At 46.7% G+C, this 57671-nt stretch carries 51 protein-coding genes (1 of these 51 running past the window's edge); 29 read left to right on the top strand and 22 right to left on the bottom strand.

The window, feature by feature from the left end; genetic code table 11:
* Nucleotides 1-180 precede the first annotated feature (180 nt).
* The 7 genes from DWZ67_RS13525 to DWZ67_RS13570 all read left to right on the top strand — a co-directional run bounded on the left by DWZ67_RS13525 (nucleotide 181) and on the right by DWZ67_RS13570 (nucleotide 7019).
* On the top strand, nucleotides 181-831 hold the full coding sequence (locus DWZ67_RS13525) for a hypothetical protein (RefSeq protein WP_008665573.1): 651 nt from the start codon (nucleotides 181-183) through the stop codon (nucleotides 829-831).
* Nucleotides 832-1339: 508 nt separating this feature from the next.
* Nucleotides 1340-1528 carry a hypothetical protein gene (locus tag DWZ67_RS13535; protein WP_120139074.1) on the top strand — a complete coding sequence of 63 codons (189 nt, stop codon included), beginning with the start codon at nucleotides 1340-1342 and terminating at the stop codon, nucleotides 1526-1528.
* Nucleotides 1525-3219, top strand: coding sequence for a hypothetical protein (locus tag DWZ67_RS13540; RefSeq protein ID WP_120139076.1), 1695 nt, complete (start codon nucleotides 1525-1527; stop codon nucleotides 3217-3219). The genes DWZ67_RS13535 and DWZ67_RS13540 overlap by 4 nt, the downstream gene beginning before the upstream one ends.
* A 154-nt stretch (nucleotides 3220-3373) precedes the next feature.
* Nucleotides 3374-3775, top strand: a complete 402-nt coding sequence (locus DWZ67_RS13545; protein WP_227232470.1) for a DUF3244 domain-containing protein — start codon at nucleotides 3374-3376, stop codon at nucleotides 3773-3775.
* Nucleotides 3776-4216: 441 nt separating this feature from the next.
* A complete protein-coding gene (locus DWZ67_RS13555; RefSeq protein WP_057088504.1) occupies nucleotides 4217-4552 on the top strand; it encodes a hypothetical protein in 336 nt (111 codons plus the stop codon).
* A 354-nt stretch (nucleotides 4553-4906) separates the two neighbouring features.
* Nucleotides 4907-5755, top strand: a complete 849-nt coding sequence (locus DWZ67_RS13565) for a formylglycine-generating enzyme family protein (protein WP_005823834.1) — start codon at nucleotides 4907-4909, stop codon at nucleotides 5753-5755.
* 58 nt (nucleotides 5756-5813) lie between these two features.
* The gene (locus DWZ67_RS13570) at nucleotides 5814-7019 is read left to right on the top strand and encodes a 6-bladed beta-propeller (protein ID WP_016272566.1); all 1206 of its coding nucleotides are present in this window, start codon (nucleotides 5814-5816) and stop codon (nucleotides 7017-7019) included.
* Nucleotides 7020-7023: 4 nt separating this feature from the next.
* On the opposite strand, the gene DWZ67_RS13575 is transcribed toward DWZ67_RS13570, so the two are convergent.
* From DWZ67_RS13575 to DWZ67_RS13590, 4 genes are all read right to left on the bottom strand, one after another.
* Nucleotides 7024-8046, bottom strand: coding sequence for an AI-2E family transporter (locus tag DWZ67_RS13575; protein ID WP_005823830.1), 1023 nt, complete (start codon nucleotides 8044-8046; stop codon nucleotides 7024-7026).
* A 76-nt stretch (nucleotides 8047-8122) separates the two neighbouring features.
* Nucleotides 8123-8737 (bottom strand): L-threonylcarbamoyladenylate synthase, encoded by a 615-nt coding sequence (locus DWZ67_RS13580; RefSeq protein ID WP_005823828.1) that lies wholly within the window; start codon nucleotides 8735-8737, stop codon nucleotides 8123-8125.
* Between the two features lie 68 nt (nucleotides 8738-8805).
* On the bottom strand, nucleotides 8806-10548 hold the full coding sequence (locus DWZ67_RS13585) for an ATP-dependent RecD-like DNA helicase (RefSeq protein ID WP_120139078.1): 1743 nt from the start codon (nucleotides 10546-10548) through the stop codon (nucleotides 8806-8808).
* Nucleotides 10549-10560: 12 nt separating this feature from the next.
* Nucleotides 10561-11361 carry a Cof-type HAD-IIB family hydrolase gene (locus tag DWZ67_RS13590; protein WP_016272569.1) on the bottom strand — a complete coding sequence of 267 codons (801 nt, stop codon included), beginning with the start codon at nucleotides 11359-11361 and terminating at the stop codon, nucleotides 10561-10563.
* 87 nt (nucleotides 11362-11448) lie between these two features.
* Here DWZ67_RS13590 and DWZ67_RS13595 point away from each other — a divergent pair, with 87 nt between their 5' ends.
* The 17 genes from DWZ67_RS13595 (at nucleotide 11449) to ccsA (ending at nucleotide 33982) form a co-directional block, all read left to right on the top strand.
* Nucleotides 11449-12342, top strand: a complete 894-nt coding sequence (locus tag DWZ67_RS13595; RefSeq protein WP_120139080.1) for a prenyltransferase — start codon at nucleotides 11449-11451, stop codon at nucleotides 12340-12342.
* Nucleotides 12339-12953, top strand: a complete 615-nt coding sequence (locus DWZ67_RS13600) for a CPBP family intramembrane glutamic endopeptidase (protein WP_009037118.1) — start codon at nucleotides 12339-12341, stop codon at nucleotides 12951-12953. The genes DWZ67_RS13595 and DWZ67_RS13600 overlap by 4 nt, the downstream gene beginning before the upstream one ends.
* A gap of 85 nt (nucleotides 12954-13038) precedes the next feature.
* Nucleotides 13039-14208, top strand: a complete 1170-nt coding sequence (locus DWZ67_RS13605) for a MalY/PatB family protein (protein ID WP_120139082.1) — start codon at nucleotides 13039-13041, stop codon at nucleotides 14206-14208.
* Nucleotides 14209-14233: 25 nt separating this feature from the next.
* Entirely contained in the window at nucleotides 14234-15868 is a 1635-nt protein-coding gene (locus tag DWZ67_RS13610) for a hypothetical protein (RefSeq protein ID WP_120139084.1), read from the top strand.
* A 172-nt stretch (nucleotides 15869-16040) separates the two neighbouring features.
* Nucleotides 16041-18446: a TonB-dependent receptor domain-containing protein gene (locus DWZ67_RS13615; RefSeq protein ID WP_120139086.1), complete on the top strand. Its 2406-nt coding sequence runs from the start codon at nucleotides 16041-16043 to the stop codon at nucleotides 18444-18446.
* 88 nt (nucleotides 18447-18534) lie between these two features.
* On the top strand, nucleotides 18535-21129 hold the full coding sequence (gene xyl3A / locus DWZ67_RS13620) for a xylan 1,4-beta-xylosidase (RefSeq protein WP_016272574.1): 2595 nt from the start codon (nucleotides 18535-18537) through the stop codon (nucleotides 21127-21129).
* Nucleotides 21130-21326: 197 nt separating this feature from the next.
* Nucleotides 21327-22283 carry an SPFH domain-containing protein gene (locus DWZ67_RS13625; protein ID WP_120139088.1) on the top strand — a complete coding sequence of 319 codons (957 nt, stop codon included), beginning with the start codon at nucleotides 21327-21329 and terminating at the stop codon, nucleotides 22281-22283.
* 12 nt (nucleotides 22284-22295) lie between these two features.
* Nucleotides 22296-23654, top strand: a complete 1359-nt coding sequence (locus DWZ67_RS13630) for an alpha/beta fold hydrolase (RefSeq protein ID WP_034528833.1) — start codon at nucleotides 22296-22298, stop codon at nucleotides 23652-23654.
* A 66-nt stretch (nucleotides 23655-23720) separates the two neighbouring features.
* Nucleotides 23721-23930, top strand: a complete 210-nt coding sequence (locus DWZ67_RS13635; protein WP_005835322.1) for a hypothetical protein — start codon at nucleotides 23721-23723, stop codon at nucleotides 23928-23930.
* Nucleotides 23931-23955: 25 nt separating this feature from the next.
* On the top strand, nucleotides 23956-24414 hold the full coding sequence (locus DWZ67_RS13640; protein ID WP_009037112.1) for a hypothetical protein: 459 nt from the start codon (nucleotides 23956-23958) through the stop codon (nucleotides 24412-24414).
* Between the two features lie 179 nt (nucleotides 24415-24593).
* On the top strand, nucleotides 24594-25976 hold the full coding sequence (locus DWZ67_RS13645) for a hypothetical protein (protein WP_120139090.1): 1383 nt from the start codon (nucleotides 24594-24596) through the stop codon (nucleotides 25974-25976).
* A 29-nt stretch (nucleotides 25977-26005) separates the two neighbouring features.
* Nucleotides 26006-27157 carry an imelysin family protein gene (locus tag DWZ67_RS13650; protein ID WP_005835328.1) on the top strand — a complete coding sequence of 384 codons (1152 nt, stop codon included), beginning with the start codon at nucleotides 26006-26008 and terminating at the stop codon, nucleotides 27155-27157.
* 109 nt (nucleotides 27158-27266) lie between these two features.
* Nucleotides 27267-28700 (top strand): di-heme oxidoredictase family protein, encoded by a 1434-nt coding sequence (locus tag DWZ67_RS13655; protein ID WP_034523352.1) that lies wholly within the window; start codon nucleotides 27267-27269, stop codon nucleotides 28698-28700.
* 29 nt (nucleotides 28701-28729) lie between these two features.
* Entirely contained in the window at nucleotides 28730-29941 is a 1212-nt protein-coding gene (locus tag DWZ67_RS13660) for a porin (protein WP_120139092.1), read from the top strand.
* 24 nt (nucleotides 29942-29965) lie between these two features.
* A complete protein-coding gene (locus tag DWZ67_RS13665) occupies nucleotides 29966-30682 on the top strand; it encodes a hypothetical protein (protein WP_005835332.1) in 717 nt (238 codons plus the stop codon).
* A gap of 65 nt (nucleotides 30683-30747) precedes the next feature.
* Nucleotides 30748-31902 (top strand): Rid family hydrolase, encoded by a 1155-nt coding sequence (locus DWZ67_RS13670; RefSeq protein WP_005835334.1) that lies wholly within the window; start codon nucleotides 30748-30750, stop codon nucleotides 31900-31902.
* 28 nt (nucleotides 31903-31930) lie between these two features.
* A complete protein-coding gene (gene ccsA / locus DWZ67_RS13675) occupies nucleotides 31931-33982 on the top strand; it encodes a cytochrome c biogenesis protein CcsA (protein WP_057088476.1) in 2052 nt (683 codons plus the stop codon).
* Between the two features lie 431 nt (nucleotides 33983-34413).
* Here the strand turns inward: ccsA and DWZ67_RS13680 are convergent, their stop codons facing one another.
* Together DWZ67_RS13680 and DWZ67_RS13685 are read right to left on the bottom strand one after the other, a co-directional pair.
* The gene (locus tag DWZ67_RS13680; protein WP_005823789.1) at nucleotides 34414-35028 is read right to left on the bottom strand and encodes a response regulator transcription factor; all 615 of its coding nucleotides are present in this window, start codon (nucleotides 35026-35028) and stop codon (nucleotides 34414-34416) included.
* The gene (locus DWZ67_RS13685; RefSeq protein ID WP_008665531.1) at nucleotides 35018-35722 is read right to left on the bottom strand and encodes a hemerythrin domain-containing protein; all 705 of its coding nucleotides are present in this window, start codon (nucleotides 35720-35722) and stop codon (nucleotides 35018-35020) included. The genes DWZ67_RS13680 and DWZ67_RS13685 overlap by 11 nt, the downstream gene beginning before the upstream one ends.
* 210 nt (nucleotides 35723-35932) lie before the next feature.
* Here DWZ67_RS13685 and DWZ67_RS13690 point away from each other — a divergent pair, with 210 nt between their 5' ends.
* The 5 genes from DWZ67_RS13690 (at nucleotide 35933) to DWZ67_RS13710 (ending at nucleotide 42438) form a co-directional block, all read left to right on the top strand.
* Nucleotides 35933-36295: a BlaI/MecI/CopY family transcriptional regulator gene (locus DWZ67_RS13690; RefSeq protein WP_005823785.1), complete on the top strand. Its 363-nt coding sequence runs from the start codon at nucleotides 35933-35935 to the stop codon at nucleotides 36293-36295.
* A gap of 29 nt (nucleotides 36296-36324) precedes the next feature.
* Nucleotides 36325-38190, top strand: coding sequence for a TlpA family protein disulfide reductase (locus DWZ67_RS13695; RefSeq protein ID WP_120139094.1), 1866 nt, complete (start codon nucleotides 36325-36327; stop codon nucleotides 38188-38190).
* 43 nt (nucleotides 38191-38233) lie between these two features.
* Complete coding sequence (locus DWZ67_RS13700) at nucleotides 38234-40315, top strand: M56 family metallopeptidase (RefSeq protein WP_005835344.1); 2082 nt, start codon at nucleotides 38234-38236, stop codon at nucleotides 40313-40315.
* A 12-nt stretch (nucleotides 40316-40327) separates the two neighbouring features.
* Nucleotides 40328-41098 (top strand): TlpA family protein disulfide reductase, encoded by a 771-nt coding sequence (locus DWZ67_RS13705; RefSeq protein WP_117680604.1) that lies wholly within the window; start codon nucleotides 40328-40330, stop codon nucleotides 41096-41098.
* A 101-nt stretch (nucleotides 41099-41199) separates the two neighbouring features.
* Nucleotides 41200-42438 (top strand): carcinine hydrolase/isopenicillin-N N-acyltransferase family protein, encoded by a 1239-nt coding sequence (locus DWZ67_RS13710; protein WP_057088471.1) that lies wholly within the window; start codon nucleotides 41200-41202, stop codon nucleotides 42436-42438.
* Here DWZ67_RS13710 and miaA read toward each other — a convergent pair.
* The 16 genes from miaA to DWZ67_RS13790 all read right to left on the bottom strand — a co-directional run.
* Complete coding sequence (gene miaA, locus DWZ67_RS13715) at nucleotides 42414-43319, bottom strand: tRNA (adenosine(37)-N6)-dimethylallyltransferase MiaA (protein WP_005823716.1); 906 nt, start codon at nucleotides 43317-43319, stop codon at nucleotides 42414-42416. The two genes, DWZ67_RS13710 and miaA, sit on opposite strands and share 25 nt — an antisense overlap.
* A gap of 108 nt (nucleotides 43320-43427) precedes the next feature.
* A complete protein-coding gene (locus DWZ67_RS13720; protein ID WP_005823714.1) occupies nucleotides 43428-43982 on the bottom strand; it encodes an IS1096 element passenger TnpR family protein in 555 nt (184 codons plus the stop codon).
* A gap of 48 nt (nucleotides 43983-44030) precedes the next feature.
* Entirely contained in the window at nucleotides 44031-44807 is a 777-nt protein-coding gene (gene lpxA / locus DWZ67_RS13725; RefSeq protein WP_005823711.1) for an acyl-ACP--UDP-N-acetylglucosamine O-acyltransferase, read from the bottom strand.
* Between the two features lie 137 nt (nucleotides 44808-44944).
* Nucleotides 44945-46330 (bottom strand): bifunctional UDP-3-O-[3-hydroxymyristoyl] N-acetylglucosamine deacetylase/3-hydroxyacyl-ACP dehydratase, encoded by a 1386-nt coding sequence (locus DWZ67_RS13730; protein ID WP_005823709.1) that lies wholly within the window; start codon nucleotides 46328-46330, stop codon nucleotides 44945-44947.
* A gap of 3 nt (nucleotides 46331-46333) precedes the next feature.
* Nucleotides 46334-47374 (bottom strand): UDP-3-O-(3-hydroxymyristoyl)glucosamine N-acyltransferase, encoded by a 1041-nt coding sequence (gene lpxD, locus DWZ67_RS13735; protein ID WP_005823705.1) that lies wholly within the window; start codon nucleotides 47372-47374, stop codon nucleotides 46334-46336.
* Nucleotides 47375-47458: 84 nt separating this feature from the next.
* Nucleotides 47459-48685 carry an HD domain-containing protein gene (locus tag DWZ67_RS13740; RefSeq protein WP_005835351.1) on the bottom strand — a complete coding sequence of 409 codons (1227 nt, stop codon included), beginning with the start codon at nucleotides 48683-48685 and terminating at the stop codon, nucleotides 47459-47461.
* Nucleotides 48686-48691: 6 nt separating this feature from the next.
* The gene (gene pyrF, locus DWZ67_RS13745) at nucleotides 48692-49522 is read right to left on the bottom strand and encodes an orotidine-5'-phosphate decarboxylase (protein WP_005835353.1); all 831 of its coding nucleotides are present in this window, start codon (nucleotides 49520-49522) and stop codon (nucleotides 48692-48694) included.
* Nucleotides 49523-49556: 34 nt separating this feature from the next.
* Complete coding sequence (gene prfA, locus DWZ67_RS13750; protein ID WP_120139096.1) at nucleotides 49557-50669, bottom strand: peptide chain release factor 1; 1113 nt, start codon at nucleotides 50667-50669, stop codon at nucleotides 49557-49559.
* A gap of 4 nt (nucleotides 50670-50673) precedes the next feature.
* Nucleotides 50674-51843: an AIR synthase-related protein gene (locus DWZ67_RS13755; protein WP_005835357.1), complete on the bottom strand. Its 1170-nt coding sequence runs from the start codon at nucleotides 51841-51843 to the stop codon at nucleotides 50674-50676.
* A gap of 112 nt (nucleotides 51844-51955) precedes the next feature.
* Nucleotides 51956-52537, bottom strand: coding sequence for a LemA family protein (locus DWZ67_RS13760; RefSeq protein ID WP_005835359.1), 582 nt, complete (start codon nucleotides 52535-52537; stop codon nucleotides 51956-51958).
* Between the two features lie 171 nt (nucleotides 52538-52708).
* The gene (locus tag DWZ67_RS13765) at nucleotides 52709-53617 is read right to left on the bottom strand and encodes a TPM domain-containing protein (protein WP_016272585.1); all 909 of its coding nucleotides are present in this window, start codon (nucleotides 53615-53617) and stop codon (nucleotides 52709-52711) included.
* A gap of 40 nt (nucleotides 53618-53657) precedes the next feature.
* Entirely contained in the window at nucleotides 53658-54653 is a 996-nt protein-coding gene (locus DWZ67_RS13770) for an alpha/beta hydrolase (RefSeq protein WP_016272586.1), read from the bottom strand.
* Nucleotides 54653-55399 carry a shikimate dehydrogenase family protein gene (locus DWZ67_RS13775; RefSeq protein WP_022401723.1) on the bottom strand — a complete coding sequence of 249 codons (747 nt, stop codon included), beginning with the start codon at nucleotides 55397-55399 and terminating at the stop codon, nucleotides 54653-54655. Before DWZ67_RS13775 ends, DWZ67_RS13770 begins: the two co-directional genes overlap by 1 nt.
* A gap of 48 nt (nucleotides 55400-55447) precedes the next feature.
* On the bottom strand, nucleotides 55448-56002 hold the full coding sequence (locus DWZ67_RS13780) for a hypothetical protein (RefSeq protein ID WP_022401722.1): 555 nt from the start codon (nucleotides 56000-56002) through the stop codon (nucleotides 55448-55450).
* 31 nt (nucleotides 56003-56033) lie between these two features.
* Nucleotides 56034-56771 carry a bifunctional demethylmenaquinone methyltransferase/2-methoxy-6-polyprenyl-1,4-benzoquinol methylase UbiE gene (gene ubiE, locus DWZ67_RS13785; protein ID WP_022401721.1) on the bottom strand — a complete coding sequence of 246 codons (738 nt, stop codon included), beginning with the start codon at nucleotides 56769-56771 and terminating at the stop codon, nucleotides 56034-56036.
* Nucleotides 56772-56860: 89 nt separating this feature from the next.
* Nucleotides 56861-57671 carry the 3' portion of a phosphoribosylaminoimidazolesuccinocarboxamide synthase gene (locus DWZ67_RS13790; protein WP_022401720.1) on the bottom strand. It continues 131 nt past the right edge of the window, so 811 of the gene's 942 nt are visible here — the last part of the coding sequence; its start codon lies beyond the right edge, outside the window — the gene reads right to left on this strand; its stop codon occupies nucleotides 56861-56863.

The raw sequence follows: 57671 nt of genomic DNA on the forward strand, positions 1-57671 counted from the left end.
GGTGAGGACAAGGAGGCTTTCTGGTTTCCATTGGCGGCGGGTACCATTGGCGGACTGGTGATGTCCGTCATCGGTATCTTCTTTTTCCTGCCGGTTTTTGTGCTGAAACAGCGTGATTTTCTTAGGAAATGATTACTTTTGCTCGATTTTGTTACCTGAATGGATACTTGAATTTTAAATATGGAAAGTGCGGAGTACTCTTTGGATGAGTTATTATGTCAGTCTCTTCTGTTGTTTCGTCAGTATCGGTTTTATGATGCTCCAGAATGTGGAGAAAAGGCATTCCGGATATTGGAGGAAGCCCATGTATGGATGGGGCGTACGCAAGAGTGTGTGGATATGGCGAAATGGGGGTGCGTGATAGAGTGTCTTGCGCAGAAATACTACATAGAAGATGATACGGATGCGATTCTGGAAGAAATTGATGCTGCCTTGGTTGCGCATTGGAAGAGGATAGAGAAAATCCATGCAGAAGTCACCACCGTTTATTTATGGCTGGGGTACTATTTCCTGCTACGTTTCAGAAACCGGGAATCCCGTTCCCATTCCCGTTGTAAACAGATAATGTCCAGCTTGTTGTGTGCTTTGGTCGAAATCTTCCGTAAGGTGGAGAAGGGGGGAGCCCCGACAGAAGTCTTGTCACATCTTTCGGTAGATGTTTGGGGAGAGACCGTCTGCTGGATGGAGCAGGTACATGATTCCCGTCTTTGCGAGAAGCAGTCGTCAGCTTTGCTGGCACAACTCTATAACTTGAAAAGTGTGGAGTTGGAAAAAGGTCTGGGAAAGCAGGATGCTTTGCTCCAGCAGATTCTGGAGTTTTATTGCTTTTAAGGGAAAATTATCTCTGCTTAGTTTTATCATTTCTGCTTCCACACTTCCACCCACTTCCTGCATCCCTTTATTCATCGGCATTACAAGTGCTGTGGAAGCAACTCAAAAAGGTGGAAGCAACTTTTGCTTCCACAGCGGAAATACGCCGGAAAGTAAGTTAATATCTTGTTTGTTAGTGTATTAATAGAATGTACAGCATTTTGCAAATATCTTGTTTACACGATATGCGTTTCGTGTAAACACGGTATTAACTTCGTAACAACGGGCATGAGGCACCTTGTTGACGGTCGTTAGTCGAGTGGTTGACGGCCGTTGGCAGAGCGCATCACGGCCGATAGGCGCTGATAACTCCGTACAGAAAATGGAAAGGAAGCCTATGTAAGGGGAAACAAGCTCTGAGCTATTTGTTTTGTTTGCCACATTTATCTTGTTTTTGTACATTATTGAAGCGGTTTTTTGTATCTTTGAAGGGAGGGGCTGTAAAAAAGCTTATTCTCATACATGAATTATGAAGCGATGTATAGTGCTGTTCATAACATTCTGCTGTACAGTTATTTTTAATGCACAGGCAAATGGCATTGTGACTGATGGAGAAAAAGGATTGCCGTTGGCTGGTGTGAATATTTATCTCCAAAAGGATTCTGTGGGCATAGGAGTTATACGTAATGATAATCTGGTAAAGAACATGTTCATATGAAAAAACTGCTATATCTTGGGCTTTTGTCCGTTTGCGTACTGTTAGGTTCTTGCGTAGAGAAGAACGTATCCAATGTTTTTGATAAGATAGAGAGGTATATGGATGTATATCCTGACAGTGCATTGCTGCTGTTGGAACAAATTCCTCATCCGGAGAAACTTCGTGGAAAGCAGCGGGCGGACTATACATTGCTGCTGACGCAAGCGCGTGATAAGAACTATTTAGACAGCTTGCAGTCGGACTCGTTGATAAAAATTGCGGTAGATTATTATAAGAATGGGGAGGATAAGGTGAAAGCGGGGAAGGCATTGTTTTATTATGGTAAGGTGATGCATTTGCAAGATAATGATACATTGGCTATACAAGCTTATTTGAGCGCTTTGGCTAAATTGGAGAAGACGGAAGAATATAAGTTGCAGGGATTTGTACATGAATATATCGGTGTTTTGAATACGGACAGAAAGCTATATAAAGATGCTCTCGACAATTATCAAAGTTCAGCGTATTGTTTTCAAAAGGCTGTTGATACTTTAGGAGTTATATATGTTTATCGGGATATTGCTCGTATTTATTATGTAGAACAGAAATATGACAGTGTTTATAATTACATTAATCGTGCTTTGTCCTTGTGTGAGAAAAAGAAAGGATGTATCAGTTTTGAACGGGTAATCCCTTCTTTATTACAAGTAAAAGGGATTGCCAAAAGAAATGAAGGGGATTTGGGAGATGCAATAGCCCTGTTGAAAACTGCGGTAGAGACTGAACAAGATAGGCATTCTATGCATCACTGTTCAATGTCATTGGGGAATATTTATTTGAATCTAAATAAGTTGGATGAGGCTGGAAGATGTTTCGCTTTAGCTTTGAATTCTGAAAATCCTCGTACTCTGGCGGGTGCATATCACTATTTGTATCTGTTGGAAAAGAAACAGAAAAAGTATGCAATGGCTCTCTATTTCAAAGAAAAGTCTGATTCGTTGTTAGTCATTGAACGGGATGCTAAACAAACATCTCAAATTTTGACTTTGCAACGTAAATATGAAAGAGGAAAACTTCTTTTAGAAAAGCAACAGGTTGAACGTGAAAAGCAAATACAGCTTTATTTTTGGATAGCAGTAGTCTTGTTTATTATACTGCTATGCATTGTTTTGTATTTTCTTTTGAGAAAGAGATATGAAGGACTGTTCCGGAAGAATATGCAAATAATAGAAGAAAATGAGTGCATGATTAAACGATATGTTTATGAACTTGATGTGTTGAAACAAAGGGCAGGTGAGATGGCAGAAACAAATAGAGAGAAGATTGCTAAATTGAACCAAAAGATTTTGCTATTGGAGAGTGAGAATAAAAAAATAAGTGAAAATGTATGTGTAAATGGCGTTTATCTCTTGGAACAATTGAAGAAGGAAAAGCTGATTGTGAAGAATATGACCAACCAGGAGAAAGAACAACTCCTTGAATATATAGATTTAATATATGGTAATTTTATTTCTCGGTTAAAGAAAGATTTTAAATTAACTAGTGGCAACTTGATGTTGTTGGCTTTGCTTAAAGTCGGTTTCACTTCCAGTGAATTGATGTTCACTTTTGACTGTGAGATGAATTCCATTTTTACGAAGAAACGGAGGTTGAGGGGAATCTTAAGTTTGGATACAAATGATAAATTGGAAGAATTTGTAGCTCTTTACTAGAATAATCGCTTGATTTTCGTCCACTAATTTAGAAATGTTTTTACTGTCATCTTATTGGTGTATAGAGTATTGACTTGTCTTGTGTTGTCCACTCGTATTTTCTCTAAGAAGTGATTGAATGGCTATCTTTGTAACATTCAAAACTAAAGATACTATGAAATCATTTTTTATTTTGTTAAGTTTATACTACTTTCTTGTAGTAAATGTAGTAAGTGCAGATTCAGTTACTTTTCCTTCGAGAGTAGAAATCGTCATGGATGAGGATTTTGATTTACCGGGTGGTCCGGGGAATGCTCATCGTTCTATTCCTTCAGCTACTCCTTTTTTAGCATTTTTGAATGATGACCATTCCATTGATTTGGAATTCTATCAATCGATAGGTGAAGTGGAAATTGCAATTTCTCAGAATGGGAATGTTGTTTACTCCTCTGCTGAGAATATAGACTCTCCTATATTAAGAAAAGTACAGTTACAGCAAGGTTTAGGTGGTGATTTTTTACTTGAGATAAAGGGCGCGGATGGGGCTTATGCATTCGGTAGATTTACTGTTCATTGATTTGATAATGAATATATAACACTATGAAACAAATCTCATTTTGCATCACTTGCATGAACCGGCTTATTATCGACGAAGTCATAGTGGGAATATGGTTTTTAGGTTAGCGAGTCGGTATGTAATCTGGATGCAGATAATTATCTGGGGAAAGGCTTTGCAGAGTTCGTGATGAAGAAGTTTGAGAATGAAGAAAATATATTCTATATCAGTACTCTTTGTAAACGTGATGTTTTTGGACGAATATGTTTGAAGAAGCGAGGCTTTATTGCAATGAAAGGTTATAATGAGGCTTTGGTAGGCTATGGATTTGAGGATGCAGAATTTTATGATGGTCTGGAGTCGTAATCAGGATATGAAGTCGGGTGAAACTTGTTCGTTTTTAGCTAAAGAAAAGATTGTATAACGCTTCTTTTTAGTAAGAAGCATAATAATTATTTACGTATGAAAAAAAAGATTGTAGTGTATGTCTTGATGGCTTTTATAGCTCTATTTTTAATATTTAGATTCGTGTCTATATCAAATAACATAAGTCTGCAAAGAGGAATTGTTAGAAGTGTATCTGCTACAGAGCATAATGATATTGTAATAGAGTTGGAGAATGATTCTTTTTATTATATAAATAGAGGTATGGAAAGTGAAATAAATTATGAATGGTTTCAGAATTATTTGCCAGGCCATGAAATAGAGTTGTATATTCAAAATGAACATTTATTTGGGTCAAATAGTAATCGTATTGTTGAAGTAAGCATAAATGATTCTTGCATATATAAGAAGTGATTTATATTTATTCGCAAGAAAACAGTTGTATGCCAAGAAGGTGATAACTTGTTTGATAAAGAGAACAATCAGCATATTCAAATTCGGGGAGTTAGTTCGGATGGATGTTTTTTTGCTTTATTACAACCGGATGAACTTAGCGATGATAATCAACAGAGAATGGGAGTTGAAGAAGAAGGTAACCCCATAATAGCTGTTCTTTATTAAGAAGTTGATATAAAGATGAAACTGTTTTCCCATGAAGTGTGAAAAATATATCTATGAATAGTTCGTAATTCATTTGTTTTTAGTATGTTTGTGCTATTCGTATATATAGTATGAAATACTAAGGAAGAGAATGTTCTTAATGAAAGTATGAAAAGAAGAGTTAAAGCATTGACTGTTGTTTTGGCAATATGTCTTATAACTGTTTTTATTCGATGTCAGTCGAATGAAACTCCTATTCAGCAACTTGTAGTTGTTGTGAATGGGGATTCTATTGAGATGGTTTTTGTGAAAGGAGGTACATTTATGATGGGATGTACAGATGAGCAGGGATGTGACTGTGAGGATAACGAGAAACCAGCACGTAAGGAGTCGGTATCTGATTTTTACATAGGAAAATATGAAGTTACTCAAAGGCTGTGGAGGGCGGTTATGGATACTGATTCCATTTTGCCGTTTAATGGGGGATGCGAAGATTGCCCGATGGAAAATGTAAGCTGGAAAAATGCGCAGGAGTTTATCGGTAGATTAAATGCTATGACCGGTAAAACATTTCGTCTTCCGACTGAGGCCGAATGGGAATACGCAGCGCGTGGTGGACACAAAAGTAAGCACTATAAATACAGTGGCAGCAATCAGGTAAGTGAGGTGGCTTGGTATGTTGGGAATTCCTCTGGCGGACAATATGGAGAAGCTGGAACTACCCGTCCGGTAGGTCTGAAAAAAAGCAATGAATTGGGATTGTATGATATGAGTGGCAATGTTTGGGAGTGGTGTGGTGATTTGTACACTAAAGAATACAAGCAAGGTGGTAAGTCTATCCATCCGGGATGGCCTTTTGAGGGTACTTATCTTTTTTTCCGCCGAATATTGCGAGGTGGAAGTTGGGGAGGAACAGCAAAGGGGTGTCGGGTGTCGTACATTGATTACGACATTGAGAATTATAGTGACGAGTATGGAGGTTTTCGCCTTGTGATGGAGCCGGAATCGATTAAATAATGTAATTAATGATGATAAGTGATATTTTACTACTTTCAGAGTAATGAATAGAAATGGTATGAGATATATGTGGAAATTCTTTTTATTATTGATGTTGGTTGTAACTTCGTGTTCCGAAAAGCAGATTGATGGCAATGTAATTAATGTTGCGGAAGCAATGAGTAGATTGTCAGAAGGACAATCTGTACAAAATTTGTTTTCCAGCATAAGTTATATTCCTTTGGAGACTAATGAGCAGGCTATTATAGGAAAATATCCGGAGTGCATAATTATGGATAGTGCGATATTGGTATCTTCTGTCCATCAGAATCTGAAACTTTTTGACCGTACTAACGGGAAGTATATTCGGGATATTGGACACGTAGGTACTGATCCGGAAGGATATGCAAAGGATTCATGGGGGAAAGTGAGCTTTTGGGCTGATGCGGTTCGGAGAACCGTTTATCTATTGGGATGGAATAATGATTTCCTACTATATGGATTTGATGGGAAATATAAGGATAGAATTCGATTGCAAGATACAGTCAATTGTATTCTGTCCCAAAATTACTATTTGATGGATGCGGACAGAATTTGGGGACATAATAAAATGAAACTCTCTCCGGAGACGCCATCAGTCTTTTATATGGATAGAAATACGATGTCATTGACCGGTATTGCTACATGGAATTCAGCCCTGCTTCCCATGGATGAGGTTTTGTCGGTTTCAAATTTGTTGGGGGGCAATGTTGCTTATGGAGGTGACTTGGCAATGGCAGAATTTGTTGGTGACCGGAAATATTATACGGCAATCAATAGCCCTTCGTTATGGAAATCTAAGGATGCCATCCGAGTGAAACAAGCTTTTAATGATACTATCTATACTATTTCAGAGCAGGGACTTACTCCATATCTGGTTTTTGAACTGGGTGAGTGGCACTGGAGTGAGCAGCAGCAATTGGATGTAGAAGGATGTGATAAGAAAATAGCCATAGACTATATTCTGGAGAATGCAGAATACATCTATTTCCATTTTCATACAAGCTTATATTTAGAAGAAAGCCAGTCATATTGTGGATTTTACCATAAGGAAAAGAAAACTGTTGTTTGCCAAAAGGGTGATAGCTTATTTGATAAAATGAATAATCAGCATATCCAAATCAGGGGAGTCACTTCGGATGGACATTTTTTTGCTTTGTTACAACCGGATGAACTCAGTGATGATAATCAACGGAGAATGGGAGTAGAAGAGGAAGGTAACCCTATTATGGTCATGCTTTATTAAGTACTTATTCCGTCGTCTTCCCCCTTGCATCCAAATACCCTCTTTTAAACATATCCACGAACAGAAAGAATAGTGATAAGAGCAGTGGCCCGAAGATGACACCCATGAATCCGAAAAGGGACAAGCCGATTACAACTCCGAAGACAGTGATAAGCGGATGAATGTCTGCCATTTTCTTCTGGATGATGAAGCGTATCAGGTTGTCGAGCTGTGAAATGACTGCACCGCCATAGATGGCCAGCCCGATAGCTTGAACCCAGTTGCCTATCAATGCCATGTAGACAGCTATCGGAAACCATACCAGCGCTGTTCCTACCATTGGGATGATGCTGGCGAAGCAGGTCAGGAAACCGGCGAACAAGATGTTGGGAGCACCGAAAATCCAGTAGCCTATCATGGCTACTCCTCCTTGTATGACGGCGAGTAAGGGGATGCCGATGGCATTGGAGCGGACAATCATGTTGATTTCGTGGATGACGTTTTGTGTATTGTCATCATTGAACGGCAGTAGGTCGTTGACGTACTGTTCCATCTTTTTGCCCCCTATCAGCATGAAGTAGAGTACAAAGACCAGTACGAAGATGTTGACGGCAAAACTGCTGATACCTCCCATGATGGCTTGCCCGATGCGGGGAAGAATTGAAATGACGTATGCCACCGTGTCTTTCCCCAAGATATAGTAGCCGGTTTTGGCTTTAATGATGTTGGCCGCTTCTTCGAAAGGAGCTATAATGGCTTGCGGGTCCAGATTGATGTTTTGAAGATTGACCACAGCCAGCCATACCACCAGCCCAAGCGGAACCAGAAAGCAGAGAATTGCCTCTGCTGTAATGAGGGTGGCAGCTATGCTGCGCTTCATTTTCCGCTTGTCGGAAAGATACATCATCTGCTTTCTCACCAGGATATAGATAGTCAAGGCTCCCAGCAGACCGCCCATGAATGGGGCTATTTGTCTGAAAAGAATGATTCCCAGCCCGATAATGATAGCTATCAATGAATATTTCCAGTATTGTTCTTTTGTGCTCATAAAGTTCCTGTATTTCTTAGTAAAGAAACATAAAAGAAGTTGAAAAGGTTTGGAAATTGTGGCCGGAATTCAATATTTATCCTTCGTCCAGCCAGCCTAACCCCTGGCGTATGATTTCCGGCTCCCCATTGGTGCAATCCACTACGGTAGAGCCTTCCGTACCGCCGATACCGCCGTCTATTACCAAATCGACAATATCACCGAATTTCTCGTCAATCAGTTCCGGGTCTGTGCAGTATTCAATGTCCTCATTGTCATCATGCGGCAATGTAGTTGTCATGATGGGAGCATCCAGCAGGCGGGCTATTTCCTGAATGATGGAATTGTCCGGCATACGGATGCCGACCTCCTTACGGTTACGGAATATCTTGGGCAGGCGGGTGGTGCCGTTCAGAATGAAGGTGAAAGCTCCGGGCAGATTACGCTTCATCAACTTGAAGGTGCTGTTGTCCACTTTGGCGTATTCGCTGACCTTGCTCAAGTCGTAGCAGATGATGGAAAGATTGTTCTTCTTGGGGTCGATATTCTTGAGGCGGCAGATGCGCTCGATGGCGCGCTCCTTCAGTCCGTGGCAGCCGATGGCATACATGGTGTCGGTAGGGTAGATAAGGATACCACCGTCATTCAGTAGGTCGACCACCTGCTGCAGGTCGGCGGGATTGTTATTTTTTTCATAAAGTTTCAGAAGCATGGCAGAAATGGATTTGAGTTTTATATTACATGCAAAAATAGATAATAATCGGCTTATAAACAAGCAATTCACCTTTTTAGCATCTCTTTCTCCAGTTTCTTTATCTTCTTCCAGGCCTCTTTGAATTTGGGACAGAGGGTGACGGCTTTCTCATAGTTTTTCATGGCCGCCTCCTTCATGTCATGCTTCAGGCATTCGTCACCCATAAGGATGTATTCGCGGGCATACTTCACGAGGGCTTTCTCTTTCTCCAATGCTGCTTGTTTCAGTGCACGGTTTTCCTCTTTCAGACGGTTGATGATGTTCAGCTTCCGGCGGATGAGGCGCTGCACGTTCGGTTTCTCGATGTCGTAGCGGGAATGGATGGCTTTGAAAAACTCATCCAGGAAAGTGCCGAAGTCCCCTTTGTCGAAGGCTTTGGCGGCGGCAACGTATTGAACGTCTGCCTGTGCTTGCTTCAAGGCACGGTCGATGGCGGTGCGGTTGTTGAAGCGTTCGGAGAAGCTGACAATCTCCGGACGCACGAATACATCGGCACGGCTGATGGGCTTTTTCAGCTGGATGCCTTCCAGCGAGGTGCAGCGGCTGAGGGCTACGTATGCCTGCCCACCGGCAAACACGCCGCCGGTAAAGTCGATGGCTACCCGGCTGAAGGTCAGCCCTTGGCTCTTGTGTACGGTGATGGCCCATGCCAGGCGCACGGGATATTGTGTAAAGATTCCCAGTTCTTCCTCTTCAATCTGTTTCTTTTCTTCGTTGTATTTGTAGCGGATGTTTCGCCACGACTCTCGTTTGACGTCACATTCCTTGCCGTCGTCGGTGATGACGTAGAGGGTCTCTTCAATAGGGTCGAAGCCGCTGATGACGCCGATGGTGCCGTTCACCCAGCGGCGGTCGAAGTCATTCTTGATGAAGATGATTTGTGCGCCCGGTTTCAGTACCAGTTCCTGCGAGGTGGGGAGGCTGCTTTCGGGAAAGTCTCCCATGATTTCGCCGTAGAAGGTGACCGGGTCACCGGGAAGTTCCGCCAGTTTCTTGTCGTTGATGTAGTCCACATTGTCACGGCGGGTGGCGAGGGTGATGTACATGTCGGCTTCCGATTGCTCTATTTGGGTGCCATAGCGGGTGTTGAGCAGCTGAAGTTCGGTAGAGCCGACGGTATTGTTGCGGATGTGGTCCAGCACATGGATGAACTTGCTGTCTGTTTGACGGTATACTTTCTGCAGTTCGATGGAGACAAGGTCTATCTGGCCGAATACCCTGGCAGAGAAGAAATAAGGGGTAGGGTAGAATCGGTTCAGTATCTCCCGTTCATCTCCTTTGACGACGGGTTCCAACTGGAACACATCGCCCACCAATAATATCTGTTTGCCACCGAAGGGTTCGCGCAGGTTGCGGGAATAGACGCGCAGGATGCGGTCTACGGCGTCGATGATGTCGGCGCGTACCATGGAAATCTCGTCGATGATGACCAGTTCCAGCTCTTCCAGCAGTTTGCGGTGGGGTTTGGTGTATTTGAAAAATTCGTGGATGCGTCCCCGTTGAAGGCTGAAGTTCGGGTCGTCGGGCAGCAGGGGGTAGAAGGGCAGTTTGAAGAAGCTGTGCAGGGTACTGCCTCCGGCATTGATGGCGGCTATGCCGGTCGGTGCAAGCACCACGTGCTTTTTCTTTGTATTCGCGCAGATGTACTTCAGGAAGGTCGATTTGCCCGTACCTGCTTTGCCCGTCAGGAATACGGACTGACGGGTATACTGGATGAGGTTCAAGGCGTCTTGAAACTCTTTGTTTTGGGTATCGGGAACGAAGTTCAAAAGATTTCAGATTTATGATGGATTCCCGACTATGCCGAAATATTTCAGGGCGTTGGCGATACCGTCTTCATCAACAGAAGTGGTTGTGTAGTTACTGGCAGCTTTCACGTCGTCATTGGCATTGCCCATGGCTACACCGATACCGGCATGGCGCAACATGCTGATGTCATTTCCTCCGTCGCCGAAGGCCATGGTTTCTTCCAGCTTGATGCCGAAGTGGCGGATAATCTGGTCGATACCGTTCTGCTTGGTGTTTCCTTTGGCTGTCACGTCTACGAAGGCGGGATGCCAGCGGCCCATCTCGCAGTGGGGGACGGCGGGCAGGATGATTGCTTCTTCCTCGGCGTTGATAAAGGGAGTCAGCTGGAAGAAGGCTTTGTCGGCATGGCTGTCGGTATAGGGCTTTGCTTCGATGGGGTCCACTTTGAGTTGGCGATGGAAGATTTCCTCCACTACTTCGCCGGGCTGGTTCACGCAGATGTCGTGCTCTCCCACCAGGATGCATGGGATGTTGCGTTCGTGGCAGAAAGCTGTCAAGGCATCCACTTCCGCTGTCGGTATGGGGCTTTTGTAGATAACGGTGTCTTCTACAAAGCAATAGGCGCCGTTCATCGTGATGTAGCCGTCTATCAGATTCCGTTCCTGCAAGGCGGACAAGTTGTTGATGATGACGCGCGGACGTCCGGTAGAAATGAAGATATGTATGCCTTTGGCTTTGGCGGCAGTCAACGCTTCAATAGTGGAAACGGGAATTTCGTGGGTCTTGAAGCTGACCAAGGTTCCGTCGATGTCAAAAAACAGAGCTTTTATCATAAGGGGTTCTTTTATCTTGTGCGCGAAATTACTTAAAAAAGCGAAGATATTTCGTACTTTTGCGCACAAATAAATGATAAATAACAAATGAAGAAACATTCTTTGAAAGATTGGATGATAGCGGTGCGTCCGTGGTCATTCCCCGCCTCTTCGATGCCGGTGGTGGTGACGTTGGCATATCTGTATTGGATGCAGCAGGACATAAACTGGGTGAACGGCATCTGGGCATTGCTGAACATCGTCGTGTTTCACGCTGCCGGGAATACCTGGAGCGATTATTTTGACTATAAGCATAAGGTCGATGCAAGGGATACCTTTGGCGCCAAGACCTTGACCGACGGGATGTTTGCTCCGCGCGAGATATATAGCTTGTCGATGGCATTGCTGGCAGTTGCCCTTGTTGCGGGTGTCGGCCTGCTGTGGCGTACGGGGTTGCCGTTGCTGTACATCGGTATAGGCGGTGCAGCTTGCTCGTTGCTTTATCCACCGCTCAAGTATCGTGCGTTGGGCGATGTCGTCATCTTTTTGGCGTATGCCTTGCTGCCGACGTTGGGCACCTGCTATGTGGCTACGGGAGTAGTTGACTGGAATGTCTTGTGGATAGCTCTGCCGGTGGGACTGATTACGGTGGCCATTCTGCATGCCAATAATACACGGGATATGCGTACCGATGCCCGTGCAGAGATTCAGACACTGGCCATGAAGCTGGGAGGAAAGGCGTCGATGTACGTTTATTGTGCCGAAGTCCTTTTTCCTTTTGGCTGGATAGCCGGCTTGATAGCTGCGGGAACTCTTCCTTTATGGACCCTGCTGGTGATGCCGGCACTGGTTCCTGCCATAGGCAATGTACGGGTGGTGTCCCGTTTTCCCGGAAAGGGAGAAAGTGCCATAGCCGGTCTGGATGAGATGACTGCAAAACTCCAGTTGTTGTTCAGTCTGCTGTTCACGTTGTCGTTCGTTGTAGCCGGTCTGCTGTCATGAAGAAGCTGATTTTTACCATTCTGCTGGCTGCCGTGCTGTGGACGGTCATGTTTTCGCCTTGGACGGCTCCTTTCGTGAATTTCTGGTGGATGATGACCGGTTCTGCGCTCACACTGTCCGTGTTTGCCACCTTGTTCAATCCCGGCTGGTGGCGGGAGGTGAAGTGGAGCTTGCCGAATGTCTTGCTGGGACTTGGCATTGCTGTTGCTTTGTGGGGCGTTTTCTGGTTGGGAGACAAGGTGTCATCTTGGATGTTCGATTTTGCCCGTCCGCAGGTGGACTCCATTTATGGGATGAAAGAGGGAGAGTCTCCTTGGCTGCTGGCAGCATTGCTGCTGTTGCTGATAGGGCCGGCGGAAGAGATTTTCTGGCGCGGCTATGTGCAACGCACGCTTTCCAAACGCTGGAATCCGAATGCGGGTTTTGTGGTGGCTACTTTGATTTATGCACTGGTGCATGCCGGTTCCTGCAACTTCATGCTGGTCATGGCGGCTCTGGTGGTGGGGGCGGCATGGGGGGCGCTTTACCGTTTCTTTCCGAACCGCTTTGCCGCTATTATCTTGTCTCATGCAGTGTGGGATGTGGCGGTATTTATATTTTTCCCGATATGATTATTGTTTACAAAAATAAGGTGGCGGTAATGGGTCGTATAAAAACAAGACAAATTGATGCGTTGAATTATAAAAAAGCAAGCATATGACTTACAATTTTGATGAAGTAATAGAGCGCCGTGGTACCGACTCCGTGAAATGGGACGGTGTGAAGAGTGTATGGGGACGCGATGACCTCCTCCCCATGTGGGTGGCGGATATGGATTTCCGCACGCCCCCGTTTGTGATGGAAGCCTTGCGGAAGCGTCTTGAACATGAAGTGCTGGGCTATACGTCTGCGTGTGAGGAATGGTATACTTCCATTTGTAGCTGGCTCAGTCGTCGCCACGGTTGGGACGTCACTCGCGAGATGCTGACTTTTGTACCCGGCATTGTCCGCGGTCAAGCCTTCGCATTGCAATGCTTCACCAATCCCGGCGACCGGGTAATGGTGATGACTCCCGTTTATCATCCCTTCTTCCTGGTGACGCAACGCATGAAGCGCGAAGTGGTTTACTCTCCGCTCGACCTGAAAGACGGACAGTATCAGATTGACTTTGAGCGTTTCCGTAAGGATATACAAGGATGCAAAGTATTGATTCTCTGCAATCCCCATAACCCGGGCGGGCGTGTATGGACGGTGGACGAATTACGCCGGATTGCTGATATTTGTACGGAAAGCCATACGTTTGTCATCTCCGATGAAATTCATGCCGACTTGACTCTGCCACCTTACAAACACCATCCTTTTGCTACTGTTTCGGGGGCTGCCGCGCAGAATTCCCTCACCTTCATGGCACCCAGCAAAACATTCAATATGCCGGGATTGGGAAGTTCGTACGCCATTATCCTCAATGAGGACATCCGCCACCGTTTTCAGGAGTTCATGGAAGCGGGCGAGTTCAGCGAAGGGCACATGTTGGCCTATATCGGTGCGGCTGCTGCCTATATGCATGGTGAGGAATGGTTGGAACAGCTGCTGGACTATATAAAGGGTAATATCAATTTCACGGAGAACTACCTGCGCGAGCATATTCCGGGCATCGGCATGATACGTCCGCAGGCTTCTTACCTGATTTATCTGGACTGCCGGGGATTGGGGCTGACTCAGGAGGAACTGGTGAGATTATTTGTAGACCAGGCACACCTGGCGCTGAATGACGGTACCATGTTCGGTGAACCGGGCAAGGGATTTATGCGGCTGAATATCGGCTGCCCGCGTTCGGTGTTGGAGCAGGCGCTGAAGCAACTGGAAACTGCGGTTGCAGACAAATGATAGAAAAAACTATATCTCCTATATTATGAATAGATTACCTTTCCTTGGACTATTGTTTGCGTTGCTGTGCCTTGTTGCCTGCCGGCAGATGAATGAGGCACATCTGTTACATCTGGCAGAAAAGCAGGTGAATATGAATGTGGACAGCGTGTATGCCTTGCTGGTACAGATAGAGAGGCCATCGCAACTTTCGGATGAGGAGAGGCTGTTGTATGGATGGCTGAATGCTTATGTGCACTATAAGCGGCACAACTCGATGGCGGAAGATTCCTTGATATTGCCTGCTTCCGATTATTACGTCTTCCGCAACGACACGGCGAAGAATCTGTTTTCCTATCAGTTGAAAGCCTGGTACTGGTATTGGCTGAAAGAGCACGAACGGTGTATAGCTGCCATTGACAGCGGCGTAGCTTTGGCCAAGGCGCTGCAGGACACGGGAAGAATGGCTGATATGCTGATTGATAAGGCATACTGGTATGTGTATGTCTGGAAAGATTATGAGAAAGCGATAGAAACTTTCCGTACCGCCATAGCCTTGGATGCAAGAGCCGAAAGCTTCTTCTCTATGGGAATTGCCATGGGGCTGAATAAGAATGATTCTGCACCTTACTACATGGAGCGTAGCATAGAACTGGCTGTGCAGGCAGGAGATACCAGTAAGATAGTGCATTATTTGCGTAACTATGCCCAGATGCAGGCTTACCTTTTTGATGAACCTTCCGGTGCGATAGCTACTATTCGTCGTATGGAGCAGTATGTCATCGACCCGGTGCAGTTGCGTATGGGAGATCTGGTGAAAGTGGAAGTGTTCTTGAAAGAAGGGCTGCTTGATTCGGCGGAATACTATTTGAATAAGGAAAGGAAACGTGGCGAGGGCCGGAACCGGTTTCTGACGGAAGAGAATATGGTGGCAGTATATAGGGCATTGATAGATTATACACGTCACCGTACGTTTGATGTGCTGGACGTGGCGCGCTATAATGATTCTGTTGCCAATGCTCTTACTGCGTTGCAGAGTACCGTCCGGCGTAAGGATGAGTCGAAGGAGACGCTTTCGCAAGCCAACTTGATTCTGACGGTGGAACGGAAGCAGGCACAGTTGAATTTGTTGCTGGCACTGTTGGTACTGGTGCTTGCAGGTGGCGGTGTGTCCCTTTATGTCCGTAACCGGCGTAACCGGTTGATTGAAGCGGAAGAACGGGCGGAAACACTGACCCGGCTGTTGGAAGATGCGACCAAGAACCAGTCGAAGGAGGAAGACGGACAGTTTTTCCGGAAAATACTGTTGCAGCAATTAGGCATGATACGGCTGGTGGCTAAACAACCTACCTCACAGAATCAGGAGCTGCTTCGCCGCATTTCGGGTATTACCAGCCATGAACTGCCGGTAGAGAGTTTGCTGGTATGGGAGGACTTGTACCCTATCATAGACCGGATGTATGATAACTTCTACACAAAGATGGACAGCCGTTTTGGCGATGTGCTCATTGACAAAGAAAAGCAGCTTTGCTGCCTGCTCTGTGCGGACTTCTCGACGAAGGAGATTAGTGTGGTGACACAACAAAGTATTCCCACCATTTACCAGCGAAAGACGAATATCCGCAAGAAGCTGGGGATGGAGGAGAAAGAGGGCATCGTAGAGTTTATAAAGAGCATATAGACCGGGAAAGGTATAATATAGAGTGTTGTAAGGTTAAAACGTTGATATGTAGTGATTCGTGGTTCGAGGATATAGACTTTTTATTCCTTGGTATAGACTGTTTGAGGCATGTTTTACCCCTATCTTTGTTTCAGCGAAATACAAAGAGTAAAACATTGAAATCAAACGCATAATGAAAGAAAATCTACTGAACAACGTTAGAAAAAAAGTGATGGTATGGATGGCCTTGGCAAGTATGGCCACTTTCCTTTCCGCCCAGACTTACCGGCTTTCCGGTTGTGTGCAGGACGAGAACCGCCAACCGGTAGAGGTGGCGAATGTGCTGCTGAAGCAGGCAAAAGACAGTGCCTATATTACCGGTATGCTGACCGACACGCAAGGTTGTTTTTCCTTTGACCAGCCACTGGGAGAATACTTGTTGCACATTACCCTTATCGGCAGCGAAGACCTCTACGTTCCCGTTGTGCTGCGAGGAAACAAAAACGTTGGCGAATTGACATTGAAATCTTCTTCCGCCTTGCTGGACGAAGTGACCGTTACGGCCGCGCGTCCTGTTATCAAGCGTCTGGTAGATAGGGTAGTGTTCGATGCACATAATACCATAGCCTCTGCCGGTGGCAGTGCACTCGACCTTCTGCGTGAAGTGCCCGGTCTGCAGGTTGGACAAAACAGCATTGGTATTATAGGTAAAGGGGGCATCAAGGTTTATATCAACGACCGTGAGACGAAGCTGTCGGGAGATGAACTGATAGATTACCTCCGTTCCTATGACGCCTCCCAGATACTGAAGGTGGAGGTGATTACCACGCCTCCGTCCAAGTACGATGCTGCCGGAAATGCAGGCATCATCAATATTCGCTTGAAGTCACGTCCCAAAGATTACGTGGGTGGTACGGCTTCCGCTTCCTACAGCGCTGGTGAAAAGGACAATTACGGATATGGCGGGGTAAGCCTGAACCTCAGCAAGGGGCGCGTGTCATCCTTTCTCAACGGGGGTACTACGCAGGGCAACTATGAGACGCGTGAGAAGAATTACCGCTATTTTCCGCAGAACACCTGGAACAGCCGTGCCGACTACACCAATTACATGAATAGCTTCTACCTTCAGGGAGGTGTGGATGTATCGTTGGAACGGGACTGGAGTGCAGGTATGCAGGCCATCTATAATCACAGTGCTCCCAAACCGGGCAACGCCCTTTCATGGACGGAAGTTTACGATGCCTCTACCGCCGTACTGGATTCTCTGCTGTACTCCAGCAGTGACAAGGATACCGGTTCCGACCGCCTCAATCTGAATTTTCATACCGATAAGGTCTGGGATGACAAAGGCAAGAAAATGACTTGGGATGTGGATTACCTGCGTGACAACCGGGACGAAAATATGGGCTTTCTCTCGAAAACCCTCCTGCCTGACGGTACGGAGATTCCGGGCACAAACTTCGATTACAACTATCTGCAACATCGCAAGGTAGATGTAGTCTCCTCCGCTCTTGATTTCATCCTTCCTTTTGAAAAGTACAAGATAACGGCAGGTGCCAAGGTCTCCTTTACCAACACTCGCAACGGTATCAATTACGATACATCGGACCCTACGCTGGTGCAGGATGATTATTTCCGTTACAAGGAGCAAATCTATGCCTTATATGCTGATTATAGCCGTGAATATTCCGAACGTTTTTCCATGCAGTTGGGCTTGCGTATGGAGCACACCCGCACTACCGGTATTTCTGAAGCGAAGGATACGGAGGACAAGCACGACTATACGCGCTTATTCCCTACTGTCTATCTGCTTTATTCGCCTACAGACGGGCATGCGCTGAACTTCAGTTTCTCCAACCGCATCTCCCGTCCGTCACAGAATATGGTCAATCCTTTTCCGTTCTATCAGAACAAGTACACTTACGCTTGCGGTCGTGAAGACTTGAAACCCAGTTATACTTACAATGCCGAACTGGGATATACGTTGAAGAATAACTTCAATGTTTCTGCCTATTATTCTTATTCGGACGATGTCTTCTTCCAGGTTGTGGACTTGGATGCTGAAACGAATGTGACCTCTTTCCTCTGGGAGAATTTCATGCAGACGCATGCTTTCAGGCTTAACAATTCATACACTTTCCGTACCAAATGGCTACAAACTTACGCCCAGCATGGAGTGAGCTATCGCCGGACCACCTCCAGCGCTGCCACCACCTCTCCCGAGGAGAAAGGGTGGGCTTATAACGCCAGCCTGCGCAACACTTTCTTCTTCAATGAAAAGAAGACTCTTCTGGCCACGTTGTCCGGTTCCTATTCTTCCCGTCAGTATCAGGGCATCTATCTGATGAGCCCCACTTACAGCGTCAGTGCAGGTATGCTTTATCGGTTGTTGAACAATAAGCTCAGCCTCAGCCTGAATGTCAACAATTTGTTTGTCAGCCATTCCAAATTGGAAACCATGTCCAACGGGTTGAAGATAATTGCCGACAATCAGTTTGCCTTTGCCAGTTTCCGTATCGGTGTATCCTATACTTTCGGTGGTGATATACGTAGTAAGGGTCAGCGGAACAGTAACGAGGATATTCAGAGGAGGCTATAATAAGAAGTTTATTGCGTGTTGGCAATTGGAAGAAAATATTTATCTTTGTGATACAAGCGATTGTAACAACGATTAATATAAAACTATGATGAAACAGAAACTTCTTTACCTTTTGCCACTCTTCCTATTGTCGGGATGTGGACAGGCTACTTACAAGAATGCATCTCTGCCGGCAGAAGAGCGTGCCGGACTTTTGCTGAAGGAACTGACGCTCGAAGAGAAGGTGTCCTTGATGATGGACAGCTCCAAACCAGTGGAACGCCTGGGCATCAAGCCCTATAACTGGTGGAATGAAGCGTTGCATGGAGTGGCGCGTGCCGGGCTGGCCACAGTGTTTCCCCAACCGATTGGTATGGCGGCATCCTTCTCGCCGGAGACTGTATACGAGGTATTTACTGCTGTTTCTGATGAGGCCCGTGCCAAGAATGCCTACTATACATCCCAGGAAAGCCATGAACGCTATCAAGGATTGACGATGTGGACGCCTACGGTGAACATCTACCGCGACCCTCGCTGGGGAAGGGGTATAGAGACTTATGGGGAAGACCCTTATCTGACCAGCCGTATGGGAGTGATGGTTGTAAAGGGGTTGCAGGGTACGAACGATGGAAAATATGACAAGCTGCATGCTTGTGCCAAGCACTTTGCCGTACACTCAGGTCCGGAATGGAACCGCCATGAGTTTAATGCGGAAAATATCAAGCCCCGTGATTTGTATGAAACTTATCTTCCTCCTTTCGAAGCTTTGGTGAAAGAAGGAAAAGTGAAGGAGGTGATGTGTGCCTACAACCGTTTTGAGGGCGATCCTTGTTGCGGTAGCGACCGCCTGCTGATGCAGATTTTGCGCGATGAGTGGGGATTTGACGGTATTGTCCTTTCGGACTGTGGAGCTATTGCCGATTTTTACAGAGATTATGGTCATAAGACGCATCCTGATGCAGAGTCCGCTTCGGCGGCTGCGGTGCTGAGTGGGACTGACTTGGAATGCGGTTCGAGTTACGAGGCCCTGGTAGAAGCGGTGAAGCAGGGAAAGATTGATGAAAAAGCAGTGGATGTAGCAGTCAAGCGCCTTTTGACGGCCCGCTTTGCACTGGGTGAAATGGACGAGCCGGAGAAGGTGTCCTGGACCGGCATTCCTTTCTCTGTGGTGGCTTCTGCCGGACACGATTCTCTGGCGCTCGACATGGCGCGCAAGTCAATGACACTGCTTATGAACAAGGATAATACCTTGCCGTTGAAGCGTGGAGGTCTGACTATAGCCGTGATGGGTCCGAATGCCAATGATTCTGTGATGCAATGGGGAAATTATAACGGTATGCCTCCGCACACAGTTACCATTCTGGACGGAATTAGAAAAGCTTTGGGGAGTGATGACCGGCTTATTTATGAACAAGGCTGCGGATGGGTGGAGAGAGCTCAGATACAGAGCGTCTTCAATCGTTGCAAGACTGCCGACGGGAAACCCGGATTCAGTGCACGCTACTGGAATAACGTGACTCGTGACGGTGAGCCAGTCACTACTGCCCAAGTGACCACTCCTTTCCATTTCTGTACATCCGGTGCCACGGTTTTTGCTCCGGGTGTGAACCTTACCGACTTCTCGGCTACCTACAACAGCGTATTCACTCCCGACCAGTCGGGAGAGGTGGTCTTTGACATCTATGCTTATGGCTCAGGGAGATTGCGGATAAATGGGGAGGAAGTGAGAGGATTCTCCAATCAGCACGGTGGGCAGAAGAGTGCTTATACTTTGCAGGTACAAGCAGGAAAAACGTATGACGTTGAATTGGATTTTGAATATTTCCGTAGCGATGCACTGCTGAACTTCGACCTTGGATTTAAGAATGAAGTGGATGTGAGGAAATCTGTGGAGCGTGTAAAGGATGCTGATATCGTGGTCTTTGTGGGAGGAGTCTCTCCGAACCTCGAAGGCGAGGAGATGGGTGTTGAGCTTCCCGGATTCAGAGGAGGTGACCGTACCGATATCGAGTTGCCTGCTGTCCAACGGGAACTGATTGCCGCCTTGCACCGTGCCGGCAAAAAGGTGGTGTTGGTGAACTGTTCGGGTTCTCCCATCGGTCTGGAGCCGGAAACCGGGAGGTGTGGAGCCATTCTGCAGGCATGGTATCCCGGTCAGGCAGGCGGTACGGCTGTAGCCGAAGTATTGTTCGGCGATTACAATCCGGCAGGACGCTTGCCAGTGACCTTCTACCGCAATGTGTCTCAGCTCCCGGATTTTGAGGATTATAACATGACCGGCCGGACTTACCGTTACATGACCCAGGAACCGCTTTTTCCCTTCGGTCATGGATTGAGCTATACCTCTTTCAGCTATGGTGCTGTGGTGCTTGGTTCGGATAATATAAAGTCCGGTGAGAAATTGAGATTGAGTGTCCCCGTAACCAATACCGGCAAATGTGACGGTGAAGAGGTTGTGCAGGTCTATTTGAAGAAAAACGATGATGTAGAAGGACCGAGCAAGGCATTGCGTGCTTTCAAGCGGGTACATATCCCAGCAGGAAAGACGGTCGATGTAGAGTTTGATTTGGGTGATAAAGAGTTGGTGTGGTGGAATCCGCAAAGCAATACCATGTGCGTTTCCGAAGGCAGTTATGAACTGATGGTGGGCGGTAGCTCGCAAACTGCTGGTTTGCTGCGCCGGTCTTTTGTCATTCAGCCTTGATACATCACTGACAGAGTCAAAAAAAGTTTTCCGCTTGAGGGTGAGTTATGACCCTCAAGCGGAATTTTTATATACTGGGAATACATGTTCTTAATAATCCTTAATACTATATGTTAACTCCCTTGTTTCTTTGTACTTCTCTAATTTTAATTGATATATTTGTGATATCATTATGATATCAATTAAATTTATAGAATATGGAAACAAAAGAGTGTGGTTTCAGTGGTTTCAAGATGAATGGCTTTCTGGCCTTGTTCCTTCATTTGGTAGTGCTTACGGCGGTGATAATCTTTGGATTCCTCATTTCTGTGCCTACCTTGATCCTTTCGGTGTGTTTGTGTTTGGTATGGTTCATTCTGTTTGCCGGCTATATGGAGCTGGAGCCGAACGAGGCGCGTGCCATGGTGTTCTTTGGCAAATATAAAGGGACGTTCAAGGAGACCGGCTTTTTCTGGGTAAACCCTTTTCTTAATAAGAAGAAGCTTTCGCTTCGTGCACGCAATCTGGATGTGGAGCCGATAAAGGTGAATGATAAGATTGGCAATCCCATACTTATAGGATTGGTATTGGTGTGGAAGTTGAAAGATACTTATAAAGCCATGTTTGAGATTGATTCACAAACAATGGCTGCATCCGCTCCGACAGCGGGTAATGCCAACCAGGTCAGTCTTGGCAATGCGGTGGCCAATCGTATGAATGCGTTCGAGAACTTCGTCATGATACAGAGTGATGCCGCTCTTCGTCAAGTTGCCGGTCAGTATGCCTATGATGATAATGAGGCTGATACGGAAGAGTTGACACTTCGTTCGGGCGGTGAGGAAATCAATGAACAGCTGGAGCAGAAACTGAATGAACGCCTGGCCATGGCGGGTATGGAAGTGGTGGAAGCCCGCATCAACTATCTGGCGTATGCGCCCGAAATTGCCGCTGTGATGCTGCGTCGCCAGCAAGCATCCGCCATCATTACGGCACGCGAGAAGATTGTGGAAGGGGCAGTCTCTATGGTAAAAATGGCGCTCCATAAACTTTCTGAAGAAGAAATTGTTGAACTGGACGAAGACAAGAAAGCAGCAATGGTCAGCAATCTGTTGGTAGTGCTTTGTGCGGACGAGGCTGCACAACCGGTAGTCAATACGGGAACGTTGAACCATTGATAAAGGATACGGATGAAAGAGATGGGGGTTATAGGACGATGGGCTCTTATACTGCTCTTGCTGGGCAATGTATATGGGGGCTTTGCACAAGATGCGAATACTGCGCGCGCGCAGCACATTTATGAATTGTTTGTGGCAGGGCAAGGTGACAGTATCCATGCGGCATTGAACCGGGAGTTGCAGGAGAAGCTGGCTCCGGCACTCTTCAATGATTCTTTCCGGCAGGCGGAGAAAATGTTCGGTAAATCCATATCAAAAGGAGAATGGAAGACCGATTCTGCCCAGGGAATTACTATCTATTATTCCGATGTGGAGTTTGAACGCTATAATCTCCGCTTTCTGGTGGCTTTTGATGCTGACGGGGCGCTGAACACAATCCGATTGGTACCTGCGCCTGCTGCCAGCACTGCCCAACCGGTAGCCTATGACAAGACAAAGATGGATGAAAGGGATATTACGCTGGGAGCCGACGGCTACAAGCTTCCCGGAACGTTGACTTTGCCCAAGCGGGCAGTCGGTCCGGATGCATGCAGGGTTCCTTGTGTTATTTTGGTACATGGTTCCGGTCCTCACGACCGTGACGAGACGATAGGTCCCAACAAGCCTTTCCGTGACCTTGCCTGGGGATTGGCGAAACGCGGCATTGCTGTCGTCCGCTATGAAAAACGGACAAAGGCATATGGTGCGGCTTGCGTTCCTGCCGGTCGCGAACTCGATTATGATACTGAGGCCGTGGACGATGCCGTTGCCATAGTGGAGCAGGTAAGGGCTTTGCCCGAGCTGGCTCCTGACAGTGTGTATGTGTTGGGGCACAGCCTGGGAGGTACATTGGCTCCCCGTATTGCCGGGCGTTCGAAAGGTTTGGCAGGTATCATTATCCTTGCCGGACTGGCAAGATCGCTTGAAGATGCTCTTGAGGAACAGTTTTATTATACCTCTTCTTTGACGGATTCTTCAGTCAATGTAAAGGTTCAACTTGATGAGCTGAAACAACAGTTGGCTAATGTCAAAAAGCTTGGTACGGAAGAGTTTGATGAAACGATTTCCTTGCCATTGGGGCAGCCCCGCTCATATTGGCTGTTTGCCAATGCTTACAAACCGGTGGAAGTTGCCGCTAAACTAAAGCTGCCTATATTTGTTCTTCAAGGGGAGAGAGATTATCAGGTGACTATGGAAGACTTCGGTTTATGGCGTTCCGGTTTGTTGCGCTGCAAGAATGCATATTTCAAATCTTATCCGAAATTGAATCACTTGTTGCAGGAAGGTAGCGGCAAGGCGACTCCGTTTGAGTATAGCCATGCTTCGCCCGTCCCAGCATATGTTATGGATGACATTGCCTCCTTCGTGCGGGGCAAGCAGAATACTCTTTGATTGGTACTTGGTTATATCAAAGTAACTTCAATCGTAAATCGTAAATTGTTAAATAGTAAATAAATAGTGGCTAAAAAAGAAACTTCAACCAAAAGCTTTGTCCTCCGTGTGGATGCTGCAACGATGGATGCCATTGAAAAATGGGCAGCCGACGAGTTCCGTAGTACCAATGGACAGCTTCAGTGGATTATCGCTGAAGCATTGCGGAAGAGTGGGCGGATGAAGAAGTCCAAGAATCCTCCTCCGTCTGAAGAGAAAGCAGAGGAGGATTCGTAATAACAGATTCTAAATCGCAGATAGTATGATTAATCTTGGTCCTTATTCCGGCAAGAATTGCCCTAATGTCCGTTTTCAACCCACTGTGATTGACCGTATTCTGGAAGGTACGGCCCTGCTTATCGTGCTCGTTACGTGGATTAGCATTTACTGGCTGTATACCCAAAGAGAAGGTGCCCTGCTGCCCGCCGTCTGGGTGATGGGTGGCTGTTCCATTTTCTGTTTCCTTTTGATGGGGGGATTGGCGTATCTTCCCGTCCGTTTCATCAATTTCCCTATTCGGGTCACCGAGCGCAATGCGGCTGTTCAATATTTGTTTGCCATACGCCTTACCCGGGTGATGAACATCATTCTGTTGTTAGTGCTTTTGGGCAGTGTTTGGGGCTTGTATTATGCATTCGGCAAACTCCTGCTCCTTGTCTCGTTTGTTTTGTTGGGGGTGGCATTTATAGGGTACTATATACTGGCGTTTAAATATAAGTAGCCTTACAGTCTGTTTAATAGTCCTTTTTACCACTTACCCTCCTTTCTCATCTTTATTTGTTGTTATAAATCTGCCATTACCTACTAATGGTTACTCTTTCTCTTCTTTTCGTAATTTTTAGGTATTGTTCTCCTTTTTAACTACCTCTACCTTTGCCCCAATAAAATTTAAGATAAAAGATGAGAAAATTAACAGGCTTATTCGTTTTATGTTTTCTGCTTTCTGCCAATGCTTTGCAGGCTGCTGAACCTGAAAAAGTTACTTCTGCAGCAGAGAGTACGGAAATTTCAACAGACAAAGAGAAAAAGGAAAAAGTAGCGAATGATGGCGACAACTACAAGAAATTCCGTTTCGGTGGATACGGAGAAATGGTTGCAAGTTTTAAGGATTATGGTATTAACCGTTTCTATGGTGCGCCTGAAGGCAATCCAGACAAACATAGGAATACAATTTCTATACCCCGTTTCGTGTTGGCTCTGGATTACAAGTTCAATTCCAAATGGATACTCGGTGCTGAAATCGAGTTTGAATCCGGTGGTACGGGTACTGCTTATGAACTTGAGAATACGGAAAACGGTGAGTATGAAACGGAGGTGGAAAAGGGTGGCGAAGTGGCTATCGAGCAATTCCACATTACCTGTTTAATTGTTCCACAATTCAACATACGTGCCGGTCACGTCATTGTCCCGGTAGGATTGACCAACGCCCATCATGAACCAATCAATTTCTTTGGAACTTATCGGCCGGAAGGAGAGACAACCATCCTTCCTTCTACGTGGCATGAAAACGGACTCGAGTTTTTTGGTTCTTTTGGAAAAGGATATGCCAGCTTTGATTATCAAGCCATGATAGTGGCCGGTCTGAATGCCAATGGTTTTGACCGTAACACCTGGATAGCAAGTGGCAAACAAGGCATCTTTGAAGAAGACAACTTTACTTCACCGGGCTATGTGGCTCGTCTGGACTACAAGGGGGTTCCGGGGTTGCGTATAGGCGCTTCGTTTTATTACTGCGCTGATGCCGGTTCCAATTCTGACAAAGCGGATACTTATTCGTCTACCGGTAAGATTCCGGTAAGAATCTACACGGCAGATGCCCAATACCGTAATAAATATGTGATTGCCCGTGCCAATATGGTATACGGAAATTTGGGCAATTCAGCGAAGCTTAGTGAGGCAAATACCAAATTGTCGAATAAATCTCCTTACAGCCGTATAACCCCCATTGCAAAGAATGTAGTCAGTTATGCAGCCGAGGCCGGTTTGAATATCAGCGCTTTCTTCAAAGGAAACAGGAAAGTTCCGGTTATCTACCCCTTTGCACGTTATGAATATTATAATCCGCAAGAAAAGGGAGAGGCTAGCCAGATAATGGAGAAACGTTGTCAAGTAAGCATGTGGACTGCTGGATTGAATTGGTATGCCTTGCCTAATCTGGTGGTAAAGGCTGATTACACCACCCGCCAAATCGGAACAAACAAGGTTTTCGGAACTGGTAAGTATAATAGTGAAAATGAGTTTTCGATCGGTATTGCCTATATCGGTTGGTTTGTCAAGAAGTAGATGAATAGTAATCAATTAATTTTATACAGATGAAGAAAAATTTCTTTTATGCGACAGCTTTGGTATTAGGGCTGGCATTTACGGCTACTGCTTGTAGCGATGATGATGACAACAGTACAGTTAATCCTGCTGACATTGAGTATAATTCGGAGAATGCGGCAAGTTGGCACAACTACATGAGAAATGTGGCGGCTTTGTTGAAGACAGATGCCACCAATCTTTATGATTCTTGGAATACGAGTTATAAGGGTGGGGCAAGTTTTGCAACTTCCTTCAAAGCTCATAATGGTGCCTATAACTTTTCAAGTGCCTGGAACTGTATAGAGCAGGTTATCGACGGTTGTGTTGAAATCTCCAATGAGGTAGGTGAGACGAAGATTGGTGATCCATATAATAAATATATGGCAAACAATGTTACAGAGGCCCTCTATGCTGTTGAGTCATGGTATAGCTGGCATTCCCGTGATGATTATACCAATAATATTTACTCAATCCGCAATGCCTATTACGGCTCTTTGGACGGTAAGGTGAGCGACAAGTCAATTTCAAAATTGGTGGCTGGAGCCAATGCGGAGTTGGATACGAAAGTGTCGGCAGCTATCACTACGGCAGCATCGGCTATTCAGGCTATTCCCCAACCTTTCCGTAATAATATCAACAGTCAGGAAACGGTAGCGGCTATCAAGGCTTGTGAAGAACTGGAAAGTGTATTGGATAAGGAGTTGAAACCTTATATCAGGGACAATAGCACCATTAACAGCAATGAAGCACTTGACCCGATTGTTGAAAATTATGTCAATGTTGTGGTTTTGCCTACCTATAAGGATTTGAAGGAGAAGAATAGTACGCTGTATGACGCTGTGGTGGCTCTTGCCAACAATCCCTCTAACAGTGCTTTTGAGACGGCATGCAATGCTTGGATAACAGCCCGTGAACCTTGGGAGGAAAGTGAGGCGTTCCTATTTGGGCCAGTGGATGAGCTGGGGCTTGACCCGAATATGGATAGTTGGCCTTTGGACCAGAACGCCATTGTCCAGATTCTGAATTCCCAGAAATGGGGCGATTTGGAATGGAGCGAGGGTGATGATGATGCAAAAGTTGAATCTGCCCAAAATGTACGCGGATTCCATACTTTAGAATTCCTGCTTTTCAAGGATGGCAAGCCTCGTACAGTTAAATAAGAATTATTTATAAACAATACTCAAGAAGTAAAGGGGGGGATTTGGAGAATCCTGCCTTTACTTCTTTGGCATGTTTGGATATGCCATTATTAAAAAGTAGATAAAGATGATGAATCATTTAATGAGATATTCATGTCTTCTCCTTTGTTTGTCGGCAGGTTTGACTGCTTGTGATGATGATGGGATTGACGTGTTGGATATAGAGATTCCTGAAGGATACGCTCTGTCTGCCGGAACGTCCACAATCTTCATGAATTCATCCAAGGCCTATGATTCACCGGCAGATTGGGTGTCGGGTGTTTACAACAGTCGCTTTAATGATGGTGACGGGCTTTACGATGATGTGCGTACGAGTAGCAATGGCATGGGAGGGGGGCTTGGCCCGGTCTATGCGGGGTATTCTTGTGGCAGTTGTCATCGTAATGCCGGCCGTACCAAACCGACGCTGTGGAGTGAAGGCGGATCGGGTAGTTACGGGTTTTCCTCGATGCTGGTTTATATAAGCCGCAAGAATGGTGCGTTTTTTCAGGATTATGGCCGTGTTCTCCATGACCAGGCCATTTATGGAGTGAAACCGGAGGGAAAGCTTTCTGTGGAGTATACTTATGAGACTTTTACCTTTCCCGACGGAGAGAAGTATGAACTTTGCAGACCGGCTTATTCCATATCCGAATGGTATGCTGACAGTATAAAGCCTGAAGATATGTTCTGTACGGTGCGTATCCCGTTGAGACATGTCGGTATGGGGCAAATGATGGCTTTGGAACCTACGGAGATTGAAGCGCTTGCTGCAAAAAGTAATTATCCGGAGTATGGTATAAGTGGCCGTTGCAATTACATTACCGAACGTGGTGTGAGAAGCTTGGGGCTGTCGGGAAATAAGGCTCAACATGCGGATTTGACTGTTGAACTTGGTTTTTCAAGTGATATGGGTGTTACCAATAGCCGCTATCCGGAAGAGATATGCGAGGGGCAGGCCCAGGTGAATCAAGGCAGCATGATGGGGCTTTCTTATGCCCAGTTGGATGTTTCTACAGAAGATATGGAAGATGTTGACTTGTATATGCAGAGTCTTGGTGTTCCTGCACGGCGTAATGTGAATGACCCGCAGGTGATAAGGGGAGAACAGAATTTCTATAAAGCCAAGTGCCATCTTTGCCATGTCACCACGTTGCATACCAAGCCTCGGGGCTCCGTGCTGTTGAACGGTACCCGTTTGCCATGGTTGGGAAGTCAGACAATTCACCCCTATTCGGATTTTTTGCTGCATGATATGGGCTCCGAAATTATGGGAGTCGGTCTGAATGATAACTATGTAAGTGGGTTGGCGCGTGGCAATGAATGGCGCACTACTCCGCTTTGGGGTATCGGGCTTCAGGAAAAGGTAAACGGACATACCTACTTCTTGCACGATGGCCGTGCCCGCAATCTTGTTGAAGCCATAATGTGGCATGGGGGAGAGGGAGAAGCATCGAAAAATCTCTTTAAGAACATGAGCAAGGATGACCGTGATGCCCTGATTGCATTTTTAAATTCACTTTAGAACTAATAAGCTTTATATAAAAAGTAATTATGAAGAAATTTTTATATGTTGCCATGCTGGCTGTTTTGCCTTTGACCGCTATGGCGCAACATGAGGAAGATACGGAGAATGGTGTAGTGTCATTGGCCGGAAGAGAAGGTTTTACCATTGAAACAAAGAAAGGTGACTTTGTTTTCAAGCCTTATCTGTTGGTACAAACGAGTGCTAATTTCAATTGGTATGATGATGAAGGCTTGGATAAGGCTTATAACCAAGATAATATTGCCAATTCGGGTTTTTCCATTCCTTATGCCGTACTTGGCTTTACTGGCAAGGCTTTTGGAAAAGTAGCTTTCAATCTGTCCATCAATGCTGCTGCAAGTGGAGGAGCGCTGTTACAGCAGGCGTGGTTTGATGTACAGCTGAAAAAACAATTTGCGATTCGTGTCGGAAAGTTCAAGACTCCATTCTCGCATGCCTATCTGACAACTCTTGGCGAAACACTGCTTCCCCAGTTGCCGGTTTCTCTGACGTCTTCTGTAATTTTGCCTTATTCGTTGAATGCCGTGACGCCTAATATCGGTACGGGATTTGACTTGGGTGTTGAAATTCACGGTCTGGTGGCAGATAAGTTCGGTTATGAAGTCGGCTTGTTCAATGGAACCGGAGCTTCCGTGAATACAGCTTCAAAGACGATGAGTGATGACTGGCATATCCCTTCATTGCTGTATGCCGGACGTCTGACTTATATGCCCAAGGGGGTGATGCCTTCCACACAAGGTAATCCTAACCGTTTGAACGAGGATAAGATATTATTCGGTCTTTCGGGTTCTATCAATGTGGAGAGTGAAAATGAGAGTACCAATGATACCCGTGTGGGGGTGGAATTTGCCATGTTGAAGAACAAGCTCTATCTGGCGGCTGAAGCTTATTATATGAATGTAGGTTTCACCAAACGGCAAAAGATAAATGAATCGTATAGCTTTTTAGGCGGTTATGTGCAAGGTGGTTACTTTGTCGCTCCCCGCCTACAGCTTGCCGCACGCTACGATATCTTCAATCGTAACGGTACGGATGACGACGGTTTCCTGAATATGCCTGCTGTAGGTATGAACTACTTTTTCAGAGGATGCAACTTGAAATTGCAGGCAATGTATCAGTATGTAGCCCGTTGGGGACACGACACGCAGCTCGACCGTGATAATGATAATTTAGGTCTGGCCACTCACTCTGCCACGGTGATGCTTCAATATACATTCTAAATGAAGTCAGGAAAGGATTCGTCTATGAAAAAATACATTCTTTTCTTTTTTCTGCCCGTGCTTCTTATAGGTCTGCATGCATGCGATGAGGGGAGAATTTATGAGAATGCCGTTGTGGCCACGGGTGAAGGACGCACAGTGAAGATGACAGGCCGGATTAGTGGTGTGGATAAGTGGTCGGGCGACTATAGTGTGGTAGTGGCAGGATTTGATGATGAAAGCGATTATGCCATTGTTTCAAAGGTTGTTCCGGCATCCGAATCGGATAATGATGAAATCCAGTTGACAATGTCCGGCATAACGGATGAGGTGACAACTGTCGAGCTATGTGTAATCAATAAGTTGAGGAAGCGCATTGTCAGTTTGGTGGCAATGGAATGTACTGAAATCGCTGATACTATACTTATGGATGCAGGAACAGTTGATGCAAGTATGTACAATGCCATTCAACAAAAAATATTCAATGCCACTTGTACGGCTTGCCATGGTCTTAGCACCACTCCGGGTGGTGGCTTGAATCTGCTGGAAGGACATAGCCATGCTGATCTGGTCAACCGGGCTTCAACGACGGTGGACGGTAAAATGAGGGTTATGCCCGGCAATGCGTCAGAAAGTGTCTTGCATCTCATATTGGGTACGGACATCAGCTCGGATTGGCGTATAGACCATTCTCAGATGATAACCTCATCTGATATGCAGTCTTTGATTGGCAACTGGATTGACGATGGTGCACAGCAGTAATAATGATGGGCCTTACTGGTAATACCGGTACTTTTTTGAACAACAACGACTAATTGATATTTAATATGAAAAATAAACAACAACAAACTAATCAATTGGAGAATACCTTAACCGAAATCTTTAAATATGAGGTAGAAGCGGGTGTTTCGGAATATCATGTAATGATTCATGCCACCAGACCGGAAGCGACTTATGAAGAACAGCTGAATGCGGTGGTCGACACTTACTGCCAACTGCGTGAAAGTGAACTACAAGGTGCTGTTGCCATCTTTAAACGCTACTTTCTAAGTGACGCCGCCAATCAGGCAGATATGCTACTGGCGCTTTCGGCAGAATGTTCGGATTGTGCACTCTCCGTGGTAGAGCAGCCGCCGTTGAACGGTACAAAGATTGCACTGTGGGTCTATCTGCAGAAAGGTGTAGAAACACAGGTGCTTCATAACGGATTGTTCGAAGTGAGACATGGCGCCTACCGTCACCTTTGGGGAGGCGGCTCTTTCAATCGTGCTGCCAATTCGGAATACCAGACCCGTCTGCTGTTGAATGACTATGTGATGCAGCTGATGGAACAGGGCTGTAAGCTGGCTGATAATTGCATACGTACCTGGTTCTTTGTACAGAACGTGGATGTGAATTATGCCGGAGTGGTGAAGGCGCGTAATGAGGTGTTTGTTACCCAGGACTTGACGGAGAAGACTCATTATATTTCCAGTACCGGTATCGGTGGCCGTCATGCCGACCCAAAAGTGACGGTTCAGATGGATACTTATGCTGTAGATGGTTTGAAATCTGAACAAATTCACTACCTTTACGCACCGACACATCTGAATCCCACATACGAATACGGTGTGAGTTTCGAGCGAGGTACGTATGTGGATTATGGCGACCGTCGCCAGGTGTTTATTTCGGGTACTGCGAGCATCAATAATAAAGGTGAGGTGGTATGTCCCGGAGACATTCGCAAGCAGACGGAACGTATGTGGGAGAATGTGGAGGCTTTGTTGAAAGAGGCTGGCTGTACGTTTGATGATTTAGGACAGATGATTGTTTATCTGCGGGATGTTGCAGACTATACCGTGGTCAAAGGAATGTATGACGAGCGTTTTCCGGATACTCCGAGAGTGTTTGTATATGCTCCCGTATGTCGTCCGGGTTGGCTGATAGAGATGGAATGTATGGGAGTCAAGTCTTTAGAAAACAAGGAGTTTGCTCCATATTGATTTTTTACTTTTAATTGATAGCTCTTAATTGAAAAAGTTTCTCATAGCTGTTTATGGTTGTTTGCTGCTCTTACTTGCTGCAACTACGTTTGTAGAGCAGACATACAGTACGGATTTTGTAGAAAAGCATGTTTATCATACGATTTGGTTCTGTTGTTTGTGGGGAGCCCTTGCTGCGATGACTGTTGTTGTGCTTGTAAGACAGCGGTTGTGGCGGTGTCTCCCGACGTTGTTGTTGCATGGCTCCTTCCTCGTGATTTTGGCGGGAGCCATGACTACGTTTCTTTGTGGCCGGAAAGGATATGTGCATCTTACTGTCGGCAGTGAGGTGAACTGCTTTTTGGAACAAGACGGCAGGCAGGTTGTAGAGTTACCGTTCACCTTACGTCTGGACAGTTTCCGGATTGAGTACTATCCGGGTACGGATGCTCCTGCAGATTATATCAGCTATATTCACGGTGAGACGCCCGTCTCCATGAACCGTATTCTTTCACGGCAGGGGCTCCGCTTTTATCAGTCTTCCTTTGATGAGGATATGCAGGGGAGCTGGCTGACAGTGAATTATGACCCGTGGGGGATAGGGATTACCTATAGTGGATACCTCTTGTTAGGTGTCTCCATGCTCTGGATGCTGGTCAGCCGGGGTGGAGAGTTCCGCAGGCTGCTGAGGCATCCGTTGTTGAAGAAGGGAGGAATGTTTGTCCTATTGTTGCTGTGTCTGGGAAGTGGGGTACATGCGCAGAAGAGAAGCCTTCCGGCACTGGCACGCAAGCAGGCGGATAGTCTTGCCCGTAAGCAGGTGATTTATAATGACCGTGTGGTTCCTTTCAATACCCTTGCGCGCGATTTTGTACTGAAACTGACGGGAAAATTGTCTTATGGAGGCATGACGCCGGAGCAGGTGATTGGCGGATGGCTTCTGCGTCCGGAGGTTTGGCAGAATGAGCCGATGATTTATATCAAAAACGAGGCACTCCGTCGCCTGCTTCATTTGGAGACACCTTATGCATGTCTGGCTGATTTGTTCGACGGTGAGAAGTATCGCTTGCAGAAGTTCTGGAAGGGGAAGCAAGACCATCATCAGAAAATGACTTCTCTGGAAAAGGCCATTGTAGAGGCGGATGAAAAGGTGGGACTGATTTTGATGCTCCAAAATGGTACATTGATTCGTCCTTTGCCGGAAGACGGGAGTGTGGAGCCTGTTTCCGATACTAAAATACAAGCCGAATTGCTGTATAACCGTATTCCTTTCAGCAAATTGCTGTTCATGTTCAACCTTACGGTGGGGATGCTGGCTTTCTTCCGTCTGCTGTATCGCGGCCTGCGCCGTTCGTCGGCATTGTCAGACTCTTCCGGTAGGATTGTAGCGCTCTCTTTCTCTTCGCGTTTGGCAGATACTTTTTTCCCGTTTTCTCTTTATGCGGCGTTTCTCTTTCAGCTCTTCGGGTATGGTCTGAGGTGGTACATCGGCGGGCGTATCCCGTTGGGTAATGGATACGAAACGATGCAGTTCATGGCATTGTGTGCGCTGTTCCTGGCTTGTCTGTTTCGGCGGCGCTTCCCGTTTATGGTGCCTTTCGGTTTTTTGCTGTCCGGTTTTGCCTTACTGGTGTCCTATTTGGGACAGATGAATCCCCAAATCACTCCCTTGATACCCGTGCTCGTTTCTCCGTGGCTCAGTACGCATGTGTCGTTGATAATGATGTCTTATGCTTTGTTTGCCTTTATGATGCTGAACGGCATACTGGCATTGTGTCTTCGCCGTTCAGCCCGGATGTTGATGCTGCTCAGCCGATTGCTGCTTTATCCCGCCGTTTTCTTTTTGGGAGCCGGCATTTTTCTGGGTGCGGTTTGGGCCAATGCTTCTTGGGGGCGTTATTGGGCTTGGGACCCGAAGGAAGTATGGGCGCTGATTACCTTTATGGTTTATGGAGCGGCGTTCCATGCGCGCAGCCTGCGCATTTTCCGCAGTCCGTTATTCTTCCATATCTATATGGTTGCCGCCTTTCTGACAGTCCTGATGACCTATTTCGGGGTGAACTACATCCTTGGAGGAATGCACAGCTATGCCAATGCCTGATTTGTGGGTGGTTCTACCTATTTATGATGACTGACTTGTTTTATTATACCTAATTTAAGTGATTGCGTACTGTCTGCCGATGCCTTATCTTTGCAACATCAGATTTGAATGAATTAGTTAGTCATAATTACGTAACCACTTTTATGAAGATAAAAGGATCCCCGCTTCCCGATGTGATATCGTGAAGCGGGGATTTGTGTATGGCGTGACGGATACTGTGGGTAAGGTTGGATAAGGATACTTGTGGGGCATAAAGAGTCATAGGATGGGGAGGGATGACATAGGGGATGAGCTTTGTCTTCAGGCACAAGATAAACCTTAATCAATAGGCAGAGGGCTTTTCCCGTATGGAGGAGCATACTTTTGCAAGGGATTCATCCGGTTTTTCCCTATAGGCCGCAGCGGGTAGGGAAACGGTTGCCGGAAGAATCTTATAGAGAGTCCTTGATGTCGCTCAATTCTACCAGCTTGTTGACAATAGCGTAGATGGTGAGCCCTGCCGGAGAATGTATCTGCAGTTTGCGTGCAATGTTACGGCGATGGGTAATGACAGTATGGATGGAGAGGTAGAGTTTGTCGGCGATGGCTTTGTTGGTCATGCCCTTCACAACGCAGGTGATGATTTCCTTTTCGCGCTGGCTCAGGGTTTCTTGTTCGCTGTCTTTTTCTTCTTCCTCCTCGGTGTGTAGCAAGTGGTTGATTTTGGAGGCGATGACATCTACGTCATCGCACATGGCGAAGTTCTCGTCATATTCCTTCAATATGTTGTTGTCGATGACGGAGCATACCATAGCAATGTACTTGATGCCGGATTTTCCGTGTTCTGCCTTGAAGGCGGGCAGGTCGAACCAGCCACCGAAAGTGGGGTTGATGATGATAATGTCTGCCGGATGCATGTGAATATAGTTTTGCAGCGATTCCGGAGAAGAAACCTCAATAGGGTGTGCATTCAAGTTGGGAATACGCTTCAAAACAGCCGTCAGACCACTCCGGATGATGACCGAAGTTTCTGCAATGACAATCTTCAAAGAAGTATTATTGTTCATTTTTCAGTTTCCTTTCTATTTGCGCTACGGCGGGAACAAACATATAATCTTCTACCTGGCAGTGGGTGGCAAGGTCTTGTTCGCAGTTGAATATATCGAACAAGACCGCATTCAGGAGATTGTTGTTCTCCTTTTCCGGGTAGTATTTGATGATGATGTTCTTCAGCTCTTTCAGTTTGGTATCTATCTGATTATGTTTGCTGGCAAAAGTGGCGATGTTGTATTCGTCCGATAGGTTGCCTTGGAGTAATTGCTCTACATAGGTGAATACGGCCTGGTTTTCATATTCCATGTGGCGGCGTACTTCCTTGGCATATTCATCGAAGAACTTCAGGATGAGGTAGGCTACATCGTTTGTACTGGAACAATCGATGGCTTCGATGAGTTTGCGGCGGATGGCCGGCAGGTTGAAGTCGAGGAAATATGTGTGGGCACGCTTCAGATAATCCATAAGGGCGGGAATGGAAAAATCACTTTCATTGCCGCTGTAAGAGTATTGTTCTTCGCTGATAAAGTTGGCTACGGCGAGGAATGTAGGGCAATCGACGCCTTGTGCTTCGCAGACGTCCTTCACGCTCTTGTCTCCGAATCCTAATGACAGTCCGAAGCGGCTCATCACCATTAATAAGGAGTAATTGTCACAGATGAGGTCGCTCATCTTGTCCGTGGAGCGGTACTTATGTTGCTCATTCATTGTATGTTATTGTTTTTAATTCTCTGATTCGTGCGCAAAGTAACGGCTTTTATCCGAGAACTGCAATCACTATTAGTAGGTATTTTGCTTGTCGGGAGACGGTTGGAGACTGGTGTTTGCCGAATAAACTAAAAGCTTTAGTTTTATTTAACGAGAGAAATTAGTTTTTGAACTAAATAATTTAGTTATTTGCAGAAAACAAAGAATGTTATGAAAGGATTGACTGCAAAAGAAGAAGAAATCATGGGCTTTTTCTGGGAAAAGGGACCCTTGTTTGTGAAGGAAATGCTGGCATTCTATGAAGAGCCGAAACCACATTTCAATACTTTGTCCACCATTGTGAGAGGATTGGAGGATAAGGGATTCCTGAGCCATCATACGTACGGCAACACGTATCAGTATTATGCGGTGGTCAGCGAGGAGGATTTTCGCAAGCGGACACTGAAGAACGTTATCAGCAAATATTTCAATAATTCCTATCTCAGCGCAGTGTCGTCTCTGGTGAAGGAAGAGGATATATCCCTGGAAGAACTGAAGCAGTTGATACAAGACGTGGAAAAGGGAAGGGACTGAGATTGTTGAGACTCTAATAACTCTGGCTTATGAAAAACATCGGATTGGTTTGTTTGCTGCTGGTAAGTATTTGCTGCGGATTGCAGGCAAAGAAAATCGTAAAGGTACCCTATTTCATGGCATGCAATACGCGTAGCATTGAAGTGGAGCAAGTGACGCTTGGAAAAGATACGACCTGGCTGGCGATGAGGCTTTATGGCATGCAGGGCGATAGGGTCAGGATTGATTCGACAGCTGTGTTGCGGGCATCCGGAAAGGATTACGGATATTTGGGAAATACCGGTTTTGCCAGGGATGAATGGACGCATATTCCCGCTTCCGGTGAAATGACTGCTGTTTTGAAGTTTAGTCCGCTTCCGATGGATACTGAGAGCTTTGATTTTGTAGAGACACCGGACAGTGATGAAGGATGGGTAATTTATGGTATACAGCTCAACGGAGAGAAACCTCGGGTGGATATTCCCGAACGTTTGCGGAATAAGAAACCGGATGAGGTTTTGCCATTGCCCGGACCGGAATTGAATGTGGGAAAGACTGTCATAAAGGGGCGGATATTGGGGTATAAACCAGAGTATGGAGTGACGTTACGCTACTATGACTCGCCTTGGTTCTTCATGTATTTCACCGGTAAGGACTTGAAGATAGCGGAGGATGGCACGTTCCGCTATGAGACGGAGGTGCTGTTGCCGAGCGGTGCTACGCTGTGGATATCCCGTTCGAAAATAGAATTGTTTCTCGTTCCGGGTGGAGAACTGGATGTCACAATCAATCTGCCTGAAATATTCTATTCGCAAAGCCGTCTTTTAAGCCGGAAAAGGGATGGTGTAACGGATAGCCGTGTTTGGTTTGAAGGAGACTATGCCGGTCTGAATACCGAGTTGCTGCGGTTCGGTGAAATGAAAAGCTTATCGGGAACTGATGATTTTTATGCAGATATTTGTGGGATGACTCCGCAGGCATATAAAAAGTATCTGTTCGGGCATTATGAAGATGTGCAAAAGAAACTTGTAAAAAACAAGGATATGAGCCAGGCTTGCCGTACTTATATCCGGGCAAATCTGGATATGAATCTGTTCAGCCTTATCTATAATTACAAGAGTAACCTTAGTTATGCCCCGATGCTTTCGGGCAGGAAGGGGGTGAAAAGGGCGGACATGACGGTGGACAGTACCTCATACTTCAAGGAAATACTGCAACTGGATATTCTGCATACCCCCGAACAGAAATATTACAATTATTATACGGACTTTGTGAAGACCGCTACCGGAAATTTCCGGGATAAGTTTGTGCAAGACCCTCTTTGGCCGGACATGCTTCTTGCCGGGCGTGCTTCCCGTAATCTGAGCAAGTACATGCCTTTGACTGAGGAAGAGCGTCGGACGGTGGACAGCATCGCTTCTCCCGACCTCAGGCAATTGTTCCTGATGAGAAACGGGAGGATTGAAGCCGAACTGAAATCAGAGTTGGAAGCTACTAAGGGAAAGACCGGATATAAGATTGTTGAGGTGGAAAAGGAGGTAGCGGCAGACAGTTTGTTGCAGGTCATTACTCGTCCTTATCGTGGCAAGATGGTACTGGTGGATATGTGGAACACCTGGTGTGGTCCTTGTATGCGGGCCATGAAAAGCCTGAAACCGTTGAAAGAGGAGCTGAAAGAGGTGGTTTATCTATATATTGTCGACGAAACATCTCCTGAAGGAAAATGGAAAGTAATGATACCGGATATACCCGGTATTCACTGTCGCATTAGCAATGAGCAAAGTACGGCATTGGCAAAGCTGTACGAATATCCGGGTATCCCGACCTATTTCGTCGTGAACCGTGAAGGAGATATTTCCTACAAAGCAACCGGATTTCCCGGAGTGGAGATGCTACGGAATGAACTGACCAAGTAACTGTAAATAGTAAATCGTAAATCCCTAAATAGTAAATAATACCATGGGTCTGTTTTTTGTTTATATACTCAAATCTTCTGTTTGCCTGGCGATATTCTATTTGTTTTATCGCTTGTTGCTGGCACGCGAGACGTTTCATCGTTTCAACCGTTTTTCATTGTTGGGCATTTTGCTGTTGTCCTGCCTATTGCCTTTGGTAGAGGTAAGTGTGAAGCAGGAGACGGAAGTGCACCAGACGATGCTGACATTGGAGCAGTTGCTGATGATGGCGGATGCAGTGAATGCCACTGAGGCCGGAGCAAGGACTGAAACGGCAACAGTCACCTGGATACAAGTGGCGCTGCTTGTCTATCTGGCAGGAATCGTTTTCTTTGCCTTCCGCAACGTATATTCGTTGGTACGGTTACTGATGTTGCTGAAATCGGGTAAAAAAGAGGATATCGGCAGCTACTTACCGGGCAGGAAAGAGCGCGTTACTTTGATTGTACACAACTGTGACATCGCTCCGTTCAGTTGGATGGGATATATTGTCATTTCACGGAAAGACTTGGAGGAGAACGGACGGGAAATCCTTATCCACGAGCTTGCCCATATCCATAACCGCCATTCCTGGGACTTGCTGGTGGCTGATGTCTGCATTTTCTTTCAGTGGTTCAATCCGGCATCATGGCTCCTGAAGCAGGAATTGCAGAATATCCATGAGTTTGAAGCGGATGAAACGGTGATAAAGGAGGGTGTGGATGCAAAACAGTATCAACTATTATTAATAAAAAAAGCTGTCGGCACAAGGCTCTACTCTATGGCCAACAGCTTTAATCACAGTAAACTTAAAAAACGTATCACTATGATGTTAAAAGAAAAATCAAGCCCGTGGGCACGTTTGAAGTATCTTTATGTACTTCCGGTAGCTGCCATTGCAGTGACAGCTTTTGCCCGTCCCGAAGTCTCCGATAAAGTGGAGAAGATTTCAAGCGTCAAAGTTAACGATTTGGCTGCAATTGTAGAAACAAAAGTGGCGGAAAGTGCAGGTGACACTACGAAGCCTGCCGATGTGAAGTATGTACCGGCGGAAGTCCGCAAGCGGTTGAAGGGAACTCTGGTCTTCGAGGTGGCAGAGGAGATGCCGGAATTTCCCGGCGGCGGAATGAGTGCTTTCATGGATTATATCAAGACGAATATGCGTTATCCGGCATCTGCCAAAGAGAACGGTACGCAGGGACGGGTCACTGTCCAGTTTGTGGTGGATGAAGATGGAAGCATCAAGGACTCCAAGGTGCTCCGTTCTGTGGATAAGGATATGGATGCCGAGGCGCTGCGATTGATAAACACTATGCCGAAGTGGAAGCCGGGGAGACAGAAGGGGCAGCCGGTGGCTGTGAAATTTACGGTGCCGGTGATGTTCAGGCTGGACGACGACAAACTTGAAAAAACTTCTTCTGCCAATGGTATTACAGTTGAAGGATATGCAGGTAATGGGAAAGAGCCATTGTATATTGTGGATGGAAAAGAGGTGACGCCATCTGTCATGAGTGCATTGAATCCTGATAAGATAGAACGTGTAACGGTTTTGAAAGATAAATCTGCCACGGATTTATATGGAGAAGAGGGACAGAATGGCGTTGTTCTGATAACCCTGAAACAAGGAACTCCGGGTATGGTTATCCGCCGGGGTAATGAGGTGGCAGAGAATGCTAAAGTACAGCATAAGAGTAGTCTTGATTTAATAAAGACTGTCTATATTGATGGAGAAAAGGTTGACTTGGGTACTAAAACTATCGATGATTTAATACCTGCCGAGAATATTGAGGGTATTGAGGTGAAGAAAGAGGCAGGTGGAAAAGGTGAGATTTACATCACTACTAAAAAAACTAAAGCTGTAGAAAAGACCATTGCCAAAGGCAATATGAAAGTGGAAGGCAAAGTGGTGGATGAGCAGGGTGAGCCTGTTATCGGTGCGGCTGTTCTGATAGAAGGTACCACTACGGGAAGCGTTACCGATGTCAATGGCAATTTTGTCCTTTCTGTACCTTCTAAGGATGCTGTATTGGTTGTTTCGTATATAGGTATGGCTACCGGCAAAGTGAAGGTGCAGCCCAAGCTTACGATTACGCTGAAAAGTGAATAGTCTCTAACAATTATGATAAGGAAAATTCTCTCTTTGTTTCTGATTCTGGTAGCTGTGGGGGCAGGGCTTTGCTCTGCCCAGACAGCCGGTAAGAAATATTATTTGGTGGGCGGGCTTTTCTTTGAAGGCATGCCGCCTGGTGTGGGTTCGGACAACGTGGCGGCTTTCATAATACATGAGGACGGCGCGAGACACGAGGTTACGGAACTCCGCTTGCGCAAGGGCATTGTGCTGTCTGAGGAGGTGAGAGAATATGCTACTCCTGCCGACGAGGTGCCTGGTGCGGAAGCTTTCTTGATGAGTTACCGTGGAGGAACGGGGAAGAAGTTGCCGATAGGCGGTGCCGTACAGACTTTGAAGAAGGAAGAATGGATAGGAAAGGCTTTTCCGGAATTCAAAGTGAAAGACACAGAAGGACAGGAGTGGAGCAAGGCCGATGTGACGGGACGTCCTATGGTCTTGAACTTCTGGTATACCGGCTGTGGTCCTTGTATCCGTGAAATGTCGGAGCTGAACAAATGGATAGAAGTCTATCCTGATGTAACCTATCTTGCTACGACTTTTGACAGTGCTGCACAAATAAAGAAAATTGTAGAGAGCCGTCCTTTCCTCTTTACCCAGATAGCCGATGACTTGTTTTTCTTCGAGACCTTTCATGTGAGTGGTATGCCGGTCACTATACTGGTGGATAAGAAAGGCATTATCCGTCATATAGAACAAGGTACTGGAACTGCGAAACTTCGGTATATGCAGGATAAGTTGCAGAAACTTGTCAGCGAATAATTCTTTCCTGATGAATAGGGGATAAGGATTTCAGAGGATTTCTTTTGCCCTTTCACAGATTATCATACCTTTGCGAATATAAATCTAAGGAAGGCAAGGTTATGATAAAACATCTTTTTTTAATATGGGGACTGCTTGCGGCACTCACTGCTGAGCCGGTTCTGGCTTGTACATCTGCCGTCGTTTCTGGAAAGGTTACTCCTGACGGCCGTCCGTTGCTATGGAAAAACCGTGATACGGACTATCTGCGAAATCATGTTGCTTATATAAAAGGGGAGAAGTATAACTTCATTGCCGATGTGAATAGTGCTAACTTTCCTGCCTTGAAAGAGGCATGGATGGGTACAAACTCCGTTGGTTTTGCCTTGATGAACACCCAATCCTACAATCTGGTGGAAGTGAAAGATGGGGAAGAACGGGGGGCAGCCAACGGGAGGATTATCTACCGTGCCTTGGAGGTTTGTGCCACGGTGGAGGATTTCTGCCATTTCCTCGATACCATTTCCAAGCCCAGCTTGATAGAGGCCAATTTTGGCGTAATCGACGCTCAAGGCGCTGCCGCCATGTTTGAGGTGGATTATTATAAATATACGATGTATGATGCCAATAATCCCAAAGATGCTCCTTACGGCTACATTGCCCGTACCAACTTCTCTTTTGCCGGTGAAGTGAATCGGGGGGCGGGTTATGTGCGCTATATGGAGGCAGACCGGGTACTGATGAGAGCTTCTGCAATGGGGGGAATTACGCCGCAGGGTATCTTCAATGATCTTTCACGTTCGTTTCGCAATGGCATGCTCGATATTGATTTGAAGAGCGGGAAGTTTAATCGCCCGCAAGGTTCCGGTTGGTTTGTCGACCAGGATTTTATTCCCCGTAACAGCACTTCTTGTTCCATTGTGGTGCAGGGCGTAAAACCGGGTGAGAAGGCGGAACTTACTACGATGTGGACAATGCTGGGATATCCTCCTACGGGTATTGCCGTGCCGCTTTGGGTGAAGGATGCGGATAGACTTCTGCCTCCGATGGTATGTTGGGACAAGGCGTGTGCCGCCGCTCCGCTCAGTGATTGGTCACTCCGGCTTTCCAACAATGTCTTTTGTTATAATCAGGGGATGGGAACCAATCGTTATCTGAATTGGGAAAAACTGTACAATATGGAGAATAATGGCTATATGCAGCAGCTTGTTACGGTAGAGGCAGAGGTGTTTCGCCGTACATGCCTATTGTTGGACAGCTGGAGACAGCAAGGAAGCATTGATTCTCAAGAAATGCAGAAGCTTTATCAAGATGTGGAAGCACTTGTCCGAAAGGCTTATACGCCTTTGATGGAACAATGACAGTATTCCAGTATTTCCCCTTCCTGCTCCGGGTGGAACCAGTGGATTTCCTCGTCCCGTTTGAACCAGGTCATTTGCTTACGGGAATAGATGCGTGAGTTCTGCTTTATCTTTTCGATGGCAAAGGGTAATGTCCATTCACCATCCAGGTACTTGAATATTTCTTTGTAGCCTACTGTATTTAGGGAATTTAGACTTTTATGCGGGTAGACCATGCGCGCTTCTTCCACTAAACCCTCTTCCACCATTTGGTCCACCCGGCAGTTGATGCGTTCATAAAGCTCTTCCCGGTTACGTGTTAATCCTATTTTGATGATACGGAAGGGGCGTTCTTTCTTTTGTTGAGTGCGGAAGGAAGTGTAGGCCTTTCCCGTCATGTAGCAGATTTCCAAAGCATGGACTACGCGTTTGGGATTCTTCAAATCTACTATTTTGTAATATTCCGGATCCAACAGCTTAAGTTCCGCACAAAGTCTTTCCAGACCTTCTGTTTCGTATTTGTGCAGCATGAGCTGGCGTGTATCGGCATCTACGGTCGGAATGTCGTCAATGCCTTTACAGACTGCATCTACATACATCATTGAGCCTCCGGTCAGCAGTACGGTGTTATGCTTTGTAAACAGGTCTTCCAGCAGCTTCATCACTTCCGCTTCGTATTGGGCGGCACTGTAATAGTCTGTCAGCTTCAGGGTACCGACGAAGTGATGCTGTACCCGTTGCAGTTGCTCCGGTGTAGGGGCAGCCGTGCCTATCTTTAAATCTGCATAGAGTTGTCTCGAATCGGCCGAGACGATACAAGTATGGAAATGTTCTGCCAATCGGAGGCTGAGCTCTGTTTTGCCTACTCCGGTGGGACCGATAAGTACGATTAGGGTGTGCATGCGGGTAAAAAAATAGGCACGGATTACGCGGATTACACGGAATATTCAATAACAACCGTGTGTTTCCGTGTAATCCGTGCCTAAAAGAAATCTGTATGGTATGTCTGTTTAATATTTCTCTTCTTCAAAGGAGTTTCCGGCTTCGTCCAAACCGCCGAAACCCTCTTTGTCGAAATCTTCCATATCGAAGTCCTGGTCGCCGTAAAAGTTTTCGTCCAAATCAAGGGAACCGCCAGCAGCTGCCATCTCTTCAAAATCAATGGTCTGCTTGGGAGCTTCACCTGCCTTCTTGGTGCATTTGGCTCCTTTCATTTCCTTTCCGGTAATGATTTCAGAAAGCTCGATGAAGAAGCAGCGCTCAGTCATATAATCGAATACATAGAGAAGTTTCTGCTTCTCGTCTTCAACCAGTTCGCTCAACTGGGTCTCTTTCATCACCCAACTGTCCATTTCCGGATTGTCATCCATTTCTTCCAGCGTAATTTCTTTCTCTTTCTCCCAGTCATCATCGCAAATGAAGAAAGAAGTCATCTGGTCGTTAGTGTAGCCTGCCGACTTTAGAATCGCTTCATGGAAGTCATAAAAGGTAGCTTCCGGGTCTATCTGTATTTCTCTGACAAAATCGTCCACCTCATCAGAGATGATTGTAAATCTGTAGATCATGATGATTTATAATTTATGATTTCTGACTTTGTGTAAATCATACGTTTTTCATTTTCCTGCGGGGATAATGCCGCGGGCTGATTCACGTATAAAGTTTACAATATAGCTTATTTCCGGTGTCATTTCCATTTCATCCTCGATTTTCTTCAAGGCATCCGTATTGTTCAGACCGCCTTGATAGATAATACGATAGGCATCATGGATTTTCTCAATGGTCTCGTTGGAGAAGCCACGGCGGCGTAACCCTACCACATTGATTCCCGCATAGCAGATAGGCTCGCGTCCGGCAATGATGTACGGCGGGATGTCCTTGCTGAAACGGCAGCCGCCTTGTATCATTCCATAACCGCCCACATGGCAGAATTGGTGCATCAGTACATTGGCACTGATGATGGAATAATCGTCGATGACAATTTCACCCGCCATTTTTGTAGAGTTGCCAATGATACAGCTGTTGCCTATCAGAGCATCGTGGGCCACGTGTACACTTTCCATTAGGAGATTGTTGTTGCCGACGATGGTTCTGCCTTTGGCAGCTGTACCGCGGTTGACAGTTACGTTTTCACGTATGATATTGTTGTCTCCGATTTCAGCAGTGCTTTCCTCCCCTCTGAACTTTAAATCCTGGGGAATAGCACCGATAACGGCTCCCGGGAAAATGGTGTTTCCATTGCCAATGCGTGCACCGTACAGAATGTTGACATTTGCCATAATCTTGTTGTTATCACCGATTACCACATTCTTGTCAATGAAAACAAAAGGAGCAATCTCTACGTTTTCCCCGATTTTGGCTTCGGGATGAATATACGCTAAGGGACTTATCATATTATTTACGATTTAGCTATTTACGATTTACGATTGAGAATACTTGCGATTTACTGTATATACGATTTTATCCGAATGTGATAATTCTCACGAATAATTTGAATCGTAAATCGTAAATAGTCTAATCGTAAATTTTATTATTTGTTCTTAACTATTTGCGCCATAAACTCTGCTTCGCAGACAACTTTTTCGCCTACAAACACATAGCCTTTCATGGTAGAGATGCCGCGGCGTATGGGGGCCATCAGCTCTACACGGAAGATGAGGGTATCTCCAGGTACCACTTTCTGGCGGAATTTCACACCGTCAATCTTCATGAAGTAGGTGGAGTAACGTTCCGGTTCGTCCACTGAATTCAGTACAAGCAAACCTCCCGTCTGTGCCATTGCCTCTATCTGCAACACACCGGGCATTACGGGTTCCTGCGGGAAGTGTCCCTGGAAGAAAGGTTCGTTGGAAGTTACGTTCTTGACACCTACAATGTAGTTGGCACCTATTTCTATGACTTTGTCCACCAATTGCATCGGGTAGCGGTGGGGCAGAAGTTCGCGGATGCGGTTTACATCCATAATCGGTTCGCGGTTGCAGTCGTAGGTAGGGGCTTGTATTTCGTGCAAACGGATTTCCTTGCGCATCTGGCGGGCGAACTTATTGTTGATAGTGTGTCCCGGGCGGGTAGCGATGATACGGCCCTTGATGGGCTTGCCTATCAAGGCCAGGTCACCGATGACATCAAGTAACTTGTGGCGGGCGCATTCATTGGGCCACACCAAAGGTTTGTGGTTGATATATCCCAATTGTTTGGCGTCCATATGAGGAACACCCATCACGTCGGCCAGCTTGTCATAGTTCTCCTGGGACATTTCGCGTTCGTAAATAACAATCGCATTGTCAAGGTCGCCGCCCTTGATAAGACCGGCTTGCAGCAACGGCTCAATTTCGCGTACAAACACGAAAGTACGGCTTGCGGCGATTTCATCCTTGAACTTCGTCATGTCCTCCAGCGTTGCAAACTGGTTGGGGAGGATGTTGGAATCGTATGATACCAATACATTCAAGCTGAAGTTCTCGTCCGGCAACACGATGATGGAAGAGCCGGTTGTTTCGTCACGGAATTCAATTTTGGACTTGATGATATAGAAATCTTTTACGGCATTTTGTTCTACAGTGCCTACGCGCTCTATTTCGTTGACATAATATTGGGCGCTTCCGTCCAGAATGGGAAATTCCGGTCCGTTTACCTGTATCAAGCAGTTATCGATACCCAATGCATAGAGGGCTGCCATACCATGCTCCACTGTGCTCACCTTTACTCCGTTTTTGGAGATTACAGTTCCACGGGTAGTTTCGGATACGTTGTCTGCAACGGCATCGAAGGTAGGCTGTCCTTCCAAGTCGATACGTTGGATTTTGTATCCATGGTTATCCGGAGCAGGATTGAAAGTAACGGTTAGGTCAAGTCCCGTATGAAGACCTTTTCCACTAAGCGAAAAGCTATCTTTTAGAGTCTTTTGTTTTAACATTGGTTACTTATTTAATAGTTGTTTAAGTTCATTCAATTCTTTGCGGAGCTGGCGCAGTTCCACTTGCATTTCCGGCAAACTTCTTTGTGCGATGGATGCCTTGAAATATTGTTTCAGCTCCATAGGAGGGGTACCGATAAGCTGGCTACCGTCCTTTATGCTACTGGGAACACCAGACTGTGCGCCAAGGTTCACTTTGTTGCCAATATGAATATGACCTGCAATGCCTACCTGCCCGCCGAACATGCACCATTCTCCTATCTTGGTAGAACCTGCTACACCTACTTGCGCCGCCATTACGGTGTGGGAGCCTATTTCATCATTGTGTGCCACCTGAATCAAATTATCCAGTTTCACACCGCTATGTACGATGGTGGCTCCCATAGTAGCACGGTCCACACACGTGTTGGCACCGATTTCCACATGGTCTTCCAGGATAGTGATACCTATTTGCGGTATTTTTTCATAGCCCTCGGAAGTGGGGGCGAAGCCGAAACCGTCTGCACCGATAACGCAACCGGAGTGCAAGATGCAGTGGTTTCCTACCCGGCAATCGTGGTAGATGGTGGAGTTAGCGTAAATAATACAGTCATTGCCCACTTTGGCACCGCTGCCAATCGTGACGTGCGGATGAATGACCGTATTGTCTCCCACCTCTGCGTATTCGCCAATGCAGGCAAAAGGCGCAATGTAAACATCCTTGCCAATTTTAGCTGTCTCGGCAACAAAGGCCAGAGAGTCAATTCCCACCCGCTTTGGCTTGCTTTGCTCATAAAGATTTAGCAATTTAGCAAGACTTTCATACGCATTGTCCACTTTAATCAGGGTGGCTTTCACTTCTTGTTCCGGAACAAAGTCCTTGTTTACCAGAACAATGCTTGATTGGGTTTCGTATATGTAGGGGGTATATTTGGGGTTGGATAGAAAGGAGATGGCTCCCGGTATTCCCTCTTCGATTTTCGCAAAGGTGTGAACGGTAGCATTCTCGTCTCCAACAATTTCTCCTTGGATAAATGTTGCAATTTGTTTAGCAGAGAACTCCATGTCTTATTCTTGTTAGATGGTTTCAAAACGCAAATAACGGACTTTTTTTTTATATTTCCTTGTCCTGAGGTGAATATTTTATACTTATCTATGCAAACGTTGGTAGCATAAGTAGTACTTTTTTACTTTCTTGGACAGAAGAGAGATATTGAGCATATCCGATGCTTCGGCAATATTCTTGATGCTGCCGTCGTTGTAGAGGATGTCAATACTGTCATCTGCCTCGTCGTACATATTCTTCTCGATGCTGGGGGTAGAGATGAAATATCTCGCTTCGGAGAGAGGGATGTTCAGTTGTTCACTGATTTGCAAAGTTAGTTCTTTTTTCCGTTCCTCACTAATAGGTTCGGTAGAAATCTCGACTTTGAAGATGTTTCGGTTAATCATGCCGGCGCTCAAGGTGGACAAAACCTTGTCCGAATGGCGGCTCCATACCTTGAGGGCAGTCCAGATGTCATTATCGTCCAACTGAATGAAATTCTCCAAACATTCGGGATTGTTGTAGAATGCCTCCCGGCTGATGTCGTTGTATAGAAAGAATTTCAAGGCGGGTGAGGCAAAGAGGTCTATGCCGCGGCTTGCCAGTTCCTTGGCGCGGAGCAGGGTGCTAATCAGCATTTTCTCGTAGGCAACGGAGGTTTTGTGCAGATAGACTTGCCAGTACATCAGGCGGCGGGCAGTGAGGAAGTTCTCAATAGAATAGATGCCTTTGGACTCTACTACCAAGTGGTCATCCTTTACATCCAGCATCTTGATAATGCGGGCGGAGCCAATGTTGCCTTCGGTCACTCCGGTATAGAAGCTGTCGCGGCGCAGGTAGTCCAGGCGGTCCATATCCAGTTGCCCGCTTACCAGTTGGTGCAGGAAGCGCTTGGGGTATTCATCCTTGAAAATTTGAATGGCGAGTGTCAACTGTCCGTTCATTTCCTTGTTGATACGTTCCATCAGCATCAAGGAGATGTCTTCGTGGGAGACGCCCTGCACGATGGTATTTTCCAGTACGTGGGAGAAGGGGCCGTGGCCGATGTCGTGCATCAGGATAGCGGCTTCCACAGCTTCGGCTTCGCTGTCGAAGATAAAGTTTCCTTTGGTGGCAAGTTGCTGGATGGCCTCACTCATCAGGTAGAAGGCTCCCAAAGAGTGTTGGAACCGTGTATGCTGCGCACCGGGATATACGACAGAGGACAACCCCAGTTGCTTGATACGGTTTAGACGTTGCAAAAGAGGATGTCGTACAACATCGTACAACAACCCCTTTGGTATGTTGATGAACCCGAAGACAGGGTCGTTGATAATCTTTCTTTCGAACATTAAGCGTTAGTCGTTAATCACTTTTTTCAACTCTTCCGCCATCTGTGCCTGCACTTCTTGGGCTGCTTTTCGGCTGGCGGCGGCGAAGTTCTCTGTCTTGTCCACGTAGATGATGCCACGGCTGGAGTTGACAATCAGGCCGCAAGTCTTGTTCATGCCATACTTGCAGACTTCTTCCAGGGAGCCGCCTTGTGCGCCTACGCCGGGAACCAATAGGAAGTGTTCGGGAACAATCTTGCGGATATCTTCGAAGGCGCGGCCTTGTGTGGCGCCTACTACGTACATCATCTGTTCGTCACTGGCCCACTCCTGGGATTTGCGGAGCACTTTTTCGAAGAGGCGTTCGCCGTTGGTGTCTTCCGTCAGCTGGAAGTCGTGCGAGCCTTTGTTGCTGGTCAACGCAAGCAGGATTACCCATTTGCCTTCGTACGTAAGGAACGGGGTCACACTGTCTTCGCCCATGTAGGGAGCTACGGTTACGGAATCTATATCCAGCTCTTCGAAGAAGGTACGGGCATACATGGCAGAGGTGTTCCCGATGTCACCGCGTTTGGCGTCGGCGATGATGAATTGGTCGGGATAGTTCTGCTTGATGTAGTTTACGGTTTTCTCGAAAGCTATCCAGCCTTTCACGCCCATGCTCTCATAAAATGCCAGATTGGGCTTGTAGGCGATGCAGAGGTCGGCAGTAGCGTCGATGATGGCTTTGTTGAAAGCGAATATAGGGTCTTCCTCTTTCAGAAGATGTTCGGGTATTTTCTTGATGTCGGTGTCAAGACCTACGCAAAGGAATGACTTCTTGCGCTTGATGTTCTCGAATAATTGCTGTTTGTTCATATTATTTTTTAGTTACGGGTTACTTATCACTGCCTTACAGTTCGCTCTCTTTCAGTCTTTCTGCATTTTCCGCCACAATCAGGTGGTCGATGCAGTCTTGGATGTCTCCGTCCATGAAGGCGGCGAGATTGTAGATGGTGTAGTTGATGCGGTGGTCCGTGATGCGTCCTTGCGGATAGTTGTAGGTGCGTATCTTGGCGGAGCGGTCGCCAGTGCTGACCATCGTCTTACGCTTGGAGGCGATGTCGTCGATGTACTTCTGGTGTTCCTTATCGTAGATGAAGGTACGCAAGCGCGAGAGGGCGCGTTCCTTGTTCTTGGGCTGGTCGCGCGTCTCGGTACATTCGATGAGGATTTCTTCGACTATGCCTGTGTTGGGATTCTTCCAGTTGTAGCGCAGGCGCACGCCGGATTCCACCTTGTTCACGTTCTGACCGCCGGCACCACCGCTTCGGAAGGTGTCCCACTTGATTTCACCTTCGTTGATAACTACGTCGAACTCTTCGGCTTCGGGAAGCACGGCTACGCTGGCGGCTGAGGTGTGTACCCGTCCTTGCGTTTCTGTGGCCGGTACGCGCTGCACGCGGTGCACGCCCGATTCATATTTCAGTGTGCCGTATACATTGTCGCCCGTCACGGAGCAGACAATTTCCTTGAAACCGCCGGCTGCACCTTCGTTGGCGCTGGATATCTCCATTTTCCATCCCTTGGATTCGCAATACTTGGTGTACATGCGGAAGAGGTCGCCGGCAAAGATTGCCGCTTCGTCACCACCCGTGCCGCCACGAATTTCGAGGATGGCATTACGGCCATCCTGCGGGTCGGCGGGGACGAGCAGCAGCTTTATCTGCTCTTCCAGTTCCGGTTGGCGGGCTTGGCAGGCATCCAGCTCTTCGCGTGCCATTTCCCGTATCTCCTGGTCTGTTTCGTTGGCGATAATTTCTTTGGCTTCTTCTATGCCGCCCAGTACTTGCATGTACTCTTTGCGGGCATTCATCAGGTCGCCCAGTTCTTTATATTCTTTGGTGAGCTTGACGTAACGCTTCTGGTCCGCAATCACTGCCGGGTCTGTAATCAAGGTCGACACTTCTTCGAAGCGGGCGACAAGCCCTTCCAGCTTTTCGAGTATGGTATTGTTGTCTGCCATATATTTAATACTTGAACTCTCCGAATTCGCTCTTGATAATCAGTTCTTTCTTGTCGCTTTCTTCCACGCGGCCTACAATCTGTGCATCGATGTTGAAACTCTTCGAAATAGCAATCACCTCTTCTGCATGTTCGGGAGAGAGGTACACTTCCAGGCGATGCCCCATATTGAACACCTTGTACATTTCGCTCCAGTCCGTATCGCTCTGCTCCTTGATGGTCTTGAACAACGGTGGAACGGGGAAGAGATTGTCTTTGATGACACGGCAGTTGTCTCCCACAAAGTGCAGTACCTTGGTTTGTGCGCCGCCCGAGCAGTGTACCATACCGTGGATTTGGGGACGGAGCGCATCGAGCAGCTTCTTAACTACCGGTGCGTAGGTGCGGGTGGGGGAAAGTACCAGCTTTCCTGCATCCAGCGGACTGTCTTCGACACTGTCTGTCAGTTTTAGCTTGCCACTGTATACCAGCTCTTCGGGTACAGCCTTGTCATAGCTTTCAGGGTATTTCTCTGCCAGGTATTTGGAGAATACATCGTGGCGTGCGCTGGTCAGTCCGTTACTGCCCATACCGCCATTGTATTCTTTCTCATAAGTAGCCTTTCCGTAAGATGCCAGACCTACAATCACATCGCCCGGACGGATATTGGCATTGTCTATAACATCTGAGCGCTTCATGCGGCAGGTCACTGTCGAGTCTACGATAATGGTACGTACAAGGTCGCCCACGTCGGCTGTTTCGCCACCGGTGGCATAAACGCCTACACCCATTTCACGGAGTTCGGCAAGCAGTTCGTCCGTACCGTTGATGATGGCGGAGATTACTTCGCCGGGAATGAGCAGCTTGTTGCGTCCGATGGTGGAAGATACCAGAATGTTGTCTACCGCACCCACACAAAGCAGGTCGTCGATGTTCATAATCAGTGCATCTTGTGCAATGCCTTTCCACACACCCAGGTCGCCGGTTTCCTTCCAGTACATATAGGCAAGACTGGACTTGGTGCCTGCTCCATCGGCATGCATAATGTTGCAATACTCCGGGTCACCGCCCAAAATGTCGGGGATAATTTTGCAGAAAGCCTGCGGGAAAATACCTTTGTCGATATTCTTGATGGCGTTGTGCACATCTTCCTTTGATGCGCTGACGCCTCGCATCATGTATCGTTGATTACTCATGAGATAATAGGTTTGTTCAATTGAATGTGCAAAGATACATCTAATCTTCTACAACACAAAGCGAGGCACAAAGTTTCTCGCCTTTGTGCCTCGCTATAGAGTTGTGTATTTATCAGAATTGTACCTGGGGAGCTTGTTCCGCTCCTTCTGCCGCTTCGAAATAAGCTCGTTTCTCAAAACCGAAGAGACCGGCAAGGATATTCTTGGGGAAACGGCGAATGGCTGTATTGAAGTTCTTGGCTGCATTGTTGAAGTTGGTACGTGCTACGTTGATACGGTTTTCCGTACCTTCCAGCTGTGCCTGCAGTTCCAGGAAATTCTGATTTGCTTTCAAGTCCGGATAGTTCTCCGTGATGGCAAGCAATTTACCGAGGGCGGAAGTCACCGCACCTTGTGCTTTCTGATATTCAGCCAGCTTTTCCGGAGTAAGGTCTGCAGCATCCACTTTGATTTGAGTGGCTTTGCTGCGGGCTTCTACTACACCTTCCAGTGTTTCCTTCTCGTGCGTGGCATATCCTTTCACGGTATTCACCAAGTTCGGAATCAGGTCGGCACGGCGTTGGTATTGGGTTTCTACGTTCGACCATTGTCCGCTGACATTTTCGTCCATGGTTACGAGTCCGTTATAGCCAGTTACCCCCCAAATGGCGAGAAGAGCTATAACAACGATAATGATAATGGTTGATTTCTTCATACTTTTCATTTTTAGGCCTCACCTCCGATTCCTCTCCGATAGAGAGAGGGGAGGAGGGGAAGGCAGTTATTAATCATTTAATTATATTCTATGTAAACGTTTTATTTTCTTCCAGTATCCTCGAAGGTGTGTCAAAACGGTTGATGGCACACAGATGACACATCCTCGGCGTTAGAACCGGGAACCGGCTCCACCGCCACCTCCCATACCGCCTCCGAAGCTGCCGCCGCTGAAGCCTCCTCCGCCACCTCCGCCGAAGAGACCTCCACCACCGAAGATGACCGGACCACCTCCGCCTCCTCCCCGGTAATTTTCATCGTATGACTGCTGGCGGCGCACTACTTTATGTCCGCAATTGCGGCAGGTGTAGGTCACATCTTCCGTTTTCACTCCATTGCGGCGTGAGATGAGTACGCTGCTGCTACGTTGCAATTTATGTTGTCCGCAGTTGGGGCATTTGTTGGCAGCGCGTTGGGCAAGGATACCTATAATAGATGCCACTGCGAGGAAACCGATAAGCCCCAGTAGGATACCTCCTACGGAGAGGTCATCCTCCTCTTCCGTGTCATTCACCATAGTGCCGTCAAGACGTGAACAGACTGCCTTTACACCCGCTACCATTCCGGCATCCCAATTACCGTCTTTCAGATAGGGAATCATGTATTTGGTCTGTATGCGTTTGCAGATGGCATCAGGAAGGTCCCCTTCCAAGCCGTATCCCGTATAAAACTGGATGCAGCGTTGGTCGGTTACCAGCAGAATGACCAAACCGTTGTTTTTCTCTTTTTTCCCTACTCCCCATTCATTGAGCAGCTGATGTGAGAAATCAAAACAGTCTTCTTGTCCGATGGAGGGAACAACGGCAACTACCGTTTCAATACCAGTCTGCTGCTCCAATGCATAGAGCATACGGTCTATATTGTCACATGCCTCCGTTGATAGGATTCCGGCTGGGTTGCACACATAGCGTGTCTTGTCCTGAAGGTGTACTTTAGGAATATTCTTAGTGGTGTAGACTTCTTGTGCCTGCAAGGATAAGAGCAGGCATAAGAAGGATGCTATAGAAATAAATCGTCTCATACTACCAATATTTGTTGCGGCGAAGATAGGAAAAATCACGTCAATGTATGTATTTCCCTACGAATTTCTTTACATGCTCGGTGTATTCCTGCGGATAATCCTTGTAAGACATGGCATGTGTGGCACCGGGTACAATCCATAATTCTTTGGGTTCGGGCTTGGCTTCATAGAGGGGATAAACCATCCACGTCGGTACAAAGGTGTCGGCATCACCGTGGATGAAGAGCATCGGCAAAGTACATTTCTTTACTTGCTCCAGGGCAGAAGCTTCGCGGAAGTCCCACCCGTACTCCTGCCGGCAAAGCCAGCTTGCAGTATGCAGTAGGGGGAAAGCGGGCAGTCCGAACTGTTCTTTCAACTCCCCGCGAAACTCATCCCATACGCTTGTGTAACCGCAGTCTTCCACAAAACACTTGATGAATGGCTGTTGGTATTGTCCGTGTTCCACTTCGCCGGATACCATCATGGTGGTGGCGGCTCCCATGGAGATGCCGTGTACTACCATCTTTGTACTGCGGGACGCTATGCTGTCCGCATGGTTGCGTCCGAAAAGCTCATCGGCGGTCTCGGTCCATTGCAACACGTCGAGCCGGTCTTTCCAGCCCATCTGTACATGGTTCCCTTCGCTCATCCCGTGTCCGTAAAGGTCGGGCAGCAGGATGTTGAACCCCATCTCCTTGCTGTACAGATAGCCTATCATCAGCATGCGCACGGCATTATCCGTATATCCGTGTACGATGACTGCTGTTTTGAGGGTGGGGTGGGCGGCGGCAACGTAGAGTGCATGCAGCGTCTCTCCGCGGTCGTTCTCGATGTAGAAGTCCTTCAGTGCTCCTGCGGTCATCAGGCTATCCACCCAGGGGTGCAGTTCGGGATAGCGCTCGTACATGAAATCGTAGGATGCGGCTATGTTGCGGCTGCGTGAAACGAGGTCGTCCGGTTTCAGGGAATAGCCCAGCATATAGTACCCTCCGCACAACAGTACGGTGCAGAGGGCAGCCAGACCGAGAATCGAATATTTTATGGCTTTCTTCATTATTTATTCCAAATTTCCCATGCAGCAAAGGCCTGCAGCAGCAACATCTCCAGTCCGTTCTTGGTGACGGCTCCTTGTGCCTGGCCTTTCTTCATGAAGAGGGTTTCGTTTGGATTATATAACAAATCGTAGAGCAAATGGTTGGGAGTCAGTAGCTCGTAAGGAATGTTGGGGCAGAAGTCCACTTTGGGATACATGCCTACTGGGGTACAGTTGACAATCACTGTGTACTCTTGCATGATTTCCGGTGTCAGTTCCTCATAAGTGAGGTATTTATCCTCTTTCTTGGCGCGTGATACGAAGGTACTTTTTATACCCAGGTTCTCCAGCCCGCGATATACGGCTTTCGATGCGCCGCCGGTGCCCAGAATCAAGGCTTTTTTGTGATGTGGTTGCAAAAGTGGTTCTATGGATTGTGTAAATCCTATGATGTCGGAGTTGTAGCCAACCAGTTTCACTTTGCCTTTGGGAAGGCGGATAATCTTAATGACATTGACGGCGCCTATCTTGGCCGTGTCTTTGTCCAGTTCGTCCAGGTAGGGGATGACTTGCTCCTTGTAAGGGATAGTCACATTCAGTCCACAGAGGTTGGGATTTTCCTCGATAACTTCCATGAAATCCTCGATACGTGGAATTTCGAAGTTTACATATTCTGCATCAATATTTTCTGCCTTGAATTTCTCATTGAAATATCCGATAGAAAAGGAATGTTTCAACGGGTAACCTATTAAACCGTATTTCTGCATAATATTTTAGTTATTGATTGAACTATATTCGTTTGTTTATGGAGTACATTATTGGTCGGAAGTAGTTGAGGAGGTGATTACCGGTTCTTTGATGATAACAAAACCTCCGAATTGCAATCCGTTGTCTTTTCCGTTCAAACAGAACTTTCTGTCGAATACGGGTTTATTTTTTGATTTCCAGGTCAGTTTGCTAGAGAAGGTGATGACGTCTTGAGTACCATCGTTCCAGTCTATTATCACTTTTTCGTTATCGAATGTATCGTCGCCATTGAATTCTCCAAAAGTGAGAAAGTATTTGCCAGTTTCAAATTTCATTGTTTGCAGACCGTTGAAGTGTGCAAGGTAAGCTTTGGTTTGGTTTATAGGAACGTCCTTTTCATAAATTTTTCCATTATAGATTGCCTTGATTCCTTGCTTGGCAATGTTGCCGGGAGTTTTAGGATTCAACAAATCATTACCTTGAACATCTTGTACTGCGATATGCAGTTCGATAGGAGCAAAATCCCATATCATATCATCACTTCCCGAATCATCGCAAGCTGTGAAACCGGCAACGCAAAGGAGGGAAATAAATAATAAATAGAGGGTGTGTGTAGCTTTCATAAGGTCTCTTTCTTATATAAGTTTCTTCTTTTTATTTAGTTGCCACATAAAGTGTACATATCCCGAAAGTCAGCCGCTTGAAGTGCACTTCGCTGAAGCCTGCCTTGCGGATAACTCCCTGCATCACTTCTCCTTGCGGGAAGGCGCGAATACTTTCCGGTAGATAGGTATAGGCGCTGTTGTCTTTCGAAATACATTTACCGAGCAGGGGGATAACGACTTTGGAGTAGATGGTGAACAGTTGTTTCATCGGGAAGCGGTCCGGTGTAGAGAGTTCCAGTATGACGAGATGTCCGCCGGTCTTTAGTACGCGGCACATCTCAGACAGTCCTTTGTCCAGCCCTTCGAAGTTGCGGATGCCGAACGCTACGGTCACGGCGTCGAAGCTTTCGTCGGCAAACGAGAGGGAGGTGCAGTCCTCCCGGGCAAATGAAATCTTGTCCGAGAGGTGCGCCTGCTTTACTTTTTCACGTCCCACGTTCATCATGCCTTCCGAGATGTCGGTGCCAATCAGGCTATCGGGTTGCAGTTCGCGGCATGCAAGGATGGCGAAATCGCCGGTGCCGGTAGCTACGTCCATAATGCGCCGGGGGCGGAAAGGACGTAGGTACTTGATTGCTTTCCTACGCCAGCTGCGGTCAATACCCATGGATAGAGTGTGATTCAGCTTGTCGTAGGCAGGAGCGATGTTGTCGAACATTTCTTCCACTTGTTCGCTCTTCTTGCCGTCATTGCCGTAGGGCTTGATGTGTTCTTGGGGGTAATCCATGATTTTTTAATGTGCTAATGTGCTGATATGCCAATGTGCTAATTGGCTGCGCTATTATGCCGCAAGGTCATTAGCACATTGGCATATTATCACATTAAGTAATTAGTTACATTCTTTTCAATGCGTTCGGCAATGTTGCTGGTATCTTCCTTTACAAACTTCTCGCCGGTGATGTGTTCGTACAGTTCGATGTAACGTTCACTGATTGAAGTAACGATTTCGTCTGTCATTTCCGGTACTTGCTGTCCTTCTTTACCTTGGAAGCCGTTGTCCATCAGCCATTCGCGTACAAACTCCTTGGAGAGTTGCTTTTGCGGTTCGCCGTTGGCAAAACGTTCTTCGTAGCCTTCGGAGTAGAAGTAGCGGCTGGAGTCGGGCGTATGGATTTCGTCCATCAGGTAAATCTTGCCGTCGTGCTTGCCGAATTCGTATTTGGTATCTACCAGAATCAATCCGCGTTCAGCTGCAATCTCGGTGCCGCGTTTGAAGAGGGCCATGGTATATTGCTCCAATACGGCATATTCTTCGGGTGTAGCCAGACCTTGTGCCAGGATTTCTTCTTTGGAGATGTCGGCATCGTGTTCGCCAATCTCGGCCTTTGTGGTCGGGGTGATGATGGGTTCGGGGAATTTCTGGTTTTCCTTCATCCCTTCGGGCAGTTTCACGCCGCAGATTTCACGTACGCCGCTCTTGTAGGCACGCCATGCGCTGCCGCAGAGATAACCGCGTACAATCATTTCTACGGGGAATCCCTCGCACATCACACCTACCGTCACCATCGGGTCGGGCGTAGCCATTTTCCAGTTGGGACAGATGTCGGTTGTGGCATCCAGGAATTTTGCTGCAATCTGGTTCAGCATTTGTCCTTTGAAGGGAATACCTTTCGGCAATACTACGTCG

Origin of the sequence: Bacteroides sp. AF34-31BH (genome assembly GCF_003602795.1) — a bacterium.
In the GTDB taxonomy this organism is placed as follows: domain Bacteria; phylum Bacteroidota; class Bacteroidia; order Bacteroidales; family Bacteroidaceae; genus Bacteroides; species Bacteroides uniformis.

Coding starts and splice junctions, on each gene's coding strand:
- DWZ67_RS13525 (WP_008665573.1), top strand. CDS start 181: ATGGAAAGTGCGGAGTACTCTTTGGATGAGTTATTATGTCAGTCTCTT.
- DWZ67_RS13535 (WP_120139074.1), top strand. CDS start 1,340: ATGAAGCGATGTATAGTGCTGTTCATAACATTCTGCTGTACAGTTATT.
- DWZ67_RS13540 (WP_120139076.1), top strand. CDS start 1,525: ATGAAAAAACTGCTATATCTTGGGCTTTTGTCCGTTTGCGTACTGTTA.
- DWZ67_RS13545 (WP_227232470.1), top strand. CDS start 3,374: ATGAAATCATTTTTTATTTTGTTAAGTTTATACTACTTTCTTGTAGTA.
- DWZ67_RS13555 (WP_057088504.1), top strand. CDS start 4,217: ATGAAAAAAAAGATTGTAGTGTATGTCTTGATGGCTTTTATAGCTCTA.
- DWZ67_RS13565 (WP_005823834.1), top strand. CDS start 4,907: ATGAAAAGAAGAGTTAAAGCATTGACTGTTGTTTTGGCAATATGTCTT.
- DWZ67_RS13570 (WP_016272566.1), top strand. CDS start 5,814: ATGAGATATATGTGGAAATTCTTTTTATTATTGATGTTGGTTGTAACT.
- DWZ67_RS13575 (WP_005823830.1), bottom strand. CDS start 8,046: ATGAGCACAAAAGAACAATACTGGAAATATTCATTGATAGCTATCATT.
- DWZ67_RS13580 (WP_005823828.1), bottom strand. CDS start 8,737: ATGCTTCTGAAACTTTATGAAAAAAATAACAATCCCGCCGACCTGCAG.
- DWZ67_RS13590 (WP_016272569.1), bottom strand. CDS start 11,361: ATGATAAAAGCTCTGTTTTTTGACATCGACGGAACCTTGGTCAGCTTC.
- DWZ67_RS13595 (WP_120139080.1), top strand. CDS start 11,449: ATGAAGAAACATTCTTTGAAAGATTGGATGATAGCGGTGCGTCCGTGG.
- DWZ67_RS13600 (WP_009037118.1), top strand. CDS start 12,339: ATGAAGAAGCTGATTTTTACCATTCTGCTGGCTGCCGTGCTGTGGACG.
- DWZ67_RS13605 (WP_120139082.1), top strand. CDS start 13,039: ATGACTTACAATTTTGATGAAGTAATAGAGCGCCGTGGTACCGACTCC.
- DWZ67_RS13610 (WP_120139084.1), top strand. CDS start 14,234: ATGAATAGATTACCTTTCCTTGGACTATTGTTTGCGTTGCTGTGCCTT.
- DWZ67_RS13615 (WP_120139086.1), top strand. CDS start 16,041: ATGAAAGAAAATCTACTGAACAACGTTAGAAAAAAAGTGATGGTATGG.
- xyl3A (WP_016272574.1), top strand. CDS start 18,535: ATGAAACAGAAACTTCTTTACCTTTTGCCACTCTTCCTATTGTCGGGA.
- DWZ67_RS13625 (WP_120139088.1), top strand. CDS start 21,327: ATGGAAACAAAAGAGTGTGGTTTCAGTGGTTTCAAGATGAATGGCTTT.
- DWZ67_RS13630 (WP_034528833.1), top strand. CDS start 22,296: ATGAAAGAGATGGGGGTTATAGGACGATGGGCTCTTATACTGCTCTTG.
- DWZ67_RS13640 (WP_009037112.1), top strand. CDS start 23,956: ATGATTAATCTTGGTCCTTATTCCGGCAAGAATTGCCCTAATGTCCGT.
- DWZ67_RS13645 (WP_120139090.1), top strand. CDS start 24,594: ATGAGAAAATTAACAGGCTTATTCGTTTTATGTTTTCTGCTTTCTGCC.
- DWZ67_RS13650 (WP_005835328.1), top strand. CDS start 26,006: ATGAAGAAAAATTTCTTTTATGCGACAGCTTTGGTATTAGGGCTGGCA.
- DWZ67_RS13655 (WP_034523352.1), top strand. CDS start 27,267: ATGAATCATTTAATGAGATATTCATGTCTTCTCCTTTGTTTGTCGGCA.
- DWZ67_RS13660 (WP_120139092.1), top strand. CDS start 28,730: ATGAAGAAATTTTTATATGTTGCCATGCTGGCTGTTTTGCCTTTGACC.
- DWZ67_RS13665 (WP_005835332.1), top strand. CDS start 29,966: ATGAAAAAATACATTCTTTTCTTTTTTCTGCCCGTGCTTCTTATAGGT.
- DWZ67_RS13670 (WP_005835334.1), top strand. CDS start 30,748: ATGAAAAATAAACAACAACAAACTAATCAATTGGAGAATACCTTAACC.
- DWZ67_RS13680 (WP_005823789.1), bottom strand. CDS start 35,028: ATGAACAATAATACTTCTTTGAAGATTGTCATTGCAGAAACTTCGGTC.
- DWZ67_RS13685 (WP_008665531.1), bottom strand. CDS start 35,722: ATGAATGAGCAACATAAGTACCGCTCCACGGACAAGATGAGCGACCTC.
- DWZ67_RS13690 (WP_005823785.1), top strand. CDS start 35,933: ATGAAAGGATTGACTGCAAAAGAAGAAGAAATCATGGGCTTTTTCTGG.
- DWZ67_RS13695 (WP_120139094.1), top strand. CDS start 36,325: ATGAAAAACATCGGATTGGTTTGTTTGCTGCTGGTAAGTATTTGCTGC.
- DWZ67_RS13700 (WP_005835344.1), top strand. CDS start 38,234: ATGGGTCTGTTTTTTGTTTATATACTCAAATCTTCTGTTTGCCTGGCG.
- DWZ67_RS13705 (WP_117680604.1), top strand. CDS start 40,328: ATGATAAGGAAAATTCTCTCTTTGTTTCTGATTCTGGTAGCTGTGGGG.
- DWZ67_RS13710 (WP_057088471.1), top strand. CDS start 41,200: ATGATAAAACATCTTTTTTTAATATGGGGACTGCTTGCGGCACTCACT.
- miaA (WP_005823716.1), bottom strand. CDS start 43,319: ATGCACACCCTAATCGTACTTATCGGTCCCACCGGAGTAGGCAAAACA.
- DWZ67_RS13720 (WP_005823714.1), bottom strand. CDS start 43,982: ATGATCTACAGATTTACAATCATCTCTGATGAGGTGGACGATTTTGTC.
- lpxA (WP_005823711.1), bottom strand. CDS start 44,807: ATGATAAGTCCCTTAGCGTATATTCATCCCGAAGCCAAAATCGGGGAA.
- DWZ67_RS13730 (WP_005823709.1), bottom strand. CDS start 46,330: ATGTTAAAACAAAAGACTCTAAAAGATAGCTTTTCGCTTAGTGGAAAA.
- lpxD (WP_005823705.1), bottom strand. CDS start 47,374: ATGGAGTTCTCTGCTAAACAAATTGCAACATTTATCCAAGGAGAAATT.
- DWZ67_RS13740 (WP_005835351.1), bottom strand. CDS start 48,685: ATGTTCGAAAGAAAGATTATCAACGACCCTGTCTTCGGGTTCATCAAC.
- pyrF (WP_005835353.1), bottom strand. CDS start 49,522: ATGAACAAACAGCAATTATTCGAGAACATCAAGCGCAAGAAGTCATTC.
- prfA (WP_120139096.1), bottom strand. CDS start 50,669: ATGGCAGACAACAATACCATACTCGAAAAGCTGGAAGGGCTTGTCGCC.
- DWZ67_RS13755 (WP_005835357.1), bottom strand. CDS start 51,843: ATGAGTAATCAACGATACATGATGCGAGGCGTCAGCGCATCAAAGGAA.
- DWZ67_RS13760 (WP_005835359.1), bottom strand. CDS start 52,537: ATGAAGAAATCAACCATTATCATTATCGTTGTTATAGCTCTTCTCGCC.
- DWZ67_RS13765 (WP_016272585.1), bottom strand. CDS start 53,617: ATGAGACGATTTATTTCTATAGCATCCTTCTTATGCCTGCTCTTATCC.
- DWZ67_RS13770 (WP_016272586.1), bottom strand. CDS start 54,653: ATGAAGAAAGCCATAAAATATTCGATTCTCGGTCTGGCTGCCCTCTGC.
- DWZ67_RS13775 (WP_022401723.1), bottom strand. CDS start 55,399: ATGCAGAAATACGGTTTAATAGGTTACCCGTTGAAACATTCCTTTTCT.
- DWZ67_RS13780 (WP_022401722.1), bottom strand. CDS start 56,002: ATGAAAGCTACACACACCCTCTATTTATTATTTATTTCCCTCCTTTGC.
- ubiE (WP_022401721.1), bottom strand. CDS start 56,771: ATGGATTACCCCCAAGAACACATCAAGCCCTACGGCAATGACGGCAAG.